This is a genomic window from Bacillus sp. AF23 (assembly GCF_020861455.1).
Classification (GTDB): Bacteria; Bacillota; Bacilli; order Bacillales; family Bacillaceae; genus Bacillus; species Bacillus halotolerans.
Genome location: NZ_JAJHVY010000021.1, coordinates 1 through 57,552 on the forward strand (window position 1 = coordinate 1; position 57,552 = coordinate 57,552).

Sequence of the window (57,552 nt, forward strand, 5' to 3'; positions counted from 1 at the left end):
AGGTCTTATATTCCGTAAATATCCTTAGAAAGGAGGTGATCCAGCCGCACCTTCCGATACGGCTACCTTGTTACGACTTCACCCCAATCATCTGTCCCACCTTCGGCGGCTGGCTCCATAAAGGTTACCTCACCGACTTCGGGTGTTACAAACTCTCGTGGTGTGACGGGCGGTGTGTACAAGGCCCGGGAACGTATTCACCGCGGCATGCTGATCCGCGATTACTAGCGATTCCAGCTTCACGCAGTCGAGTTGCAGACTGCGATCCGAACTGAGAACAGATTTGTGGGATTGGCTTAACCTCGCGGTTTCGCTGCCCTTTGTTCTGTCCATTGTAGCACGTGTGTAGCCCAGGTCATAAGGGGCATGATGATTTGACGTCATCCCCACCTTCCTCCGGTTTGTCACCGGCAGTCACCTTAGAGTGCCCAACTGAATGCTGGCAACTAAGATCAAGGGTTGCGCTCGTTGCGGGACTTAACCCAACATCTCACGACACGAGCTGACGACAACCATGCACCACCTGTCACTCTGCCCCCGAAGGGGACGTCCTATCTCTAGGATTGTCAGAGGATGTCAAGACCTGGTAAGGTTCTTCGCGTTGCTTCGAATTAAACCACATGCTCCACCGCTTGTGCGGGCCCCCGTCAATTCCTTTGAGTTTCAGTCTTGCGACCGTACTCCCCAGGCGGAGTGCTTAATGCGTTAGCTGCAGCACTAAGGGGCGGAAACCCCCTAACACTTAGCACTCATCGTTTACGGCGTGGACTACCAGGGTATCTAATCCTGTTCGCTCCCCACGCTTTCGCTCCTCAGCGTCAGTTACAGACCAGAGAGTCGCCTTCGCCACTGGTGTTCCTCCACATCTCTACGCATTTCACCGCTACACGTGGAATTCCACTCTCCTCTTCTGCACTCAAGTTCCCCAGTTTCCAATGACCCTCCCCGGTTGAGCCGGGGGCTTTCACATCAGACTTAAGGAACCGCCTGCGAGCCCTTTACGCCCAATAATTCCGGACAACGCTTGCCACCTACGTATTACCGCGGCTGCTGGCACGTAGTTAGCCGTGGCTTTCTGGTTAGGTACCGTCAAGGTACCGCCCTATTCGAACGGTACTTGTTCTTCCCTAACAACAGAGCTTTACGATCCGAAAACCTTCATCACTCACGCGGCGTTGCTCCGTCAGACTTTCGTCCATTGCGGAAGATTCCCTACTGCTGCCTCCCGTAGGAGTCTGGGCCGTGTCTCAGTCCCAGTGTGGCCGATCACCCTCTCAGGTCGGCTACGCATCGTTGCCTTGGTGAGCCATTACCTCACCAACTAGCTAATGCGCCGCGGGTCCATCTGTAAGTGGTAGCCGAAGCCACCTTTTATGTTTGAACCATGCGGTTCAAACAAGCATCCGGTATTAGCCCCGGTTTCCCGGAGTTATCCCAGTCTTACAGGCAGGTTACCCACGTGTTACTCACCCGTCCGCCGCTAACATCAGGGAGCAAGCTCCCATCTGTCCGCTCGACTTGCATGTATTAGGCACGCCGCCAGCGTTCGTCCTGAGCCAGGATCAAACTCTCCGATAAATGGATCGCAGATTGAGTTCACCACATCCTGTGGTAACATCTGCGTGATCTGCATCGTGCAGACCTCAGTTTGACTGACTACGCACATCGCTGTGCGATTTATAATAAAACTTGAATTAACAGGTACGTTTTGTCTTGTTTAGTTTTCAAAGATCATCCGTTACTTCTTTAAGAAGCGACTTTTTCAGTATAACATTTCGACTTTATTTTGTCAAATGTTTTTTATTTTATTTCTCCGCCGCTGTGAGCTTGTTTTTTCAGAAGCGCATCAGCGACGTTTAATAATATACCATGCTCAGGAATCAGAGTCAACATCTTTTTTAAAAGAATATCCTCGATGAAAGACAGCCTGTCCTTTGGTTTCAATTCGGCACACGCTGATAAGACCTTTTTCTGTCAGGTAATCAAGCATGACGCCAAGGTCTTGAGTGAAATGTTTTAAGTCAGGATGCTGAAGAAGCTCGCTAAATTGCCATATGTCCTTTTCTTTCATTACTTCGAAAAGATGTGCTGAACCAATCTCAGCTTTAGAATGAATCAGAAAATCATTTGCTAAGAATAATAATTCAAGTCTTTTTTCCAAGCTTTCGTGACTTTCAATCAGCTCGGAATATAATTTGTACACTTGAGGCTCCATCTGACGCACTTGACTCCACACAGTGGTTTCCGGATGGAATCCTCTGTCGATTACTTCAATACGTGCTAGGTGATGCAATGCATGGACTACTGCATTATAGGCATCTAAAAATTGATTGGCTTCAAAGAAAGCTTTTCCTTCAACGTATCTTCTAATTAACTTGCCGTATTCAAGGCCGATCTTCAGTTTACGTTCTGCAAACGGAAAAGTATTAAGCCTGTCGATAAGCTCAGCAATATACTCATTGCGGTCAAACATGACTCTTCCGTTTACAATCCAATCTATGATTCTTCTATTTGTGCCGAGCAAAATCCATTCTTGAACCTGAGCATCAGTTATCACATGCAAAGAGGCTGTTTTGTGATCAAATTCATAATGCTTTATAAAAACAGGCTTATCAGACTGCTTTACAATGACAAGCAAAGCGGCATCAAAGTTATCTGTTATGGAAGACGTTTTGTTTCTTCTCTCAATCATAATAACAGCCAATGTATTGGGATGACTTGCTCTTTCTTGGTAAATTGGACGGAGAAGATTTTCCATCACTATTCCTCCAATGCAATTGTTCAATTTTTTTATTCTCTATTTGATTCAATTCTATGGTTAAATCGAAATTCCTTTTTTCTAAACACATTGAACTATTATAAACAATTTCAAAGCAAGTCTCCATATTTAAATTCCATTTCAAACGAAAACATGAAGAAAATACCATCGGGTTTGTGCTATATTTAATTCAGAGGGGGATGGACATGGCGAAATACTCCAGCAAAATTAATAAAATCAGAACGTTTGCGTTAAGTTTGGTTTTCGTTGGGTTTATCATTATGTACATCGGGATCTTTTTTAAGGAATCCGTTTTGCTTTCGAGTTTGTTTATGATACTTGGGCTTTTATCTATCGGGCTCAGCACGGTTGTTTATTTTTGGATCGGCATGCTCTCGACCAAAGCGGTTCGGGTCATTTGTCCGGGCTGTAAAAAAGAGACCAAGGTTTTAGGCAGAGTAGATATGTGTATGCATTGCAGAGAGCCGCTGACTTTAGATCAAAGCTTAGAAGGAAAAGAATTTGATGAGTCTTATAATAAGAAGAAAATGTCGAAATAAATAAGCTGACCGTTTCGCGGTCAGCTTATTTTAATGGTTTTCTTTTTTTGAACACTCTTGGCAGACGCCGTAAATTTCTAAACGGTGGTGGCTTACTTTAAAGCCGGTCACATGTGCAGCAAGCTGCTCTACTTCATCAAGGCCGGGATAGTGGAAGTCCACAATTTTACCGCAGCTTTCACAAATGGCGTGATAGTGATCGGATGTAACAAAATCAAATCTGCTGGAAGCATCACCATATGTGAGCTCTTTTACCAGGCCGGATTCCCGGAACACACGCAAGTTGTTATATACCGTCGCTACGCTCATGTTAGGAAATTTTCCTTCCAGAGCTTTATATATATCGTCCGCTGTTGGATGAGCCATAGAGTTAACGAGATATTCCAGAATCGCATGACGTTGAGGAGTAATGCGAACTCCGGTTTCCTTCAACGTTTCTAAGGCTTCTTTTAGTTCATGTGCAGCCATCCGTCATGCACCTCTCTTCTAAAAAAGATTCTTACATTATAATGTTTATAATTAGTGTAACTCTTTTTACGATAATTTGTCAATTGATATTAGGGTAAAAGTTGCAGCATATGCTATGAGGCTGATTGACGATTTTACTTTCCCGACATATCTTTCAGCGTCTGGAGCGCTTCGGCTACATGGTCTTTCACTTTTACCTTTCTCCATTCTTTAATGAGCCGGCCTTCTTTGTCAATTAAAAAAGTGGAGCGTTCAATCCCCATATATTCTTTTCCGAAGTTTTTCTTCAGTTTCCATACATCAAACGCCTCCGCCAGCTTGTGTTCGTCATCGACAAGCAGCAAGAACGGCAGATTATGCTTCTCTTTAAATTTCCCGTGTTTTTCCTCGCTGTCCGGGCTGACGCCGATAATCACAGCATCCAGCTCAGCGAAGTTTTCATGGCTGTCACGAAAATCGCAGGCTTCAGTTGTGCATCCCGGTGTCATGTCTTTTGGATAAAAGTAAAGGACGATATATTTCCCTTCATAATCCGATAATTTTACTATCTCCCCATGATCGCCTTTCAACTCAATCTCAGGCGCTTTTTGTCCGATTTCAATAGTCATTTCTTTACCTCCGGATGTTTTTGTATTAAGCGTATCCAATTCTTGTCCAGATTACAACTATGACCCTGTATCTTGAGCCTGAATCCGTTGTTCTTGTCTGGAAGCATGCTACAATAGAGGGGACGCAAGGAGATATAGGAGGTTATTATTTTTGTATACAAAATCAGTTGAACTTCACCGTGAAGCATTAGAGCATATTGTCGGCGGTGTAAACAGCCCTTCAAGATCATATAAAGCAGTTGGCGGGGGTTCTCCTGTTGCAATGGAGAAAGCAAATGGCGCTTATTTTTGGGACGTCGACGGAAACAAATACATTGATTATTTGGCGGCTTACGGGCCAATCATCACCGGACATGCCCACCCGCATATTACAGAGGCGATTAAAAAAGCCGCGGAAAACGGTGTATTATATGGAACACCGACAAAACATGAGGTTACTTTTGCAAAGATGCTGAAGGAAGCCATCCCCGCTATGGATAAAGTAAGATTCGTCAATTCAGGGACAGAAGCTGTGATGACGACCATCCGTGTGGCTCGTGCTTACACAGGCCGCACCAAAATTATTAAATTTGCAGGCTGTTATCACGGCCATTCAGATCTTGTACTCGTAGCGGCCGGCTCCGGTCCGTCTACTCTGGGCACACCTGACTCAGCCGGTGTACCGAAAAGCATTGCAAACGAGGTCATTACAGTTCCATTTAATGATATTGACAGCTACAAAGCGGCCTTAGATAAATGGGGCAGTGAAATCGCAGCGGTTCTCGTTGAACCGATTGTCGGCAACTTCGGTATCGTTGAGCCAAAAGAAGGTTTCTTAGAACAAGTAAACGAACTGACACACAATGCGGGCGCCCTCGTTATTTATGATGAAGTCATTACTGCTTTCCGCTTTATGTATGGCGGTGCTCAGGATCTTTTACAAGTGAAACCGGATTTAACTGCACTCGGAAAAATTATTGGCGGCGGACTTCCAATTGGAGCCTATGGCGGCAAACAAGAAATTATGGAGCAAGTCGCACCGCTCGGCCCTGCATATCAGGCAGGAACAATGGCCGGAAACCCCGCTTCTATTTTATCCGGCATTGCTTGCCTGGAAGTGCTGAAAGAGGAAGGCGTGTATGAAAAGCTTGACCATCTTGGCGCTATGCTTGAGGAAGGCATTTTGGCACACGCAGAAACCCACGGCATCACAATAACAGTCAATCGGTTAAAGGGTGCGCTGACGGTTTACTTCTCTGATGAGAAAGTAGAAAATTACGATCAGGCAGAACGCAGTGACGGTGAAACATTCGCTACGTTTTTCAAGCTGATGCTTGAGCGCGGCATTAATCTCGCACCTTCCAAATATGAAGCGTGGTTTATTACAACAGCGCATACAGAGCAGGATATTAAAGATACGCTTGCTGCTGTTGAGGATGCTTTTAAACATCTTAAAAAGTAATATCGCACATCCCTGGACAGGAGCTTAAAGCTCCTGTTTTTTTGTACTTTTAAAAAGCGTGTAAGATTTTGGTCTTTTTCTTGAAAAATAGCTTGAATAATTGTATTGATCCCTGTATATTACTTAATTGTTTAGCAAATAAACTCACAGGGAATTTTAATGATTAGCCATTTGCTAGGTCAAACAATTTATTATAGAAAGGAATGCACGCACAAACCAATGAAACTTGGTGCCCGCATTTTCAAAACAGGGATCGCGATTACGCTGGCTCTTTATTTAGCTTCGTGGATCGGACTTCCCGCACCGATTTTTGCTGGGATTGCAGCGATATTTGCGATCCAGCCGTCAATTTACCGCTCTTTTCTTATTATTATTGATCAGGTTCAGGCAAATATTATCGGAGCTGTTATCGCCACAGTGTTCGGTCTTATTTTCGGACCCAGTCCGATTATGATCGGATTGACAGCAGTTATTGTTATTACCATAATGCTGAAGCTTAAAATTGAACATACGATTTCGATTGCTCTTGTTACAGTTATTGCGATTTTAGAATCTGCCGGTGACGACTTCTTAATGTTTGCGCTGATCAGAACAAGCACAGTCATTTTAGGGGTACTTTCTTCCTTTATCGTCAACCTGGTGTTCCTGCCGCCTAAGTACGAGACAAAGCTGATTCATAACACAGTCGAAAACACTGAAGAAATTATGAAATGGATCAGGCTGATTATGCGCCAGTCAACAGAGCATTCGATTTTGAAAGAGGATATTGAAAAATTGAAAGAAAAAATGATCAAGCTTGATCAGACATATCTTCTATATAAAGAAGAAAGAAGCTACTTTAAGAAAACGACTTACGTGAAATCAAGAAAACTTGTCCTGTTCAGACAGTCGATAATAACCGCAAACCGGGCGCTCGACACGCTGAAGAAGCTGCATCGCCTGGAAAACGAGATTTATCATATGCCTGAAGAGTTTCAGGAAACGCTGACTGAAGAGCTTGATTACCTGCTTTATTGGCACGAGCGGATTTTGATGAGGTTTGTCGGCAAAATTAAACCGCATGATGATACAGATGAAGAAGGCATCCAATACAAACAGCTGCTGACAAAGTCATTTCTTAGAAACCAGCGCAACTCTGATGATGAGCTTCTTGATTATAATATGCTTAATATTATGGCAAGCGCTGTGGAATATCGCGAGCAGCTTGAACATTTAGAAACACTTATTACAAGCTTTCAAACGTACCATCCAAAAGACTGCGAATTGGAAATAGAAGAGTAGCCCGGTTGACATCACCGGGTTTTTTTATACAAAAAAATCTTATATCCTTGATAAAAGGATATAAGATCAATGTTTAGTTCAAGTTTTGGATTGTGAATAAGTGCTTGTATTGACTGTCATAATCCATCAGTTCATCATGGGTTCCTGTTTCGATGATTGTTCCGTTTTCCATGACGACAATTTTATCCGCATGTGTGATGGTTGATAAGCGGTGGGCCACAACAAAAGTTGTTCTGTCTTTCGCCAGCTTGTCCATCGCTTCTTGAATGTAGTGCTCACTTTCAAGATCCAAAGCTGAAGTAGCTTCATCCAAGATCAGCAGCGGCGGATTTTTCAGAAATACACGCGCAATGGAAATCCGCTGTTTTTGTCCCCCTGAGAGCTTAACGCCTCTTTCTCCCACACGGGTCTCATACCCTTCCGGAAAATTCATAATAAAATCATGTGCATTGGCTGCTTTTGCGGCTTCCATAATGTCTTCAAGCGTGGCATCAGGTTTTCCGATCGCAATATTTTCTCTAATCGTTTCACTGAATAAAAAGGTATCCTGAAGCACCATGCCAACCTGATTGCGCAGGCTTCTTGCTTCATACCCCCGAATGTCTGTCCCGTCAATCAATAGGCTGCCGCTTGATACATCATAAAACCTTGGAATCAGGCTGACAAGCGTGGATTTCCCTCCGCCGCTCATTCCAACGAGGGCTACGGTTTCTCCTCTGGTTACTTTTAAAGATACATCGTGAAGGATGTTTTCTTTTCCCTCTTCATATTGAAACGACACATTACGAAATTCGACTTCTCCGCGGATATGGTCAGCTTTGATGGCATTTGGTTTGTCAGTCAGTTCATACGGCTCGTCAATAAATTCAAATACCCTGTCCATTGAAGCGATTGACTGCGTCAAGGTTGTAGAAGAATTAATCAGCCTTCTGACAGGGTTATACATTCTGTCGATATACCCGACAAACGCAACCATCGTTCCGACTGTCAGCGGTCCGTTGATGACAAAATAGCCGGCAAATGCAATCACGATGAGCGGTGCCAGATCTGTAATGGTGTTGACAACCGCAAAAGTTTTGGCATTCCAATTCGTATGACGGATTGCTTTATCTAAGAAATGGCTGTTTTTTTCGTTAAAGTTGGCCTGCTCATGGTCTTCTATCGCAAAGCTTCTGATCACCGGCATGCCTTGAATCCGTTCATGCAAATGCCCCTGTACTTGAGCAAGCGCCTGTGACCGCTCTCTTGTCAGCTTTCTTAAACGGCCGTAAAAATACTTCACTGATATACCGTATAACGGAAACAAAATGATGGAAATAAGCGTTAATTTAACGTCCAGTGACAGCATGATAGAGATCACGATCAAAATCGTCAGCATATCGAGCCATATATTCATCAGACCTGTGATCACAAAATCCTTTGTTTGTTCCACGTCATTGATGACTCGGGAAATGACTTCCCCTGTTCTAGTATTCGCATAGAAACGAAGGCTCAGCTTCTGTATATGATCAAACAGCTTGGCTCTTATATCATAGAGTACCTTGCTGGCTGTCCACTGGGCAAAATATTGCCGATAATATTCAACAGGCGGGCGCAAAATTAAAAATAAGGCGAACATGATCGCCATAATGGTGAACAATGACGTTGTTTTGTCACTGGCCGTGCCGCCTCCTTGAATAATGTCGTCAACTACGTACTTCAGGAGCAATGGGAGAGCAAGCGGAATGGAGAATTTTACGATCCCGATTAATACTGTAATGAAAATTTGCTTCTTATAAGGTTTGACGAATTGCATATAGCGTTTCATAACCCCCACGTTGATTCCCCCTCTCTTTATCATGATGTGTGTGAGCCCATGTGAAAAACCTGTTGTACCCCGCAACAGGTTTTTACTCAACCATTATTTTGTATAGCGCAAATACCGTTCATACCACATATCGACAAACTCGGGTGCAAACGGGCCCTGCCGCTGATGAATCCAATGGAGCAGCGTGTTTAAGTAGTCTCTTAAAATACTGTCAATTTCTTTTGGATAATTCATGGCTTTCCGATGATCATCATATTCGTCTTCATCGAGAATATTGTAAGTCATGTCAGGAAAAACCTTAACATCTAAGTCATAATCAATATATTTAATTGCTTCGCCATCATAGGCAAACGGAGAACTGATGTTGCAATAATAATGAACCCCGTCTTCCCTCAACATCCCGATGACATTAAACCATTGTCTTGCGTGAAAATAACAGATTGCGGGCTCTCTGGTTATCCATGTCCGGCCGTCTGATTCGGTTACCATCGTCCGGTCATTGGCTCCGATGACACACATTTCTGTACTTTTTAAGATTGTTGTCTCATTCCAAATTCTATGAATCAGCCCATTATGCTTATAGCTGTGAATTTGAATGGTTTCTCCTTCCTTGGGATAACCCATATTTCTCCCCTACTTTCTATAAAGCCCTACAGTTAGTATGTCCAAATTTGCTTACCGACAACGTCTTTTACCTATTATAACGTTACAAATTGAAAAATGAAAATAAAAGAGCCATTCCGGCTTGGGAATGGCACATTCCTGCTCTACACATAGGAAGACGGCTTTTCTGAGCTGCGATATGAACGAATCACCTGCTCTGTCTGTTTTTGAAATGTATCCTGTATATCAGCAAGATGTTTTCGTTTTACCGCAATTTCATCCTGAATACCGCGCAGCCCTGCATCCCTTTCCAAGTGCCGGAGTTCTGCTTCGATTTCTTTGCAGCGGTCGAGCTCTGATTGGAGATCGAGAAGCTTGTCCATCGTTTTCATCTGTTCTATTACCAGCTTTTCAAATTCCGTCATCGGTTCCTCCTTCAGCCTGGTCAAAGTCTAAACGTTTCTACCATTACTCATTTCGATTCTGATCTGGCAAACCCTTTGACTCATTCTGTTGAGCTTTCACAAGTTTTGTCGTTTTTCAAACAGAAAAAAGCACTTCCACCCGAAGATGAAGTGCTTTTTTCTGTTTCAGTGATTAGCTGTTTTGTTGTTTGTTTTGTTCAGCAGATTGGTTTTGCTGTCTTACCTGCTGTGTGTTCGTTTCGCTTGCGAATTCAGTGCCGAATTGACCTTGTTGGCCAGCAGCTGATTGTTGGTTTTGTTTTCTGACTTGCTGAGCGTTTGTTTCGCTAGCAAATTCAGTGCCGAATTGACCTTGACCAGCAGCTGATTGTTGGTTTTGTTTTCTGACTTGTTGAGCGTTTGTTTTGCTGAAGTTATTTGAGTTAGCCATTGTTATCACCTCCACGGTCATTAGAATGTGCAGGTGATCGAGTGGCTATTCCTTTTTTTAAAAAAATTTTTTTAAACGAGCAGAGAACGCCCGCCGTCAACGATAATGGTCTGTCCGCGGATCATGTCAGCTTTTGAGGACACTAAAAATTCAACCGTATCGACCATATCTTTAATCTCTACCATACGTCCCGCCGGGGTATTTTGACGTGCATCCTCCAAAAGGTCTTCTCTGTTCGGGAAGTGTTTGAGCGCATCTGTGTCAATCGCTCCGCCTGATACCGCATTTACGATAATCTGTTTTGGTGAAAGCTCTACTGCGAGATAACGGGTTAAAGCCTCTAACGCAGCTTTTGACACACCAACTGTCGTATAGTTTTCAAGGTAGCGGATTGAACCTAATGAGCTGATGCTGACGATATGACCGCCGCCGTTTTTCTCCATCAGCTTTGCCGCTTCCTGAGCGCAGAAAAGCAAAGCTTTTGCATTGATGTTCATCGTCCAGTCCCAATGTGTCTCCTCTAATTCCATAACCGGTCTCAGTACGCCTGATGCAGCATTATTAACAAAAACATCCAGTCTTCCAAAGGTTTCATCAATTTGCTGAAACATTTCTTTAATTTTTGCGGGCTGGCCTACGTTTGCTTTTACGGTAAGCACTTTCACGCCAAGTTTTTCGATTTCTTCCGCTGTTTCCAGAGCGGCTTTTTTGCTGCGTGCATAGTTAATGACAATATTATAGCCGTTTTCCGCAAGTCTGATCGCCGCTGCTTTTCCGACGCCGCGGCTGCTTCCTGTTACGAGTGCGCATTTATTTTGTTCCATTTTTTCCTCAGCTCCTTGTAGCGTATAGTTCTCTTCATTCCACAAACAATAATGGCAAGAACTTTAAAGGGGGTCTTCTGTTATGTATGTCGGACGAGATATGAGCGAATTGACCATGATTTCCAAAAAGGACTGGAAAAATAGTGAACTCGCCTTTTTTCATCATGCCTTTCAGCAAATTATGCCTTACTTGAACGAAGAAGGCCAATCAAAATACCGTGAATTAACGCAAGAGATTGAAGCGCGCGGCGGAATGAAGCGCAATGAAGCAGACTACAGCCACGGCACGCGCGTCAGTTATGATTAAGGACTCTTACCGAGCAGCCGAATTAAATGACTCCGGCTGCTTCCACTGCCATCTTCCAAATTTTTTGATGTGACACTGGAAACGCGAATTCTTCGAGCTCTTCCTTCGTTACTATTTTCAGGTCTGCAGTATCCGACACTTGTTTTACTTTACCGAAAAACACAGAAATATTCCATACCAGGTGGGTGAAAACATGCTCCACTACACCTTGGAGGTCACTGATTTCAGCTTTTATGCCAAAATCACTTTCTAAAAATGCAGTGAGCTGCTCGCGCTCTGTTTTGATTCCTTTTTGTGTTTCAAGATTCGGGAATTCCCACAGATTGGCAAGCAGTCCCTTAGACGGGCGTTTATGAATATAGACTTGTCCGTCATCATCTGTCAGCACAATTGCAGCCATTGTTTTGATCCCGGGTTTCTTCTTTTTGCTTTTCACCGGGAGTTCTCGTTCAGTGCCTTCTGCAAACGCTGAGCAATGCTGCTGGACAGGACAAAGCAGGCAAGAAGGTGATTTCGGCGTACAGATGATGGCTCCCAGCTCCATTAAACCCTGATTGAATTCAGAGGGTTTTTCTTTTGAAATAAACGCACGGACTGCTTCTTCAAAAATCGTTCTTGTTTTTGGCTTGGCAATATCATCCCAGATGGACAGAATTCTCGACATGACACGCATCACATTTCCGTCAACCGCGGGAATCGGTTTATTGTAGGCGATGCTTAGCACCGCTCCTTTTGTGTAAGGGCCTACGCCTTTTAAACCGCCGAACTCTTTTTCTTCTGACGGAACAACTCCCCCGTATTGCTGCTTCACTTCTTTAACCGCGCTTTGCAGGTTTCTGACCCGCGAATAATAACCGAGGCCTTCCCATGCTTTGAGCACTTTTTCTTCATCGGCATCAGCGAGCGCTTCTACTGTCGGGAATTGCTCCACAAACCGTAAAAAGTAAGGAATGACCGTCTCTACCCTCGTTTGCTGGAGCATCACTTCAGATACCCACACCTTATACGGATCCTGGTCCTCTCTCCACGGCAGAATGCGCTGTTCTCTTTCGAACCAGTTAATTAAATCATTTTGAAATTGCTGTATATCTTTTTGTTTTATCTTATCTTCAAGTACGTTCATATGTGTTTCTCCCCAGTCTCTCGCGCCCCGCTTTTCTTTAGACTGTTTTTTGTTGTACACTAAGGGCACAGTACGATAATATGTTACATTAAATAGAAGTAAAGAAAAAGCGGAAACATATGAGAACGATTAAACAGGTTAAAAGATTGGGTATATAAAAATAGGTAATGTCTTACAAAAGTGAATGTGCAGGATACACCTGCAAGGAGGTCACCTATGGATACGGGCACACATGTTGTCATGGGCATCGCCCTCGGCGGAATCGCGACACTGGATCCGGTTGTCGGAACAGATCCGGCAATGGCTCACGCAGTCATGATCGCTACGCTTGCGGGCTCACAGGCTCCTGATATTGATACTGTGTTAAAACTTAAAAACAATGCTGTTTATATAAGAAATCACAGAGGCTTTACCCATTCTATTCCCGCCGTTTTGTTTTGGTCTGTCATCATTCCGGCGATTTTGTATTTATTTTATCCGCAGGCTGATTTTCTGCATCTGTGGCTGTGGACATTGCTGGCAGTTGTGCTGCATGTATTTGTTGACATTTTCAACGCGTACGGAACACAAGCCATCCGGCCGTTTTCGAAAAAATGGGTGGCACTCGGGCTGATTAACACATTTGATCCGTTTATATTTATCAGCCATCTGGCTGCCATCGCGGTTTGGTATGTCGGCGGCAGCCCCGGTATTACATTTCTCACCTTATACGTAATACTGGCAGGCTATTATATCTTGCGCCTGATGATGCAGCTGCGAATCAAACGGCAGCTCCGTGAGATGATTCACGAAGAGATCGAAAGCATTATCATTTCACCGACGATGAAATTCAGGCAATGGCGGATTGCGGTTACGACTGCGCATGCTTTTTATGTAGGAAGGAGCATGGACGGGCATGTGGTGATACTTGATACGTTTAATCGGGTGCCGGTTCCTGAAACCGACGTTATGCAAGCGGCGAAGCAGGATGATAACATTGCGGCGTTTCTGTCGTTCTCCCCGGTTTACAGGTGGGAAGTGGATACGTATAAGGATCATTACGAGGTACGGTTTATTGACCTGCGTTATCGGAGTAAAGGGCACTATCCGTTTGTGGCAATCGTTCATATCAGCCATGATCTTGAGATACGCTCATCTTATACCGGCTGGATATTCAGCGAAGAAAAGCTTCAGAAAAAATTAAAGCTCGGCTCTATTTAGAGCCGGGCTTTTTTGCGTCTTGTATAAAAAACAGCTAAGAGCAGACTGATGAAAGACATCAGTGCGGATATTTTAAAATATGGCGGATAGTAGGTGAGTTCAATTTGATTGTCTCCCTTTTGCGCCTTAAAACCGATAAAAGTGTAATCGGCTTTTTCAATTTTCTGCTGTTTTCCGTTAATTTTCAGCTCCCAGCCTTTCTCATACGGAATCGGGAGCATGATGTACTGGGGTTTGGAATTGTGATATGTGAATGTCAGCTTGTTTTTATTCCATTCCAGGCTGTCTGTTCTCTCTGTTTTGTTTTGCGACACAGCGTTTTTTAATGTTTGATAATTTTCTTCATAAAGCGCTATGTGTGAAAGCTCGTACGTTCCTTTCGGAAGCCTGATCGAGATATGATCTGATTGAGGCACTCTGATGGTCAAATCATTTACACCCGTTTTATAGATCGATTGATTGGATTTTCTTGTTGTGACATAATCATTTACCTTTAGCGTAAATCCTTTGTCTTTTGCTTTGCTTTTTAAATAAAAACTGACATAGTAATCGCCCGGACCGGCTGACGCCTTTTTCGGAGTGATGATCAATTCTCCGCCGTTTTCTCCAGTTACAGTGAGGAGTCCGTTTTGATATTGAGCTTGTTTTGCAGTGATATCCGATTTGGAGATCAGATTCGCCAGATCAGGGGGCTGCTCTGTTTTTTCAGTTGGATCTGCTAATACAATTCCTTTCAGCATCGCTTGCTCTTTCGCAAGAGCGGGCAATTTTTCCAAATCTCTTTCTGAGTAAACTTTATCTGCTGATTTGGCGAAAGGAAGCATGTATTGATTTTCATAAACGGTGTAGTGCTCTGATTCCATATGTTTTGTAAAGCCGTATGGAACATTCGCTTCGTTTACTTTTTCCGTCATATAATATCTGCCGTAAAGCAGGCTGTACAAATTCGCTCTGTCCCCCAATGAAGCGTAGCGGCTGACGCTTTCTCTTCCCATATCGATGCGAAGATCATTCCAATAGAAGGAGAGCAAATGGCTGTTTAAAATGCTCGAGTAGGCGCTGAATCCATTAAATCCGTAAATAATCGGAGTATTATTGCGGACGCCATTCATCCAGTCGATTCTCATGAGCGGGTCGTTGTCTTCCTTTTGCACACGTCTGATGAGCTGAGATTGTTCGTCTCCTTTGTATTCTTCGCTTGTCATATAGGATTTTGAGACACTGTCCAGCCCGCCTCCTTCTGAGAGCGCATATTTCTGATAAGTGTTAGCGACAAGCAGCGAAGACAGAATCACCACACCGTATACAGCCAGCTTTGCCCGTTTTTTCACAAAAACTGCGGCAAACAAAGCAGCGATTGTCAGGAACAAAAGCAGTAGGATGCTTTCATTCGCTGGCTTCCATATATCAAGCTCATACCTTTGGACATGATACCAATAAAGAAGCAGAACAATCGCTGCGGCGGGAAGCAGTTCTTTCCGCCTCAGCTCCTGCAGCTGCGATAAACCTGCGGCGGCTGCTCCGGCGATTGTAAAGGCCAAAATATATTCAAACCGGTTTTGCGGGGCGGAAAAGCCGTTAAAGGCGCTTGCCGCGTACGGACTGAAATGAAAGAGGATAAACAGAAGGCTCAATCCGGCAAAAAGGCGAAACACCCGGTGTTTATAAAAAGAAATGACAAACAAAAACAGCAAAAAGATGGCTGGCACCACGATAATCCTGCTTGAAAATAAAATATTATCATCGAAATTCAGCCACTCTATTTTTTCATTATACGGAGGGCGCAGGTTATTTAAATACCCGTAAACCACCGGCACAAATACCGCCGCACTGATACCGAAAGAAAGGAGTCCCGAGACTAAAAACATTCTGCATTGAACCCATTTTTTCACTTCATGATCTTCCAGCTTGATCAGCCATCTGAACAAAATATAAATTCCAATGAAAATCAGATTTATGTATGCAAAGTAAAAATTGTTGATTAAGCTCAGTGAGCAAGCAATGATAAACCATGCCGGACGCCGTTCCCTGATGATTTTTTCCGCTCCGAGCACGAGAAGCGGGAGCCAAATCATTGTATCGGTGAAAAATTCCCAATACGCTTCGTGGCGAAAGTAAATAATCGATACTCCGTATAGTACAGCACCCGTAAACGCCGCTGCTCTGCGTTTGAGCAAATAGCTGAAAACAGAAGCTGCTGTAAAAATAATCAGACTCAGCTTAAAAATGCTGATAAAAGCGGCTGACTGTGCCCAAAAAAGCGTGTCCGCCTCACCGATGAGATGAACGGATTGCAGCAGCCATACTGCGGCGGCTGTCGCGAGAAAAAGGAAAGAAGCAGAAAAATAATAGCCAAGCTGACTGAATGTGCCGCCGCCGAGTCCGAATGAATAATGATAGAAAAAGTTTCCTTGCGTGTATTGTTCATATAATAATTTCTTAAATACGATCATTTGCGCCAGTCCGTCACCTGGACCTGTCATATATCTGCCTTCCGCCCATTCTTTCACAAAAAAAGCGTGCGCAAGAACGGCTATGAACAGACTGGCCGCATACATCATGACATGTTTTCTTTTTTTCATAAGGATTCTCCAGTCTTGCCGTTAACTGTAAGCATGCAAAAAAGCACTGCCAATGGCAATAGATTCATTTCAGTGCAGTTTGGTCAGGCGCCGCATGTTTTTCAATTCGTTCGTTTCAGGCAGATCTTTGCTCGGGATATTTGCTTCTTTGATCAAATAATGCGGACGTTTTTTTGTTTCATAATAGATTCTGCCGATGTATTCTCCTATAATGCCAAGGCTTAACAGCTGAACCCCGCCAAGGAATAAGACCGCAGATATAATTGTGAAATATCCGGGTACAGAAATACCGTTTGTAAGAATTTTGACGAACGTGGCTATGATATAAATAAGAGATAGCAGCAATACAAAAATGCCGGTGTAAAAGCATATTCTCAGCGGTTTATGGTTAAAGGAGACAACGCCGTCCATTCCGTAATTAAAAAGGCTGCTGAATGACCATTTGGATGTGCCGTTTTTTCTTTCGACATTTTCGTAAAAAACAATTTTCTGTTCGAAGCCGATCCAGCAAAACAGGCCTTTTGAAAAGCGGTTGCCTTCGCTCAATTTCAAAAGTGCATCCACAGCTTGGCGGCTTAACAGCCGAAAGTCTCCGACACCGTCACGCAAATCAACTTCCACCGCTTTATTAATGAACTTGTAGTAAAGGGACGAAAGAAGCGAACGCACGGGGTTATCCCCTTTTCTGTTCCTTTGGGCAATGACTTGATCATAGCCTTCCTCGTAGCCTTTAATAAAGTCCTTCAGCAAATAGGTCGGATGCTGCAAATCGGCGTCCATCACGACAACGGCCTCACCTTGAACATGTTCAAATCCGGCCAAGATCGCGGCTTCTTTTCCAAAATTCCGCGAAAATGATATGTATTTCACTCGGCTGCATTTGGATGCCAGGTCTTTGATCTGCTGAAGCGTGTCATCAATACTTCCGTCGTTAATGAAGAATATTTCATAATCATAATGAATGTTTTTGAATTCCTTTTTTAAAGATTCATGAATGAGTTTGACATTATAACCTTCATTGTAAGACGGGATAATAATCGAGATTAATCCTTGCTTCATTAAGGCACCTTCTTTTTATTATTCTTTTTAAGTATTGCCTTAGGGGAATTGTACACAAATCTTCAGTAAGGCTATTCCTTTTTTTAAAGTCGTTTAAACCTGTTTTTTGTTACATTTTTGGTATGACATTTGAGTATATGTAATGTTATTTTGTCAGGATTAAAATAGAGTATGAAAAAAAAGCATAGAAAAAGTCTGCCATTTCGACAGACGGTGCAAAGAAAATCTGACTTATTGGTTTTCAAGATATTCTAAAATAAGCTGATTCACGATGGCCGGCTTTTCGTGGCTGATCCAATGGGACGCTTCATCCACAAATATTAAATGGCCATTTGGACAGCGTCTTGCTGTTTCTTTTGCAAGCTTTCTGCTTAAAAAGCGGTCTTCCATTCCCCAGATCATCCGATAAGGGGCTGTATGGCATTCGCGGGAATTTTCTGCAAGGCTTCCTTTTCTGAGGGCCCTGTACCAGTTCAGCATTGATGTCAGGGCGCCAGGCTGCTTCCACGCTTCTTTGTACTTATTGATATCCTCAGAAGAAAAAAGCTCCGGCCGATCAGATAGCCCGATGGCTTTATCTAATTTCTCATAATCATTTTCTTTTAACGCGGCCTCCGGTTTGTCCGGCAGCTGGAAGAAGGCAATGTATGAGCTTTTCAGCCATTGCGGAGGGTAGACTGGCGTTACGGTTTTCATGACGTGCGGATGCGGTATGTTAATGGCGATAAGCTTTTCAAGATATTCCGGACGTGTTGATGCCAAGTGCCAGGCTACTGCTCCTCCCCAGTCATGACCGATCACGATTGCTTTTTGATCAGTGAATTGCGAAATAAGCCCAATGATATCATCTCTTAATGTATCAATCCGATATGCCTCAATTCCTTCCGGTTTGTCACTGAGATTGTAACCTCGCTGATCAGGAGCGATCACCCGGTACCCCGCGTCCGCAAGCGGTTTGATTTGGTTTTTCCAGCCATACCAAAACTCAGGGAATCCATGGAGCAGGACGATAAGCGGGCCGTCCTCCGGTCCTGCGGAAGCAACGTGGAGTATGATTCCATTTGTTTTGACAAACTGGCTGTTAACTCCTTCCACTTAAATCTCCTCCTTGACTTTGCGTCATATGTTTCAGCCTTTTCTCCGTCAGCATAAAAGTGATGATACAAGCAGCAACAAGCAAGATCAGCTGAAGGATGATAAAGCTTGATCTCAGGAGCACCCCGGCCCCCAAGACAATCAAACCTGACAGAATCATGAGCGCCGCACTGTAACGGTTGGCTTCCTTCCATAACTTTTGATCTGACATTGAGCGTCTCGTTCTGAATCCATATACACTGTTAATGGATTTTGGAGGGAACAATTTGATGAAAAGACCTGCAATTATCATGAGCCCTCCGCCGATTAAACATGCCATACGATCATCTCCTCTCTCATTGTTACGTTCAGAAAGAAGAAATGTTTCAATATCCAGACAAAAAGACAAGCAGGAGCCTGTCTATTTAGCGTATTTGTAAATCCTTTGTCGGAATATAGCCTTTTATCCCGCCGTAATCAACGAATGCCCAGCTGAAATCAAATCCTCCGTTTTCACTGAATCCCCAGCCGAGCAAAGTGACTTCTGTCCCCGAGGAAAGCTGCTTGGCTTTTCCATTTTCCGGTGTTGGAGAATAGAAGGCAGTCTGCTTTGCTGTTTTTGCTTGACTTGCGGTTTTCATTAAGAAGTGTGTTGAAATATATGCTTTTTTTCCTTTGAATTCGATTTGAGCCCAATCAGCATTAGCAAATCCCTTTACAGTGACTTTCTGTTCAGATGATACTGTGCCGAGAATCGCGCTTTTTTGTTTTGGCTCAGCCCGGACATTCAGTTTTCCTGCTTTAATCATATACGAATCTGATGATGGCATGGTGACATTTATGGTCTGAAGGGTTGCAGCTTTTGCTGCGGGAGCAGTGCTAAATGCTGTGAAATTCAGTCCTGCGGCGGCAGTTAAAGCGAGCAATACTTGTTTCTTTTTCATACATAGCTCCTCCTCGCATTTTGACAAGATATAAGAGATATTCCCTGATTGCCTGGAGGATAAAACACTTTTTGTTTATTTTTTCTAACAGTTAAGGAAATGTTAAGGTTTGTAAGGTGTACATTACATTCTAATCTATGTATGATACATTATGTAAGGTATACGTTACATAATGAGAGAGGATCAAATAAGATGAAGCACGGGGTTCGTAATTGTGTAAAAGAATACAGAAAAGCTAAAGGGTGGACACAGGATCAGCTGGCAGAAAACATTCAAGTGACAAGACAGACGGTCATTGCAATTGAAAAACAAAGATATGAACCCTCGATAGGCACTGCAATTAAATTATCTTCAGTATTAGAGTGCTCATTAGATCAATTATTCTGGATAGAAGGAGACAAATAATATGAACATGACGTATCGTACCGGATTATTTTTGCAAACTTTGCTTCCCATTTTATTGTATGTCCTTTATTGGCATTCACCTTCAACTTTAACACTTCTGTTAGCAGTCATCGGAACTGCACGAGTTCTTTATTCTGCCGCACATATTCATAGAAATAAACTCTGGGGAAACGTACACTTTCAGAATGACCAACGCACCCGCTCAAATGCTCATTTCGCGGGCTATATATCACATTGGGTGATGATTGTTATTTTGCTTATAGGTGTTGTTCTTATTCATCAATCCATGCTTCCTCTTTCCTATCTGCAGCTGATTGCATATACTGCTTTTCTTGGTTTTATGCTTAGAATGGTGATGAGTGATGTACTAAATACAAATGTGTAAAAAAACAGCCTGCCGTACTTTGCCGGCAGGCTGTTTTAATGTAAAAGCCCTCTGCTTTGGTTTAAGTAATCATTCACGTCTTCACGGCCGCTTTGGAAAAGGTGGAGCTGGCCGCCATAGTTCTCAATCCACTGTGTGACGATTTTTTCGGTCATTTTTTCGCCTTGGTAGGCGTGTCCGGCTTTTGCATAGGTTGCTTCAAAGTCGCTCCATAACAATTCCACCCATGTTTTCGCCTGAATGTAGCTGATCATATCGTTTTTTTCCAGAAGCAGATTTGTCAGTTTCTCAATATACGTATTCATTTGGTGGTCTCCTTTCCTTCAGGAAAAAAATTACGCTTTAAAACTTCATGTTCTCCATATACTAACCTTACGTCTTCATCCGGCAAGACGCAACTTTTTGATCTCGAACCTAGGGGGATATGACATGGTCCGCAATAAAGAAAAAGGATTTCCTTACGAAAACGAAAACAAGTTTCAAGGTGAACCGAGAGCGAAGGACGACTATGCTTCAAAACGTCCTGACGGGTCAATCAACCAGCATCCTCAGGAAAAAATGAGAGCCTCCGGCAAACGATAAAAGAAGAACAGCTGCACATGTGCAGCTGTTTTTTACCCTTTATTGACTTGATACTCATAGACGCTTTTCTTTTCAGACAGATGCGCGAATGTTGAGAGCACCAGTCCGCAAGCGGTCATCAGCGCTCCTCCCGCAAACAGCCAGGAATAAGAGCCGGTTCCGCTTAAAATGATGCCGCCGATCCAAGCGCCGAGCGCATTAGCCAGGTTAAATGCAGACACGCTCACAGCTGCGGCGATTGTTGTGCCGTTCTCAGATGAAGAAAGCACCTTTGTTTGCAAAAGAGGCGGTGTGCCGAATGCGCAAGCTCCAAATAAGAAAGTCGCGACAATGGCTGCGGCCGGATAAACGGCGATGTACGGAAATACCGCAAGTACGCCGATCAAACCGATCATGACGCCAATCATGGTCCGGGTCAGCAGAGGAAGCGGCACTTTTCCCGCAAAGAAGTTTCCCGCAACCCCTCCCAAACCATAGGCGAAGAGGGCGCCTGTAATGCCGACTGTGCTGAAACCCGCTGAATTTCTTAAAATCGGCTCGATAAACGTATACGCGATAAATACGCCTGAATAGCCTAAAATTGTAATCGCAAAGGAGTACAGCACCTGTTTATGTTTAAATACTCCCCACTCATTCATGAGCATCGGGATGACTTTTGGTTTTCTGTTCGGCACAGTAGCCATCAGGCCTAAAAATCCGATCACTCCAAGCACCGTAATGATGGAAAACACGACTCTCCAGTTTAGGACATCACCCAAGTAGGAACCGAATGGAACACCCAGCATCAAAGCCACTGTTAAACCGCCGTTCATAGACGCAGCGGCTGCGGCGCGTTTTTCCGGCGGCACCATTTCACTAGCGAATACCATCGCAATCGCAAAGAAAGCGCCGTGAATGGAAGCAGATAAAATTCTTGAGACCGCCAATACCGCAAAATTCGGTGCCAGTGCGCTCATCAGGTTGGAAAGGATGAAAATCCCCATCAATCCAAGAAGCACCGGCTTTCTCGGGAGCTTGACAGAAACAATCGTGACGAGCGGGCCTGTTACACAGACGCTTGCCGCATAAGCGGTGACAAGGAGTCCCGCAGAGGAAACATGTATATGAAAGTCATCGGCAATCGACGTCAAAATACCCATCACCGCATATTCTGTGTATCCAATTGAAAACGTGCAGATCATTAGAACAAAAATAATTAATTTTACTGATGGATTTTTCATACTCAACGTCATCGCCTCCTTTAATGTGAAAAAACAACGAGTTCCATCTTAAAAGAAATCCAGGGTGAATTCAATCATTTTTTCTCTAAAAATCGCCTTGAGTGTGCTCAAATAAAAAAGAGGCTGATATTCAGCCTCTCGGTTATCCCTGCTTCTTTTGCTGTAATACTGAGATTGGAAGCGCTTCTTCTTGATCGGGAGCTGATGTTCTGTATCCCCAAGCGAAAACGCCATTTAAATAGGTAATGTGGAACTCGTCCTCAGAGCCGTCCACAACATACGTTTCTCCCGGCGAGAAGTCCTCCGGGTTCAGCAAGTAGGCCTTTGCCATGGCAATTTTCCGTTCGAGCACTGCCAGTTCATTTATGATTCCAAGCTGTTCCGCTTTCCTTGCTTTTTCAGAAAGTCCTGCGATTTCTGTATTGAGTTCGTGCGTTGTCATTTGACTGTATCGTTTCTCCATTTTTCAGCTACTCCTCTTCCTGCAGAAATTGCTCGATTAAATCGAGTGAGAATCCTTTTCTGAATAAAAATTGTTTGACCTTCATGGCACTTTCATAGGAGCCGTCATAACGGTATTTTCTAAGCGCTTTTTCCGCATGAAGACGCAGCGCTTCTTTTTCAGTATCTTCGTCATTTTCGTATTCAATCTGCTCCAGCGCCGCAGAGATGACATCAAATGAGAAGCCTTTGCGCTGCAGCTGCATCTGTGCTCGCTGTTTGATTTCTTTTGAAGAGAGTTTCTTGTCTTTCTTCAGAAGCTTTTCGATATGCTTAACTGCTTTTTCCGTCTGTTCTTCAAAGGAGAAAGAACTCAGTGTATCTTTGATGGTGTCGTCATCGATCCCCTTCGCTTTCAGCTCTCTGAACAAAACGTCAGGCCCTTTTCCGTTTGTTTTTTTGTGAGTGCTCACGTAGGCCGCCGCAAACTCTTGGTCATTTAAATAGTTGTAATCGTTCAGCTTATGAATCACTTCCGTAATGACGGGCGCCGCGGTTTCTTTTTTCTTTAAATGGTCTTCTACCTCTTTCGTTGACCGCATTCGATAGGATAAAAAATCAATCGCACGGTTGAAGCCTTTTTTCACTTCATCTCCGTATTGAATCTCAATGATCTCGAGGTCATCAAGCTCTTTTCCCTTTGTAAGCTCAAATTTCACGAGCACATCTGCGTCAACACTGAAAGCATATTTTTCATCCAGAAAAATATTAAAGCGTTCCGTATTCTTCTTTTGCGCTGAAATCTTTGTAATAAATGGCATTTTAATCTCCCTTCTCCGGTCTCAAACGCGTTTTCTATGATCAAAATGAGGTAAAGTATAGGTATCAGAACGATGAGGAGAGATGTTTATGAATATTGCAATGACGGGCGGAACGGGTTTTCTCGGTACGCATCTGACTGGCGTCCTCACCCGCCAAGGACATCATGTTTATATTTTATCAAGAAACGCGCCAAAAACTGAACAAAAAAATATCTCTTATGTCCAATGGCTGACTGAAGAAGCTGCGCCTGAACAAGAACTTCCTCATATTGATGTTTGGGTAAATCTTGCGGGAAAATCAATTTTTGGCCGCTGGAACGAAAAAACGAAGCAGCAAATTCTCTCCAGCCGGATCGATGCAACCCGGGAAGTACGGCGGCTTATTCATAAACAGGCGGAAAAACCGAAGGCGCTTATTCAAGCCAGTGCAGTGGGCATTTACGGCACTAGCCTTGAAAAAACCTTTACAGAAGACTCCCCCACGTCGGACGAGGATTTTCTCAGCCACACTGCACATATGTGGGAACGGGAAGGGCAAAATATAGAGGCGATGGGCATTCGAACGGTTTACGCGAGATTTGGCGTGATGCTCGGAGAAAAAGGCGCTCTCCCGCTGATGGTTCTGCCATATAAACTGCTGGCCGGAGGAACGATCGGGACGGGCAATCAGTGGCTGTCCTGGATTCACGTGGATGACGCCGCCCAGCTGATTGTATATGCAATCGAAAACGACAGCATCTCAGGTCCTGTTAATGTGACAGCGCCTAATCCGGTTGAAATGAAGCAGTTCGGAAAAACGATTGCACGGGTGAAACACCGTCCCCACTGGCTCCCCGTTCCAGCATTCTTTTTATCAAAAGCATTGGGAGAAATGAGCCTGCTTATTGTGAAAGGACAGCGCGCTCTGCCTAAAAAAGCAATTACGTCCGGATTCCGTTTTACATATTCAGATCTTGAATTCGCCCTGTCGCAGCTGCTGACGGACCGAAAGGCTGTATAAAAACGGAAGGAAGCGTCAACCTTAAGAATAACATGGTTGAAGGAGGTCCTTTTATGGAAAAGAAGAGGGAGAAGCACCAGCAAGGAGCCAACCTGAAGAAAATGCAGGAAGTTCTTTATTCGAGTGAATTTAAAAAGGCGGAAAAAGCTGCTAAGCGGAAGTAGGGATACATAACGCCGGAAAGCAGATACTATGTTTGTTTGATATCACTTTTTAGGGGGAATTTGATATGGGCAGAAATCATATTCACAAAAACCGTGATAAAAACAAACAAAAACTTCCTCAGGTTCCCGATGCGTTAAAACGAGAAACTGACGGCGTTTACGAGGAATATTCAAGTGAACTTGCTGATGCGGATGACCGCGAAGCGCAGGAGCGCGCGAAAGCGGCCGACAGCAGAGCGAAAAGCAAACGTTAATGAAAAACCCCTTGTCTCTGCTTGAGACAGGGGGTTTTTTACAGCTCGGTGAACCGTTCCTTTATCGGTGTGCGTTTTTTCACTTCCGGCATTTCATCAGGATAGCCTGTTTGTATGATCGCGGCGAAGCGCTCGTTATCCTGTAAACCGAAGGCTTGATGCACATCTTTGTCATAGAGGATCTTTCCGCTTTTCCAAACCATGCCGATTCCTTTTTCCCAGGCAAGAAGCTGGAGGTTTTGAATCAATGAGCTGGTTGCCGCAAAATCATCATCTCTTGCTCTTTCGTTCTCATCTTCCTGAAATACAACGAGCAGAAATCCCGGCACACGGCTGAGTGTCTTTTTGAAGTTTTGGAGTTTTTCTTCCGTCATATCCGGCTTTGATTTTTTAGAAAATGAAGCAAAGGTTTTAATCAAGCTTGCTTTTCCTGTTTCACTGGAAACGTAAATAAATCTCCAAGGCTCCGTCACTCTGTGATTTGGCGCATATTTTGCCGTTTCTAGCATGTCAAGGATGACAGCCGGAGGGACGGGATCTTGTTTAAATTTACGGATTGATCTTCTGCTGCGTATGATATCCCGCAGTGCTGAATCTTGATTTATCTTTTCGGCTTGAGGCATACCGCTTCACCCTTTCTATCCAATTGAAAATGATTATCAATCATAATCATAACGGAAAGTGCAGCTTTTTGTAAACCGTCAGCCATATTAGATTTTAAGAATCCGAGTTTCTGAGTAAACGGCAGTCCCTGTCATGTTCACTTTGATGTGATCGTTATCTCCATTTATTTCAATTTCCACTCTTCCGTCTTTCCCCATCTCCTGTCCTTGTTCAATGATGAATGTGCGCTGCCCGGACCGGCCGTATTGCTGCATGTAAGCTCCCATTACACCGGATGCTGTGCCAGTCACGGGATCTTCTATTGTTCCTGAATACGGCGACGAAAAGTGGCGCCCGTGCAGGTCGCTGTCAGAGTGAATCGTTTCAAAGGTAAACGGATGCACTGAGGCTTTTGGCAGATCAACTAGAACATCCGGAAATTGTTTGTTATTCGGCACCATTTTTTTAGAGGCTTCTAATGATTTGAGCGGAACGATTGCAGTCCATATGCCTGTACTGCCAAAAACAATTGGAAGGTTCTCATGAAAGTCCTCCGCCGTAATCCCCAATGCGTCCGCGAGCTTTTCCCGGTCGCCCGTAAATGGTTTGAATGTCGGAGCAGCCTGTTCAAGTGTGATATGGATGCGACCCTCTTTTTCAGAAATGTTTGCTGGCAGGATACCGGCTTTTGTCTGGATGCTGTACGTTTTACCAATCTCCAGCCTTCCTTTTTCACACAATGCGTATAGGGAAGCGACCGTCGCATGTCCGCATAAATTCATTTCGTGTCCAGGAGTGAAGTAACGGAGTTCAAGATCAGCCGCCACGCTGTTCCGAATAAAGGAGGTTTCTGAATATCCTGCGATTTCAGCTATTCTCTGCATTTCTTCTTCTGTGTAATGGTCCCCGTGCAATACCACACCCGCGGGGTTTCCTTTGCCGGGATTTTCCGTAAATGCTTCATATTTTAATACCTCTGCTTTCATTCGCCTGCCATCCTTTCTGCATCAATGTCTCTGTCAGTATAACAAAATATTAATGGGAATTTTCAGTCATTATTAAAAAACCCATTTTCTTTGCAGAGAAAATGGGTCCTTACATTCAGGAATTTCTTGTTTTATAGAGCAAATAAATAAAGTAGGGGGCGCCGATCGCCGCTGTAAAAACGCCTGCCGGCACTTCGACCGGGGCAAATAAGGTTCTGCCGATGATGTCTGCTCCTAATACGAGCAGAGCCCCGATCAGTGCAGATGCCGGGAGCAGCGCACCGTAAGACGAGCCGACGAGACGCCTTGCGATGTGCGGCGCCATCAGACCGACAAAACCAATCGTTCCGGCAACAGAAACCGCACAGCCCGTAAGAGCCGTACTCAGCAGAAGCAGGAAGAACCGGTTTCTTTGCACGGAGCTTCCCGCGCCTGCCGCAATATCTTCACCGAGCATCTGTATATTCATATTTTTAAGACAGATAAAACAAATGAATAAGAGAATGACAGACAGCAACACGGCTATTTTTACATGCTGCCAGTTAGATCCGTAGACCGAACCTGTTATGTATACATTGGCTTGGGACGCCCTGTAGATCGGTCCTTTGATCATGAGCAATGTGGTCATCGCTTGTGCAGACATTGAAAATCCGATTCCGATCAGCACCAGCCGAAACGTGGAGGCGCCATTTTTGTATGCGAGTAAATAAACGATAAGTCCAACAACTGATGCCCCGATAAATGCGGCAGCCGGAAGCCATGACAGACTGATCGTCAGTGAATCGCTTCGGTCTGAGAAGAACATCATGACAAGCACCACAGCCACAGCCGCTCCGCCCGTGATTCCGATAATATCCGGGGATGCGAGAGGGTTTCTGACCAGCCCCTGCAAAATTGCGCCTGCCGCAGCCAAGCAAACGCCGGCGCATACAGCTGTCAATATTCTTGGCATGCGGAACGACATCACCATCATTTCATCGAGCTTTGAACCTGCACCGAAAAATGTTTTGACCACATCCCAAGGAGGAATGAACCGCTGTCCGAGACCGGCGCTTATGATGAACACAGCCGCTGTTAAACCGAGTAAAACAAAAAAGACAATCCATGCTTTCTTTTCAGCCGCTGTAATGCCAAAACGAAGTTTCATAGATTCGCCCCCCTTCTTGCGATGTAAACAAACACAGGCATGCCGATAATCGCCGTCATAACCCCGACAGGAACTTCCTGAGGCATAATGATATATCGTGCCCCGATGTCCGCGGCAACAAGTAAAATCGCACCCAACACAGCGGAAAACGGCAGAACCCAGCGATAATCATTGCCGATGATAAAGCGGGCAAAGTGCGGGATGATGATGCCGATAAAGGAAATCGGTCCGGCAATGGCGACAGCCGAACCGGCAAGCAGGACAATGCATAGTGCCATAGCGAATTTCAGCAGTCCCGTTTTTTGACCAAGTCCTTTGGCAACATCTTCTCCCATGACAAGAAGATTAATTTTTCGGCCGAGGAAACAGCTGATCAAAAGCGCCGCCGCGGCATATGGAAGCATCGTCATCAGCAAATCGAGACTCCTGCCCTGCACAGAGCCCGTCAGCCAAAATAGCACCTGAGCCAGCTCGAGTTCATTGACGGAAAGCATGCCTTGTGTCAGCGAAGAAAACATTGCCGCCATGGCTGCTCCAGCCAGCGTTAATTTGATCGGCGTGAGCCCTTCTCTTCCTAGCGAACCTGCGGCATAGACAATCGCGGCGGTAAAGGAAGCACCGAGAAACGAGCTCCATACAAGCGCTTGAGGTGATTGAATATGCAGAAAAAATGATCCGGCAACAATAAAAAAGCCGGCCCCTGCGTTGATTCCGAAAATCCCTGGTGATGCTAGCGGGTTTTTTGTCAGCGCCTGCATCAGAGCGCCGGCAGCCGCAAGGGAAGCGCCGACGACCGCGGCAACCAAGGCGCGCGGGAGCCTGACGTCTTTAATGATGACTTGCTCATTTGATCCGTTAAAAGATGTAAACGCTTGATAGACCTGTCCCCATGACGTACCGGTATAGCCGTATATGACACTTGCGCAGACAGCCGCCAGCAAAACGAAAAGCAGACATAATAACAAAATCCATTTCGAATAAGCCTTTTTGAAGATCATCATCCAATTCTCCTAGTGATTTACTATGTACCATTCTTCATCATGACTGCAGTAAATTGATTGTTTTTGAGAATCATCCTCAATTAATGATTGACACTCTCACCACTGCTTATTATGATCTAAATGATAATGAATTTCAATATTGGGAGGAAAAAGATGAAAAAGCACATCAGCATGCTATTTGTATTACTTATGGCCGTTATGGTGCTTTCTGCCTGTAATAGTTCAGAAAGTTCAAGTAACAGCGAGGGGTCAAGCAGCAAAACAAGAACGGTTAAACATGCAATGGGGACATCAGACAACATTCCAGCCCATCCAAAACGGATTGTCGTCTTAACAAATGAAGGAACAGAGGCGCTTTTAGCGCTTGGCATTAAACCCGTCGGGGCCGTGAAGTCATGGAAGGGCGACCCGTGGTATGACTACCTGAAAGACGATATGGAAGGTGTTAAAAACGTCGGGCTAGAAACTGAACCGAATGTGGAAGCCATCGCGGAATTAAAGCCTGATTTGATTATTGGAAATAAAGTGCGCCAAGAAAAGATTTATGATCAGTTAAATGCGATTGCGCCCACGGTTTTTGCTGAATCTTTAGCCGGGAACTGGAAGGATAACCTGACTCTTTATGCCGACGCGGTAAATAAGGCGGACAAAGGCAAAGAAGTCATTGCCGATTTTGATAAGCGCGTTGCCGATATGAAAGATAAGCTTGGCGATCAGACAAACAATACCGTGTCTGTTGTACGCTTTTTGTCCGGCGAGTCAAGAATTTATTATAAGGATTCATTCTCTGGCATTATTTTAGACCAGCTGGGTTTTAAACGTCCTGAAAAGCAAGTGGAGCTATTCAAGAAACAAAAGGACCAATTCACGTTCTCAACAGACAGCAAAGAATCCATTCCCGATATGGATGGCGATGTGCTTTTTTATTTCACTTATAAAGCCGATAATGCAAAAGATAATGAGAAATGGGCCAATCAGTGGACGAGCAGTTCACTATGGAAAAACCTCAAGGCTGTAAAATCAGGGAACGCCCATGAGGTCGATGACGTCGTGTGGACAACCGCAGGCGGAATCAAAGCCGCAAACTATCTGCTTGACGATATTGAAACGTATTTCTTAAAGTCTAAATAAAAAAAAGAACTCCGTCTGTTTAGACGGAGTCTTTTTTGCTTTTGCCGATCAGACGCGTGACGAGGAACATCGTGACAGAAAGAGATCTGTTTTTCCGATACGCCAAGTATTTTCCGCGCCATTCGGGTTTGTATTTTTCTTTAAATGCCCGGAGCCCGCTGAAACTGTACATGTACCGAACATTATTAAAAATGACAGCCGCGAAGCGTTCTGACCAGAAGGATGTAAAGGCTGTGCCGACATTGGACAAGGGCGCCATACCCATGTTAAATGACGTGCACCCCTCCTCCTTCGCCCATAAAAACATGCGGATGAACAATGCATCCATAATACCGTTCGGGGCGTCGCTGCGATAGCGCATCAGATCGACCGAGATTTCGCCTTCCTGATACATTGGCATGATATTGGCGAAAGCGACAATGTCCCCTTCGGCATTTTTCATATAGGCGATCGGTGCTCTCTGTAAATATGACGGATCAAAGAACCCGAGCGAAAAGCCCTTCTCCTTTTTCGAGCCGAGCCATTCATCGGAGATTTGTTTGAGCTCTTCTAAAAACGCTTCTGAAAATGGAGGATGATCTACATGGAAAGTATATTCCTCCCGTTCAAACCGGTTATTGATCGCCCGCAGGCCGGCTTTTTTCTTCCCTGATATGGTAAACGTGTTTAAGTCCACATAGGCTTCCTCGCCAAGTTTAAAAAAGTTATAGCCAAAATCGTGGTACAGCGCCATGTCCTCTCGTTCGATTTGATAGAACAGAACACTGAACCCCTTTTGATGTGCTTCGTTAAGAAATTCTTCGAGCACAAGCGGGAACGACTCCTTTTGGCCGGACGGATCGCCGAGCACGACCAGCCGTCTTGCGATTTTCCCAAACAGAAGCAATGCATTGCCGTCGCTAGAGAAATAAAAGCGCTTATCTCCCAGAAAGCCGAGATGGCTGAGCGCGTTGCCGCCTTTTTCATTCAAAAACTCAGCAAGACGTTCTGGATTAGCTTTTTCCCCAATTGGTTTGGTTTTCTTATGATACACCACTGTAAAAATAAAGAAGAACAGCGGAACGGCGATGACTGCCATGATGGTCGCATGTGTAATATGGGAAGTGCTGTGGACGAAATATTCGTGGCGCAGCACTTTTTTCATCCGATCCCAGATGAAGCTTGCGATAATGTTATAGTTAAACAGCGCCACAGTAAACAAGGCCGCAGCGAAAATCATTTGCCCGAGCGTATAGGAAGCCTGTTCTCTGACAAATTGTTTTTTCAGCAGCACAAGCAAGACGATGATAATCGGCAATATGAATATTGCACTGATATTGAGCCCTTTTAAAAAGCTGAAAACAAATCCGCCGACAAGTGCTGTAATCGCCATTGTATAGGACCGTTTTGTCCGTTTATAAAGCTCGATCGGCAATATCAGCAAAATGAGCGCTGAGCTTAAGGACAGCCCGTTGAACAGCAAAAGGACCGGACGGGGAATGTGCGGAATGACTGTCAGCCGATCAATCGGCAGTGACACCGACGCAAGGACAATGAGACCGGCTACGAACACAATGAGTGAAAGCGATCCCTGTAAAATCCTCACTAACATGGCCCGCTGTACGACAAGCAGCACGTTTGTCGTTTCGATAGCCGGTGCAATTCGCGGGTTCGTTTCAAGCCGTTTCATCGTACTTTCGGTCAGATCGCCGGCAGCAAAGAACAGTCCCAAAACGAACGGGATAAATGAATAGACGAGCCGGTACAGCACAATCGACGTCACAATGGCTTCCTGATGGTAGCCAAGCTGCTCCATTCCGAGCAAAAACAAAAGGTCAAACGAGCCGAAGCCGCCCGGAACAAGACTGATCATGCCTCCGATTGCCGCAATCACAAATACCCCGAACACATACCTGATGTCAGCATGAATTCCCATGGCGAACAGAGACAGATAGATTACGATTCCAGCCATAAGCCATTCTGCAACGGAAGCGCCCATATAAGCGAAAATCGGATTTTTCACTTTGTCTGCGCCCTCTTCATCCCCTGCTTTGCGGCCTTTTCGTTTAGCCGCCGCCAAAGAGATCGGCACAATCAGCGCGAAGCCGATAACAACCGCCCACAGCCATGGTTTTTCATTGATGACTTCATCCACGGGCAGCAATCTTGCGACAACGAAAATGCTGAAAACTGAAAGGCCGAGCAGCATAGAGGATGTAAGCCAGGCAATTCCTTTCACCAGCGCTTTATGGTCTTTTGTATGCTCCTTATAAAACATCATTCTTAACCCGACTCCGGCTAACCCTCCGAAGCCAAGGACATTATTAAATGAATTGGCAATCCAGGATACTCTGAACACCTTTCCATTTGTGATCGAAAGGCGCAGCGAATATTTAAGAACGTAATCATATAGTGACATGGCCGCAACAGCAAGCAGGCCGATGAGCACAAGAATGAATAAGTCGGTCCGCTCCAGCCCGTTGATTACCATAAGCGTTCGTTTGAATGACAGGTTTGTCAATTCTTTTTTCGACTGATAAAACACAAATAGTAAAACAGCAACAGGAAAAACGATTTTTAAAATTGATAAAGCATTCTTTTTAATCAGCAATGGTCTCTCCAATCATATACAGTTCGATATTTCTTTCCCCAATAATCTCCAACTCATTATACACTACCGCTATTTTTCGGACAAAGTCTCATCTGCGGTTTATGCTGACTTTCTTTCAGCGGTTAAAATCGAGTAATATGGTAAGAGGAGCGAATGACGAGGAAGTGATCAAATGGAATATAACTTACATGATACAACAGTATTAAACGAAAATATTCTTTCATCTGAGGAACGTGAAATTTGGGTGCTTTATATGAAAGTCTTAACATCTGCCGGGCTCGGTGATGTATCTGAGTGGATGAAGCTGGATATGAGCATGCCGCAAATGAAAGTGCTCATGCTTTTAAACAATCACGGAACGCTGAAGGTCAGTGACATTGCAGAGAAAATGGGGGCTTCCCTGTCAAATACAACCGGGCTGCTTGACCGCCTTGAGAAATCCGGCTTTGTTAAACGCTCACACTCTGAAGAGGACCGCCGTTCAGTGGTTGTTCATTTAACGGAGGATGCGAAAAATATTTTTCGCGGGCTTTATCAAAAGGGCCATATGAAATTGAAGCGTTCCTTGGAAATGCTGTCTCCCGATGAAAAGCAAGCTGTTTCCAAAGGGCTTTCTATTCTTTCCGGAGCGCTGGAGCAGGCTAAAAAAGAATAATGTCAGCGAAGTCTGTTTCACGCAAACTGCGGAGGCAGACTTTTTTCATTTGACATTTGGTTCATTTTAAATGAATAATATATTCCGAGTGAAGTAAAAGGAGCTGATGAATATGCATAAGGCATTGGCAGATCAAAAAAGCCAAAAGTGGGCGATCAGCCTGTTTACCATCGGTGTGTTTATGGCTGCGCTGGATAACGGGATCATCTCCGCTGCGCTGACCACGATAAACGAATCATTTGCCGTTTCTCCGTCTTGGGGTTCATGGGGCATTACGCTTTATACGCTCGGTCTCAGCGTCAGTGTGCCGATCGTCGGAAAGCTTTCCGACCGCTACGGCAGAAAAAAGCTGTTTCTTATTGAAGTTGGCCTTTTCGGGCTTGGTTCTTTGCTTGTCGCTTTAAGCCAAAGCTTTCCGCTATTTCTTATCTCACGGCTGATTCAGGCGCTTGGAGGCGGCGGGATTTTCATCATCGGAAGTTCTCACGTTCTTGCTACACTTCCAAAGGAAAAGCAAGGGAAGGCCCTTGGTTTACTAGGGGCGATGAACGGGATGGCTGCTGTGCTCGGACCCAATATCGGAAGCTTTCTGCTTGATTGGACCGGGTCATGGCATTGGCTGTTTTTGATTAACCTGCCGATTGCAGTGCTGCTGATTGTTTTGGGTGCATTTTTCATTGTAGAAACCAAAGCGCCGGAGGCCAAACGTCTCGACACGGCCGGAATTTTTCTTCTGTCCTTGTCAATTTTGGCTGTCATGTACGGCATGACAAACCTTGACGGGGCAAATCTCTTAAAAAGCCTGGGAGATCCTGAGGTTTATGGATGTATTGTTTTCGGTATTTTTTGTTTTGCGGCGCTCGTATGGTTTGAGAAGCGGATGGAAATGCGCGGGGGCGATCCCATTCTGGCGTATTCTTTACTTCGGAATCACATGTTTCAGCGAACGCTTATCATCGGTTTATTATCCGGGGGCCTCTTGGCGGCGGTTATTTTTATTCCGTCATATGTTGAGCAATATTTAGGCGTTCCTGCCGCAAAAGCGGGCTATTGGATGACACCTCTTGCCTTAGCTTCCGGAATCGGCGCTTGGCTTGGCGGAGCGCTCACCGACAAAAAAGGACCGGTGAAAACTGTTGTGCTTTCAGGAATTATTTCATGTGCGGGATTTGCTTTATTTCCGCTTTGGGTGACGGAAAAATGGGAGTTTGTCATTGCAAGCGTGGCGGCCGGCATCGGTTTTGGCTTTCTGCTAGGCGCTCCGCTGAATGTTCTTGTATCAGAAGCAGCTAAAGCGAATAAGGGCACGGCGCTCGGCACGCTTTCATTAGTAAGGCAAATCGGACTGACATTGGCGCCTACTCTTTATGCAGGTTTTATCACAGCAGGGTTTGACCAAATCGGCGATGAAATCAGCAGTCGCTTATCGGACAGCGGACAGTCAGGGAAGGCTATGCAAATGATTCCCGAGATCGACAGTTCAGATGTTTCTTCTTTACAAGAACAGATCGAACGAATTCCTGTGCCTGAAGTCAAAACTGCGATAAGCGATGCCATTCATGCCAGTGTTGCCAGCGGCTATGATCATTTATATGCGGCGGCGGCTGTGATTTCTCTGCTGGTGGTTGCAGCAATCAGTCTCCCGGCTTTCCGCCGGCAAAAGCGTTAAGACCACCCCATCCGTTTGGAAAGCTCCGTAATATGAGCGATATGGTGATGTGAGTGCCAGACATACAGCCCGAGCGCGTTCTCTAGGGTAATGACCTCTTTTGTATCGGGATGGTAAAATCCGCGCTGAAATTGCTGATCTGTCAGAGTGCGAAGAAGAGCTGTCCATCTTCCGTGAAGCTCCTGCAAAAGCGCGAGTGAACCGCTCGGCTCCGCTGTTTTGGAGTCTTCAAGCTCCGACCATGCTTTTTCATCATACGGACGGATGGCCGGCGTCTCTTCTGTCAAGCTTAATTTAAAACGGATATAGCTATTCATATGACTGTCAGCCAGATGATGAACAACTTGCCGGACGGTCCATCCGCCGTCTCGGTACGGTGTGTCAAGCTGGCTGTCCGTCATGCCTTCTACAGCTTGCTTCAGCTTAACCGGCACTTCCTCCAGCACTTGAATCCATTCTTCTTTCTGCTCGTTTGATATGAATTTCCTAGGTTTGTACTCTCCTATCGGATAGCTTAGATTGGCTGTTGACATGGTTTGCTCTCCTTTCAATAAACAGGCATCTGCTGATCCTGCTCATTGGCATATATGAAAATTCACTTTTATTTTAAAGGAAATGGTGTAATAGTTGTTCTTTCATGTATAAATTTGCGTAAAAAAGGGCAGGAACGTTTCTCCTGCCGTGATTTTTCAGCCTGCGTGGTCTCGCACTTCCATTTTTACTTTTCGCCTCTTCGGCTGATAGATTTTCCCTACAAACAAATATCCATATTTAAACTTGTTCAGTGCCCAGGATGTCAGGATCGGGCCCGCTGTGCAGACGGCAAACAGCAAGAAAACGGCCGGCACGGCGGGAATGTCTGGCATATTTAACAGCAAAACATAGCCAATGATCATAAAATAAGCGTGCAGCAGATAAATCGAAAAGGAATAGTTACTGATAAACATAATGATTTTCGGCACCTGCTTTATGTTAGAAAACAGGTGAAAGCACAGGAAAATCATACTTGTTGAATAAAGCATGATGTCAGGCCGCTTTGAGCTGATCATGCCGACCTCTCCGAAATAAGAAACAGCCACAACCAACGCGGCGGACCCGACCGCAGCGCCGTATACCACCCAGCGGTATTGATTCAGCAGCGCTAAAAACCGCTTGTACTCTTTTCCGCAGTAATAAGCGAGACAAAAGTAGAAAAGCCAGCCTGCAAACGGAATCCAGAAGAACGGAAATGAACCGCCTTGTTCAGAAGCGGGTGCCGGACTGACTGCTGAGAAATAGCCCAAATAAGCGGCTGTCACCACAAACGAAACAAACAGCACCCATTTTGGCGATGCTTTTTTCAAATACTCATGAAAGAGCATGTGCAGGATATAAAATTGAAAGATGACAAGAATGAAATATCCGATAAAGTTTCCTAAAAATACGTTTTCCAGGTATTTCTGCACAAACGCCAGAAAAGTCAGCTTTCCCCCCATTGCACTGGCCATCAGCAAGGCATCAATGGCTGCGATAAACAAAAAGGGAATAAAAATCACTTTTCCTCTCTTCTTCAAAAACCCCTCCGGCACCCCGTCAGGATAAGAACGCGCCAGCAAAAACTCAGAGATGAAAATGAAAGCAGGCGTGCTGAACATCAGGAGTGTGCGCAAAGAATCAACCGTGTGAGAAATATCAGCAAGTGCTTCCGCCTGAAGCATCAGAACCATTGAAATGATATGGAGCAGAACGACACTTAAGCACGAAATGCAGCGGATCACAAAAATTTCTTTGATTTGCATATCAGCGCTCCTTTATTTCAAATTTTTAGAAATTTATGGTTGTACCATAACACACCTGCTTCAATTGAAAAAAGTGCCTGATTTCTTATCTTTCAGTGTGCATGAACGACTAAGACCCATAAAAACCCCTAACTTTTTGGCATACCGCCCTCAGCCATTTGTCCCGTGCAGCCGGTCTGCTATGCTTGACGCGCGGGTACAGTGTCCTGTTCACTTTTTTGATTCCGCAAAATTGCAAAATGCCTTTTTGATAGTAATCTAATCCGCGATTTGCCTCGGCATCCACGAGTGAAATTACCAAAAAAGCCGGCGTTGCGGAAGGGACCATTTGTCATGAAGGTGGCGGCTCCCGCATTTGCGAAAAGCTTCAAACAAAGGAGGATTAGAGCAGGATTATCCGTTATATGAAGTATTCATTCCGGAAGTGCTGAATAACTGTATTAGAACTTACAAAAAGGTCAGTTTTCGTTCCGACTTTCTGCTCTTTTCAACCTGCCAGAAAACAAAAAACCTGCTGTAACTGAACAGCAGGTTTTAACATAGCGCATATCTTGAAGCATTAGTTCGTATTTAGTCCCCCGCCATTCAGCCCTTCTTTGATATAGACGTTCACTTGGCTATTAGAGAGCAAGCCAATATGACCGATGCCATAAAGCTGGATGTTTCTGGCTCCCTGTAATCGAGACAAGCTATTGATTACAATTCCATCATTCAGACTGTAGATCGATGTATAGAGGATCTTTTGATTAGGATCTGTACCCGGCAGCGCAACAGATGACACTAAACCATTAGCCCCTCCGAGCGTTACGACATTTTGAATCTTATTGCCCCCGCCTAAATATTTAATATAGTACAGCGTATTGGCGCCTCCCATACTATGAGCCACGATATCTACTTTCTTAGCTCCTGTTTCTTTTAAAACGCGATCAATATATGCTGCAAGCTGCGGGCCGTTATTTAGGTTATTCCCTGTTTTATCATAAAAATCAATTGCATACAGTTTATTGCTTTGCCAGCCCTGAGAGATTAAGTAATTCTTAATAGCAAAAAAATTGTATGATGCACCGCTAATCCCATGAACAAGAACAACAGGGTTATATGCTGTTTCCGCCTTTGCACTTGAAGGCGGAGCTGCTAGAATAGACAAAATCATTGATAGACAAATAGATGATGCAATAAGTAATCTTTTCATTTTCCGTTTCTCCTCAATCATGTATTTACCAGAATGATTATACAGTTAAATTTAAACTTGGTAAATATAAACTTATCAGAATCTTCAATTTCATTATCATTTTGATGAAAGCATAAATTTTTCTATTGGCAGTTGTCTTCCATACACTCGAAAGAAACTTGAAAGGACTATAAGCGTAAGGAGACATGCGGTTGTGTTCCCAGTCTCCCTTTCCTATAATATAGGGAACAAATGAAAGCTAGACATGAGAATAGATGGCATTCACTATTTTGTATAAGAATTCACATTTGTTTTTGCTGGTATAAGAGAAAAGAACGATCCGATTTTGCGGCGGCAGGGCATTTAAAAGTTTCTTTTTTGCAAAAACAGCCATAGACACGGAGGACAGCATGAGAGTATTAAAATACGCCATATTAGGACTTTTACGAAAAGGCGAATTGAGCGGATATGATATTACAAGTTATTTCAAAGCGGAGCTCGGCCAGTTTTGGAGCGCCAAGCACAGCCAGATTTATCCGGAGCTCAAAAAGCTGACAGATGAAGGCTTTATCACATTCCGGACAACGATTCAGGGCACAAAACTTGAGAAAAAAATGTATACCTTGACTGACAGCGGAAAACAGGAGCTTCACGTGTGGCTGACCCGCCACCACCCTATTCCGGAAACAGTGAAGGATGAATTTATGCTGAAGGCTTATTTCATTTCTTCTCTGTCACGCCAGGAGGCAGCCGCCTTGTTTACAGACCAGCTGCTGAAGCGCAAGGAGAAGCTCGCTGATCTGCAAGGAAGTTATGAAAAGCTAATGGCCTCAGCGGAGCCGATGCCGATGTCGTTTTCTTCACCGGATTTCGGCCACTATCTGGTACTGACAAAAGCGCTGGAACGGGAGAAGAATTACGTATCCTGGCTCGAGCATATTTTAGCCATGATACAAGAGGATACCCAGGAGCGGCCTTAAGGCTGCTCCGCTACTCTTATGCAGGAGGACGTCAAATGGATGTGACATTGAATGAATTAATGGGCAAACAGATCCGAGTGGTGCCGATGGACAGGAGCCATATTCAAGGTTTATATGAAGCGGCAAATGATGAAAGAATTTGGACCCATTTGCCGAAAACGATTGAAACCGCATATGATATGGAGGACTTTGTTGAGGAAGCATTGCATCATAAAAAATCCGGAGCAGAATTTCCTTTTGTGATGTTTCATCGTGAAACCGGCAAAATCGTCGGCACGACTCGTTTTCTGTATATGTCGCCTGACAGCAGAAGCCTGGAGATCGGCTGGACGTGGTTTCATCCTTCGGTATGGGGCACAGCCGTCAATACTGAGTGCAAATATTTACTTTTACAGTATTGCTTTGAACAGATGAACACCATTCGGGTGCAGTTTAAAACAGATGAACGGAATATCAGATCCCAAAAGGCGATAGAACGATTGGGAGCAGTGAAAGAAGGAATATTACGAAACCAAATGATCAGAAAAGACGGAACATTTCGTCATTCCGTCTTTTACAGTATTATCGAAAGTGACTGGCCGTCCGTCAAACAACACTTGGAACAAAGACTGAACCTGACAGAACACACGATATAATGATAAAAGCATCTGCCCGGAGGCGGATGCTTTTACGTTCGGAGCGCTTTCAGCCCCGCTGTGAAGGTCACGGCGGCAAAAGCAAGCAAGATGCCGCAAATGCCGAGTATATCCGTAATGGTTGCCCCGTTAGCGATAATGTCTGTCAGTCCGCTCATCGCCCACTTTTGCGGGAGAAAGTCAGCAATGGACTGCATCAGCTTCGGCTCAATTTCTATCGGCCAATACATTCCGCTCACCATACACGTCGCAATAACGAACAAGTTGCCGAAAGCAAGCTGCTGCTCTGGTGTTCTGACATTGGCAGCAATCATCAGCCCGATGCCCACGACTGCAAACAGAAAAAAGGATACTAACACGATCAGTGCAGCCGGATTGCCCCAGCTGATTCCGAACAGCCAATGGGATGCGAGAAGCAGCATTCCAAATTGGATCCAGCCTATCACAAAGAACGACAGCACATACCCCGCTCCGATTTCCGCGCGGCTGACAGGCGCGGTGAGCAGTCTCGGCCAGACGCCATTTTTCCGCGCTTCTAATATCGTGCCCGCTGCCCCCATCATTGTCAGCATCACAAACAGAATGGAAAAGCCTGCAGCTCGTGAAGCTGTGTCACTTACGCCCTTGCCTTCTTTTTTATCATTAAGAGATTCCCGTTTTACAGCTGGGGCGCTATCTCCATGATCTTTGGCGATTACCGTTTTATAAGCCGATTTCCAGCTCTCCCCCGCCGCCTCGGCCGCTGTTTTTGCCGCGGTTACCTGAATGTTGAGCTTTGCCAGCTTGCTTTCGGCATACTGTTTAGCGACTGGCGCCTCTGTCAGCTCTGGACCGTGGCTGAAGACCAGCTCCGGCTTCTCTCCTTTTTCCAGCTTCTCTTGGAAAGTGCGGGAAAGGGTGATGACTCCGGCAATTTTCTTTTGTTTCAGTTTTTCTGAGGCTTTGCTTTTAGACATCGTTTGAAATGTATACATGTCATCATGTTGCTTGAGCTCCCGGATATAATGCTGTGAAAGAAGCGTGTCATCCTGATCGACGATCGCAAGCCGCACCTTATCATCATTTCCGCCGAGCATACCGCCGAATACAAAGGTCAGCAGCAGCGGGGCAGCGAACATCATTAAATAGTTCTGCGGCTTCTTAAAAATGAGAGAAAGCTCAACGCCGCAAATGGCTATGATTTTTTTCACCGTGTTTTACCTCCTTATCTTGTGTGAAGCCTTCTGATGCCAACAGCCAGTGAACAAAGACCGATTGCCGCAAAAAGAAGGACCGGCGTCTGAAGTTCAGCCCAGCCTCCCCCCTCCATTAAGGAAAGAAAGCCCTCGAGCGCCCATCGATTGGGCACCGCCTTTGAAACAGATTGCAGAAAATCCGGAAATTGATAAAACGGAAGCATTGAACCGCCGAGAACGGCAAGCACCTGAATGCCAAAACCTCCTAAAACATCTGCTGACTTCATATCGCTGATGCACGAAGCAAGAAGCATTGAAATGCCGGATACTGCTGCTGCGTAGGAAAGCCCCAGCGCGCACACAAACAAGAGATTGTCTCCCCAGTCCACATCAAATACATTGATGGTCACAATAAGAAAAATGAAAAATTGTATAATGGCAAACAAATAGGTTCCGAGCCACTTCCCGAAGAGAATGGCGTATTTTTGTGCAGGCGTCATCAGCAGTCTGGCAAGGGTTTCTGTTTCCTTTTCCAGCAAAAATGATTTCGCGCCGACCGTCATATGAAACAGCATAAACATGCAAAGCATTGCCGCCGAATAGTATTGAAAACTGGTAACTTCTTTTGTGCCGACTGATTTCTCCGTAACAGCAAGCCTGGCACCCGCTTCTTTTTCAAGCGTCTTAGCAAGATTTTCTGCAATGAGGGCAGGATTGAGCTTTCCTTGTTTTACAGCTTCCGTCTTGGTGACATATTCCATCGAGGCAGATGCCGCTTCTCGTACCGCCTTGTATTGATCTATAAAAGACACTACAGCCGTTTCTATGATAGAGCTTTTTAATTCCTGATCAGTGCCAGCATAAACAGCGGCCGGTTTCTTGCCGGATCCCCAATGTGCCGGGACGGCAATTCCGACATCAATTTTCTTTTCCGCCAGCAGCTTTTTCATTTCCTTTTTACTGCTCGCTTCTGTGACCTTGATTATCTTCATTTTTTCAAGTACATCTGTTTTAAACATCTTCGACGCGCCTGACTGATCAGACTGGACATAGCCGACTTTGATTTCATCAATCTCGCTGCCTCCGCCAAGGATTGATCCAAGAGCGGCCCCTAATATGGCTGTTAAGATCAGCGGCATTAGGATAAGCATCATAAACCCTTTTTTGTCCGTGATTCTGATTTTGACATCTTTCCATGCGATCCATATTGCTTTTTTCATCGCCGCCCCTCCTAATCCCGCAATGTGCGGCCTGTCAGGTTCAGAAACAGCCGTTCCAGATTCGGTTCCTGAACCTGAAGAGACAGGAGATTCGTTTGATGGGCAGCGGCTTCCGTGAGCAGGCTGGTGACTACTTTCTCATGGTGCGCCGCAGCAACCTCAATTTTGAGCTCTGATTCACTCACTGTTACATCATTCACATAGGCAAGCGAGCGGACATCAGAAAGAAATCCTTCATCTGCCTCGCTGACAGTCATCTGGATGATCGTGTCTCCTCCAAGACGGCTGCACAAGTCGTTTTTTGTGCCGATCGCAATCATTTCTCCCTGATCAATAATGCCGATTCGGTCACATAAATACTCGACCTCTTCCATGTAATGACTCGTATAGATCACGGTCATGCCTGTTTCGTTGAGCTGTTTGACCGTTTCTAAAATGTGATTTCTCGATTGAGGGTCGATGCCGACGGTCGGTTCATCCATGATAAGCAGCTCAGGCTTATGCATAAGGGCGGCGCCGATGTTAATTCTCCGTTTCATTCCGCCGGAGAATGTTTCGATTTTATCTTTAGCCCGCTCAGTAAGCCCTACATATTCAAGGACTTCTGCTGATCTTTTTTTGGCCTCTCCATGCGTGAGTCCATACATTTTCCCCCAGAATACGAGATTTTCTTGAGCCGCCAGTGTCGGGTACAGGGCGATTTCCTGCGGGACGATGCCGATTTTTTGTTTGGCTTTGTTCGTGTCTTTACCGATAGCATACCCGCCGACTGTAATCTCCCCTCCGTCAAGCGGCACAAGTCCGGAAATCAAAGAAATGGTTGTGGACTTCCCCGCTCCGTTCGGTCCGAGCAGTCCGAACGACTCACCCTTTTTCAAGGAAAAAGAGATTCCTTTGACAATTGTTTTTTTTTCGTATGCCTTTTTGATATTTTCTGCTTGAAGCACGCTGTTTCACTCCTTTTTTTATCCCATTGCCATTGTAGAAGAGATTGAGGGGTGAAACATGTGGCGCCGGATAGAACATCGGGCATAAAAAAAAGGCCTGTGACAGGCCTTTTCAGGGCAACGCATATGCCAAACGTCATCTATCAAAAGACAGATACGCCATGTCTGACGGAATAAATGGCGGCTTGGGTTCTGTCTCTGACCGACAGTTTGCTGATAATGTTTGACACGTGATTTTTCACTGTTCCTTCTGTAATGTACAGCTTTTCGGCAATTTCTTTATTGTTCAGTCCGTACCCGAGCTCAGTCAGCACTTCCATTTCACGCTCGGTCAGGTCGAGCAGTTCCTTCGGTTTTTCTTTCTCTTCCGTTCCTTTCAGCTGTTTTTCCCGTTTCCATTCATTCAGCATTTGGGCTGTGAGTTCCGGCGGGAGCACCATTCCTCCTGATTGAACAGTCATCACCGCTTTCACAATCGTATCGGCAGACATGTCCTTTAACAGGTACCCGCTTGCCCCTTCTTCAAGCGCTTCGGCAATCAGCTCTGAATCTTTAAAGGTCGTCAGCATCAGCACCTTTACGCCCGGCAGCGAGCTGGTGATCAATTTTGTTCCCTCCACCCCGGTGGACACCGGCATGCGGATGTCCATCAATACGATATCCGGTTCCAGCTCTTTCGCCTTTTCAAAGGCTTCCTGTCCGTTTCGCGCCGTGGCGATGACATCGAGCTCTTCCCGGAGCTGAAGCAGAGACGCCAGCCCTTCTCTGACGATATCCTGATCGTCGGTAATGATGATTTTAATCATGATAAACTCTCCTTTTGCTGTGCGGGCCCAAAGCTCCATTTTTTATTGGCCAAAGAAAATTCCGCCATCACGGTAAATCCTTGATCCCGCTCGCTTTCAAAACGGATCATCCCGCCATGTTCGGCCGCCCGCTTTTTCATATTCAAGAGACCAAATCCCAGCGCAGCCTCAGGATTTCCTTTTCCGTCATCTTTAATCAAAAGACTGACTGTTTCCGGTGAACACGTGAGCTGAATCGAGCAGGCAGTGGCGCCGCCGTGACGTTTTGCATTGGTCAGCGCCTCCTGCACCGTTCTGATCACAGTCGGATGCAGAGACAGCGGGACCAGCGCAGGATCGCCGCTGACCGTCAGTTCAGATGTGACGCCCGCATTTTTGTAAAAGTCTTCTGTCAGTTGTTTCAGCGATTCAATGAATGAGGGATCGTTCTCCGTTTGCAGGGTTCGGACTGATAAGCGGATATCGCCGAGTGCTTCACGGGCGAGCGTTTCACAGACGCCGACTGTCTCATCTGCTTTTCGGCTGTCTCTTTTTTGCCATTCACGCAGAAGCTGCAGCTGGACAAGAAGCGCCGTCATTTTGTGCCCTACTGTATCGTGGATATCCCGTGCCATTCTGTTCCGCTCGTGAATGGCAGTGAGTTCTTCGACCTGCTTCGCATATAAATGCAGCTCCTGGTGTGCTGCTGACAGCGCCCGATGCGAATCTGTCAGTTCCTGAAACTGCTGTTTTGCCGTTTCTTGTGCTTCAAGAAGTTTGCGGATTAATTTGCCGACGACTCCGCAGAACACCACAAATGTCATGCTGGTGATGTGATCCATGACATATTCATTGCCGGCTAGCAGATATGTACGTATGAGGACAATTGAAAACAAAATTGAGCAAAGACATAACAGAAACCATGCCATTTTTCTATTGAACCCGCGCAGAAAAAATGCGACAGCTACCGGGCATAGCATAATAATGAACAAACCATTGCCGGGAAACATGAATCCGAACGAAAAGCCGACCGTAAGATCAATCAGACAAAACCAGACGTCATACTTCTCTGTTTTCAGCAAAAAATGATTGGCTGCATACATGGCAGCTCCTAACGCGATAAATAGATATTCAAACCAGTTATCATCCTTTACAAGGGACAGATACATCGAACAGCTCACCATCAAGGTGAATATTCTTGTAAATAAAAGAGCTTTCACGCTCATCACTCCTATAAGCAATTCCTTTCTTATCATACCTGCCTCCTGTTATTTTTTACAGGTGTTTTTGGAAAATAAAAACCGCATATGAACTTTATGTCATATGCGGCGCTTCCACTTATTTATTCTAATAATGGATGTAAAAATGAGGCATCATTTTGCTCTATTTAAAGCGATTGTGCCCGATACAAGATGGTTTCAAACGCCCCTAACAGGTTGGTTCTCTTACCATAACAAGGCGGACAGAAATAAAAATCCCCCTGCCGTTTTTTACGGCAAAGGGATGATGACAGTTAAATCACAAATTTGATATGTGCTCCGGAGACAGGGTCTTTCACAAGAAAATGGTTTTCCGTTTCTTCAAGCGAATATCCAGCGTTTTTGACTCGATCCGCTACACATTTGAGTTCCTCCTGATGAGGCAGGACAACGGTGTAATAGTCGAGCCCGCTCGCATTTGCCGGCTTAGGCGGCGCATGTTTCCCAGCCCAGATGTTTAAGCCGATATGGTGGTGATAGCCTCCGGCTGAAATGAAGAGAGCAGACATGCCCGCATAGTCTCCGACAATGTCAAAGCCCAGCACATCTGTGTAAAACGCTTTTGCTTCTTTCAGATCACTGACATGCAGATGAATGTGCCCGATGACCGTACCGTTTGGAAGTGTTGTTTTCCGCTCTTCTCCGGCCTCTTCCAAAAGGCCCTCGATGTCGACAGCTGTTGTTGTCATGACGTAATTTCCTTCACGATCCCGCTGCCAAGTGCTGCGGGGGCGGTCAGCGTACATTTCAATTCCGTTTCCGTCCGGATCAGAGAGATAGAGCGCCTCGCTGACAGCGTGGTCTCCCTGTCCGAGGGCAATCCCGTTTTCAATCAAGCGGGCGAGCGCGATACCAAGTTCCTTTCTGTTGGGAAGCAAAATCGCAAAGTGATACAGACCCGTTACCGTGCGTTCAGGCAAGACGACAGCGCTCGGATTTTCTTCCAGAATAAGCAGGGGGCGTTTTCCGTCAGCCGTTAATTCAGCTTGGCGGTCCGTCTTATTCAAGACTTGAAAGCCGATCACGTTGCAGTAAAACTGAAGGGAACGCTCCAGACTGCGGATTGTGAGTTTGACATAGCCAATGGTTGTATCCTCATGAATGCTGGTCATGCTGTATGCCTCTTTTCTTATGCTGATACGTTTCCGTTCTTTTTTGCTTTAAACACGAATGGGTCCAGTGCCAGGAATCTGCTTCCAGTAAGCGCCAGGTGAATGGATGTCAAAAGCAGAAGGTAATCAAATTCTGCATTGCCCATGAATGGCGCTTTGAGCTTCACTGTGATGATGGCGCCGATCAGCGTAAGAGCGAACAGTACACCGACAATACGTGTAGCCAATCCGAAAAAGACGAGCACTCCGCCAACGAGTTCAATCGCTGCGATGACATACGCCATAAAGCTTGGAAGTCCTATGCTGCCGAAAAATTGGATCGTGCCCTCCATTGCCTGAAACTTTGATAAACCGTGAACAAAAAAGATAATACCTGTGATGACTCTTAAAAGTAATGTGCCAATTTCAAATGATTTATTCATTTTTATCCTCCTTGATAAATGTTATCACTTACTTAATGTAAGCTAGTATATATACATAACTTGTTTACGTCAAGTAATTTCGTTACATTTTACGAAATTGAAATAAAAGTACTATAAATCTGTAACAAAAAAGACCTTTGTACAGGCCAAAGGTCTTTTTCTTTATTTCTGAAATTGGCTTTCGTATAAGTCACTGTAAAATCCTTTTTGGCGTATCAGCTCATCATGGCTGCCTTTTTCAATCATTTCGCCGTCTTTTAATACGACAATCTGATCCGCTCTTTGAATGGTATTCAGCCTGTGGGCAATGATGACGCTCGTTCTCCCCTCCATTAAACGGGCAAGTGCTTCTTGGATTTTCACTTCTGTAACGGTATCAATGTTGCTTGTCGCTTCATCCAAGATGAGCAGAACCGGATCGGCCAGTACGGCTCTTGCTATGGAGATCAATTGTTTCTGTCCTTGACTGATGCCCGAGCCGTTTTGCGTCAGCACTGTATCATATCCTTTTGGCATCCGCTCAATAAAGCTGTGGGCATTCGCTGTTTTTGCAGCGGCCTCGATTTCCTGATCGGAGGCATCGAGCCTGCCGTAGCGGATATTTTCTCTGATCGTGCCTTGGAACAAGAACGAATCCTGAAGCACAAACCCCATGTTTTTTCTCAGGCTGGCCCTTGTCAGCTTTTTAATATCAATCCCGTCAATTAAAATGCTCCCCTCATTGGGCTCATAAAAACGGGCAAGCAGATTGGTAACAGTGGTTTTTCCCGCTCCCGTCGGGCCGACAAAGGCGATTGACTGTCCGGCCGGCACTGTGAATTGGAGGTGTTTCAGTGTCTGATTGTTTTCCTTGTAGCCGAAGGAAACATTTCGGAATTCAATGCTGCCTGTTTGTATCGGCTGATGCAGGGCATTCTTTTCATCCTCACGCTCCTCTTTTTCATCCAGTACGTCAAACACCCGTTCAGCGCCGGCAATAGCGGACAGCATCGTATTAAACTGATTGGCCAGATCATTTAATGGACGGGTGAACTGTCTTGAGTACTCGGCAAAGACAACGATGGTGCCGATGGATATCCAGCCTTTCAGCGCAAACAGTCCGCCGATTGCAGCAATGATCGTAAAGCTTAAATTGTTTAAAGAGTTCATCACTTTCGGGATAAAGCCGGAAATCGTCTGTGCCCAGAAGCCTGAAGTCTTGAGTGCTGCGTTTTTTTCCAGAAACTCAGCTGTAATCTGGTCTTCCCGTGAATACGCTTTGATGACCTTTGCGCCTGAAATGCTTTCTTCAATATATCCGTTCAGCTCGCCAAGATTTTTTTGTTGTTCTTTAAACAGTTTTCCCGTACGGTTTGTAATCCATTTCAGACTCACCGCCATTACCGGAATGATCGTCAGCGTGATCACAGTCAGCAGCGGACTCATATACAGCATGACGGCAATCGTTCCGACGAAGGTGATGACACTCGACAGAATTTGAATCACAGACGTATTTAAAGTGGAGCTGACATTTTCGATGTCATTGGTCACCCGGCTCATCAGTTCGCCATGCCGCTTTTTATCAAAAAACGGGATCGGCAGCTCATGCAGATGGGTGAACAGCTCGCTTCGCATTCTAAAGACAGTGCCTTGCGAAATCGTGATCATCCAATAGTTTTGAAACCATAGTGATAAAGATTGAATGAGATATATGCCAAGCAGAATGAGCTGAACGGGAATAAGCCCGCGGACCGTCTGGCCGACGATGAAATGGTCGATAGCCTTTCCGATCACAAAGGGGCCGAGGAGCCCGAATATCGCGCTGATTACGACCATCAGCATAACGAGTATGAGCAGCCCTTTTCGTTCTGCCAGGTAAGACCAGATTCGTCTCAGGGTGCCTTTTGTATCCTTTGCTTTCGCTCTTTTTTTGGCGCGTTCTTTTTTATCGATTGGGATTTTGGGATATTGGAAAGGCTTGCGGATGTCTTTCAGCACGACTCGCTCCCCCCCCTTCCGAATTGCGACTCGTAAATGCGCTTGTATAAATGTGAGTCAGAAAGCAGCTGGCTGTGTGTGCCTTTTTCTATCAGCTCTCCATCCTCGAGCAGCAAGATTTCATCAGCTTTCATGGCCGTTGTTATTTTTTGTGTAATGATTAAGGTTGTGCACTCATATGTGCTGATGGCCTCAAGCAGCTTCGCCTCCGTTTGCAGGTCAAGCGCGCTTGTGCTGTCATCCAAAAGAAGGATGGACGGTTTTCTGATCAGTGCCCTTGCAATAGAAATCCGCTGCTTTTGGCCGCCGGACAAATTGACGCCTCTTTGTCCCAGGACGGTATCATATCCCTTCGGAAGCTTCATGATCGTTTCATGGATTTGTGCGTGTTTGGCCGCTTCCATTATTTCATCAAGTGAAGCATTTTCTTTGCCCCAAGCAATATTTTCTTTGATAGTGCCTGAGAACAAGAGCACTTCCTGGGGCACAAATCCAATTTGCTTGCGAAGGCCCTCCGCCGGAAAGTCATCAATAGGCTTTTCATCTATGTAAATGCTGCCCGAATCCGGCTGATAAAGCCGCGGAATGAGCTGAAAAAGCGTCGATTTCCCTGATCCCGTCGCCCCGAGAATCGCGATCGTTTCTTTCGGCTTTGCGGAAAATGTGACATGCCGCAGCGCTTCTCTGTCCATATCCGGATATCGGAAGGACACATCCTGAAAGTCAATTCGGCCTGACAAGCGAGCTGAGAGTAATCCTTCCTCCTGCCCGTCACCTTCTGTTTCAAGCACTTCGCCGATTCTGTCGCCTGAGGCTTTTGCCCGGGTGAAAATCATAATCAAAAACGGGAACATAGAAAGCGCACCCGTAATTCGTGTCGCATAGTTAATAACCGCAACGACATCGCCGACCTGAGAACCTCCGCTTGTGATGCTGTGAGCTCCCGCCCATAAAATAAAAAGAATGCAGAGGTTCATCAGCAGCATCAGCACAGGCATCGTAAATTCTACAAGCTGAAATGCCGAGACCGTTTTTTGCATCAGCATCGTGTTTGCTTTGATAAATCTCTTGACCTCATGGCTTCCGCGCTGCAGCGCTTTAATCAGCTTGATCGCGGTTAAATTCTCCTGCATGATCGTATTCACCTGATCCAGCCGTTTCTGCACAGACCGGAACAGCGCCCCGCCCTTTTTCAGTACCCAAAGCAAAAACAAAATCAGGATCGGAATCGTCACAAGAAGAAAAAAGCCGAGCTTCACATTAACAGCGAGTGACAGCGCAATGCCGCCCACAATCATTAGCGGCGCACGCAGCATAAACCTCAGGCTCATAAAAATCAGGTTTTGCACCTGTGTTACATCGTTTGTCAGCCTTGTCATATAGGATGAGGACGAAAACTGTCCAAATGTTGAATAAGAGAAGGACTGGATTTTTTGAAAAAGCCCTTTTCTCGTATCGTAGGAAAAGCTTTGGCTCACATGGGCAGCATAAAAGGAATTCAGCATACCCGCCGCAAATGATAAAATGGTCAGACCGATCATGACCGCACCCCATATCCAAACGTGCCGCATGTCTTGCTTCAAAATCCCATCGTCGATGATTTTTGCGATCAATAGAGGCTGTACCAGTTCAACCGCGAGTTCCGTCAGCATGAGAATCAGCGCAATTCCCACCAGAAGTGAGTATGGTTTCAAATATGATAAAGCCTTTGACATGTAAAAGCCTCCAAATCCCTTATACTCGATTGTCTCTTTCTTTACTTTACTATGATGGTCTTTTTGACGGCAAACGAAAACCCTCCCAAAAAGGAGGGTCTGCTTTATTGATCTAGTAATTTTTCCACACGCTCCCGCATCTGCGGCACACTCAATCCGATAATCACCTGAAACGCTTTTCCATTTCTGACGACACCGTGTGCGCCAAGCGCGCGGAAGACGCTGTCGGGTTCGACCTTTTTTTCATCCTTGACGCTGACTCTGAGGCGGGTGGCGCAGTTTGTGACCTCGGTGATGTTGTCTTTTCCGCCTAACGCTTCGATGTACAATGCAGCGGTTTCATCTGCCGTTTCTGCCGCGGAGGCTGTTTCGTCCTTTTTGTTTTTTCTTTCTCTGTATTCTTGTTTCGAATACAGCTTTGTTTCCTGCTGATCGTCAATTTCCCGTCCCGGTGTGGCAATATTGAATTTGAGGATCAGAAATCGGAAGACGAAAAAATAAATTGCTGTAAATGAGAGTCCAATCAGAATTTGATACACATACGTCATACCGTGGCTGCCAAAGAGCGGAATCCAGTTCAGGGTAACCGCCTCAATTAACCCGCCCCCCATGTTTCCGACAACACCGGCCATATACATGACCGTCGACATTGTCGCGGCGAGTACGGCGTGAACCGCAAATAGGAAAGGAGAGATGAATAAGAAAGTAAACTCAATCGGCTCTGTGATGCCGGCGACGATTGCCGTGAGTGTGACAGGAATCAGCAGGCCGGCGACAAGTTTTTTCTTTTCCTTTTTGGCTGTGACATAAAACGCGAGCGCAATCCCCGGAATGCCGAAGATTTTTGAATTGCCGTGAAGCGCGAATCCGCCTTGCGGGAACAGCTCCTTCAGCGGTTTGGCGCTTTGTGAATATTCACCAAGGTGCTGCGCCCAGTACGTGACGATCCCGCCTTCCGCCACAGCCGGGCCGTAGATGAACGGCGTGTAAATAAAATGATGAAGACCGGTCGGAATCAAAATCCGTTCCAAAAATGTGTAAATCCACACGCCCACCGCCCCGGAAGCGACAAGAAAGCTTTGAAGCGACCCGATTCCCGTTTGGACCATCGGCCAGATAAAAGACACGGCCAGAGCGACCGGAATCATAATGAAGAAGGAAATCATGACGATATACGTGGAGCCTTGAAAGATGCCGAGAAAATCAGGCAGTTTTTTATCAAAATAGCGGTTATGCAAAAATACGACAATGGAAGAAATAAAGATTGCCCCGATAATGTTGGTATCAAGCGTTTTAATGCCGGCAATCATCGTTAATCCGCTCGTTCCGCCGACCTCTTGATTCATATCGACGCCAAAGGCGCCTCCCCAGACTGTCAGGATCGAGCTGACAAAATAATTAAATGTTAAATAAACCGTAAGCGCTTCCAAACAAGCGCGCGCCTGAGCTTTTTTCGCCAAAGCGACTGGAATGCCGATGGCGAATAAAAGCGGCATTTGATTAAACACCGTCCAGCCGCCTTGCTCAATGATATACCAGCACTGATACCAAAACCCGTCAGGATCAGCGAGCGGCCCCATCAGGGTTTCGTTTTTGAAAAGCGTGCTGACACCCACGATAATGCCGGCGAACGCAAATAATAATACAGGCACAAACATCGCGCTTCCAAAGCGCTGGACTTTTTGCATCATACCAAAACCCCCTGCTACTCAATGTCGTTTTTTTCAGCTTCTTTGTAATCAACATATGCGCGGAACAATGCTTCGCCAACGAGAAAAAACGGCGCAAAAGCGACAATTTCTTTTTTATCACTCAATGTCACGGGCTTGCTTGTCGCATAAAGATTATGCGGTGTGAGCTGGGCGAGGACATTGTTTTTCAAATTCGTAATGGATATAAAGGGAACTCCCTTTGCGGAAAGCATCCTTGCCTGCGGAATCAGCTCAGGCGTTTCTCCGGACAGCGAAATGATGATAAACAGATCATTCACCTTAAAATCATCCTGCATCTGGTCAAATTCATTACTGCCCTCAATCAAAATCAGATACTTATTGAGAGGGATAAACATTCTTTGCAAATCATGGGCGCATATCTTTTGCGCCGTTCCGGACCCGTACACGAAAATGCGGTCCGCTTCATCAATCAGCTGGCACATGTCCGTCATGTCCTTTGTCCTTATAAATTTCAAATTTGCTTCAATATCATCCAACAGCTTTTGAAAACTCATACTCTCGCCTTCTTCCGGCTGATCTTCCCACTTCAAAAAAACGCGAAATTCACTGTAGCCGCTGAAACCGAGCTTTTGGGCAAGACGCAAAATCGAGGAACGCGATACGCTGCATGCTTTCGCAAGGGCATCGATTCCAAGACGATAGCACGTGTTCTTGTGATTCAATATATATTTCAAAATATGAAAATCATTGTCATTTAATTTACTGTAATGCTGATTAATCAGTTCTTCGAGCTGCATATCAGATCCCCCCATTTTCTTTCTATTATATACAATATAGATTTCGAAAATGGGGGATTTTTCAGTTATGAGATACGGCTCGGGCTTTGATCAAGCTCAGGCCAGAAATCTTTGTTGGCCTCCAATAAATCTTCGAGAATAAGCCTTGCCACACGGGCGTTCGGCACTGTTTTTGAGAGAATGAGCGCCTGCCATAGCTTTTGGAAGGATTTTTCCGTCCATGCCTCAACTGTCAATTTCTCAACTGATACCTGCTGTTCCATCAGTCCTTTTTGGAACTGCGGAATGTTTCCGACTGTGATCGGTTCAGGCCCGTTTGAGCCGACGATACACGGCACCTCTACCATCGCTGTCGGGTCAAAGTTTGCGATTGCCCCGTTATTTTCAACAATTAAAAGCATTCTTTCACCTGTATTGTAGGCAATAGCGCGGGCAAGATCGACGATATATGTCGCGTGATCGTCTATTTTGATTTCGCTGTTTTTAGAGGACTGCTCGCGTGCAATCATGTCGCATTGGCTGAAAATAAAGGCTTCGCGTCCTTCCATGACTTCGTTTGCCCGCGTATGGTTCGGATTTGATTTTTTCACCATGTCATCCGGGAACAGATAATATTGTAAATACGTATTCGGTAATGTGTCCGGATCGGCGGCCTGCACGTCACGCGCTTTTGCGAACGTGTCATTCCAGCTCGCCTCCACCGCCTCGGACTCTGCGTTCGGAATATACCCGTACTGAGACACATGTTCCTTCAGCTTCGGCATTAAATCATTGCCCTCTTGATCCTGAATGGATGTCCACCAGCCGAAATGATTTAATCCATAATACCGGACCTTCATTTCTTTTCTTGAGGACAGGCCGAGAATTTGCGCCATACGGTCTTCGATACCGACCGGCATATCACAGATGTTGAGGATTTTTGAGTTCGGTCTGAGGCGTCTCGTTGCTTCCGCCACAATCGCCGCCGGGTTGGAGTAATTCAGCATCCACGCATCTGGCGAGTATGTTTCCATGTAATCTAATATTTCAAGCACGCCCCCAATTGAACGCATACCGTATGCGATACCGCCCGGTCCGCACGTCTCCTGGCCCACAACTCCGTACTTCAGCGGAATTTGCTCATCAAGCGCACGCATTGCGTATTTCCCTACCCTGATGTGTGCCATGACAAAATCAACGTCTGTAAAAGCTTCTTCCGGGTCAGTCGTCGCTGTAAATTCAATTTCGGGTGCTTTTTCTCTGATAAAAATGTCACAGGCCCCCGCGATCCGCTCCTGTCTTTCCTTATCATTGTCATACAGCTTCAGCTTTCTGATCGGAAACTCATCCAAATGGTCTAAGAGCATCAGAACAATCCCGGGAGTAAATGTGCTCCCTCCGCCCGCTATTACGATTGAGAATGATTTTTTCTTCATATGACGACCTCCTTGATAACGTTTACATTTTATTTATATCATGTGACAGCTTGTCTCGTAATGCTTTTGGCGCACTTAGGTCATTTGATCAGTTTTAGTTTTTTTTCCCATCGAGCGGGAAATTTCTCACTTATCTATCAGTTCAACAATTTGATTTTTTTACCTTTTTTGTAATCTCAAAGTCTCATCATCTGTGAAATTTGAGTGAATATACGCCCTTCCAATTCTTATGAAAAGGTTCTTTTGTACGATTCGGATACATGCCGAATTATTTATAATCATTTATATAAAACATCCATTTGTGCGTTAATTTAGGAAAGGCAGGGGACAAAAGTTGGACTCACATAAAGTCATCGAGCTTGCAAATCAGTACAGTGCAGCCGCAGAAGAGGTCAGAAGCTCAAAAATGCTCCTTGACTCCCGGTTATCTGCATTGGGCGATGCTTGGCAGGGAAAAGCAAGAGACACATTCGACCAGGATTTCGAGGAAACAAAAGCCGCCTACGATCAGTTCGAACAGGAGCTGCTAGAAACAAGCCAGGAACTTAAGGCAGCTGCCGTAAAAATAGAAGAACGAAAAGCTGAGATTGCCAGAATGGAAGAATTAGAAAGAAAAGCAAGAGAGGAAAGACATAAACTCGAGAGGTGAATAGCGTGTCAGGAAATATTGCAGTTGATCCGGATAAGCTTGAACAGCTGGCAAATGATGTGGTCACAGAATTAACTGATATGGAAAACAAATATAAGGATTTGCATATGGAGCTGGGACAGCTGATTTTACAATGCGATCCCCGTTACAGCAGCTGTTTTTCGGGGGTTGGGGATGCTTGGAGCTCAGGAAAAGCACTCGTCAGCAAGCTGAGTGACAATGAGATATTCATCAGAAAAACGAGCGACAAATTTGTTGAGCAAGACAATATTTTACGAAAGCTTTATAACGCTTACGACAAATACGGAACGATGACAAGCTTAACCGCCCTGATGCTGACCCAGGGAAAATACTACGGATTAGGGCTTACAAAGTTTGTGAAACAGCCAAGCGGCTTACATACTGCACGGCATTCAAAGCTTCTATTGGACATTTCCAGAGCAGTAGACAGCTCCCGTTATCAAAAAGCAGCCAGAGTGCTTTTGAACCCAAAATATCTGTTTAAAAAAACAAACCGGCCATTTTCTGATTTGGTACATAAAAAGTTTACAAAATACTTTCCGCAGGACACGGTGGATTTTTCAAACAGCGTAAGGAGCTATACAAGAGGATTTGTTAATGAAGCCGGCGTACGCTCAACACTGAAGGATGTCGGAAAAACAGGTTTGAAATTCGCAAAAGGAAATGCCATTACAGCGACACTGATAACCGGAGCGACAGAAACGTTTGGAGCAGGCTTAAAGATCGCCGAAAATTACGCGAAATACGAAGACAAACCCGAAGTGCTCAAACGGGATAATGCAAAAGTTGTTGGCAATGCAGTGAATAACACGATTTTTGTCGCTGGCGGCGCAACGGCAGGCGCTGTAATAGGAGGGGCGATCGGAAGTTTTGCAGGCCCTGTTGGTACTGTCCTCCTTGGCGCAGCTGGCTCTTATGTTGGCGGAGTGGCAGGAGAACAAATTGCCAAATTTACGGCAGGTTTCGCCGAAAAGACAGCCTTAAAGCTGAAAGAACCGATTCATGCTGTTGTTAATACTGCCAAAAAAGGGCTGGAAGCGGCCGGCAAAGTTGTAGAATCAGTGAATGACGGCATAGATGCGGCTAATAAAACAATTCATAAAGGAATGGCCAAAGCAAAGAAAACGGCGGACTCGCTCATACACGGCGCAACTCATTTCCTTAAAGGCAAACTTTCATTCGGATAGGAGAATAAATCATGAATCAGTTTACGATCAGCTTAGAAGAGCTCATATTTTGTTTTTACAGCGAAGGCTTTTTTGAACAGGGCATGTCACTCAAGCAAGCCTATTTTCCTGAAATAGAGGATGAGCAGCTCGGATTTTTATTTGAAGCGGCCTGCCGTTCGCTTTTGGCGAAGGATGCTGCTGAATATCGGAATCATCAATACAGGTTAAAGGACGAGTACTGCCCGTTTATCCACGTATTAAATGACGCGGACTATACAGTGAAGCTTTCCAAGTTTGACGAGCAAGGCAGCGAACGGAATGTTTCCTGCCATGTTTCAAAATTCGGCACCTACTCCCATGAGCTTCTTTTTGATGAGCAAGTACATAGCATAAAAAAAATGGAATCAAGTGACGGATTACTTACAAAAACAGCTGAGTTTTTAAATATAATAGGTACCGAGGATAAAAGCGAATCTATCCTGACTTTGACATCAAAAGAATTTGAAGCACTTCTGGAAGGTGCTTCCGAGACTCCCTCATACCTGAAGGAATTCCTTGGACAGCACGACTACCAGGAGGACATTACCCGGTTTATAAATGATTTGTCATTACGCAAAGGAAAGATGGATACGCTGATGCGCCTGTCTTACGATAAAGATAACGCACCGGAAGTGGATGACATGGCTTTTATCCTGCCCGGCACCCGCCATACTTGGCTTGTAACGGGTATCACCCAGAATGAATTTACTGTCATGGCTGCTCATAAGGATGTTGTAAATCAAATCATTTCAAAACCGAACGAGAATCTGAATTGATAAAAGGAGAAGAGCATTGGAAAATCAAGTAGTCGAAGTCAAAAGCAGAATGTTCCTGAGAATATGGGCTTTTGTCGGATCTGCCGGTATGGGGCTTGCTTGTTTATGGCTGTTTTATATGGGGATTACCTTTCAAACGAAATATTATCTCCTAGCCATTCCAGCAGGTTTTCTATTCACCTTGTTTTGTTTATATTTATTTATCATCTTTTTTCCTGCCTTTACCCCTAGGGGAAATATCATCTTCCGTATTAAAACCGGAAAAGATGGTGAGATATTCACTGACAAAGCAGCTGTGAAATTTGCCGATATCAAGAAAATTGAAATGAATCGCAATAAATACCGCTTAAAAGGGATTTTTCAGGAAGATGTCATAATTCAAACAACTGACCACAAAACGATTCGCATCCCTACTTGGAATATCATTCCGAACCCTTTGTTTTTTGAAGCGGTTGAACGTTATATTGTCCCACATATGAATGATGAAGCGAAAACGAATTGGATCGGTCAGTTTACAGAGATTCAGCGCAATGTGTATTTAAAAGAATTTGAGAATCATCCGAAGCTTTAGGAGCAGCACATTGGAATCACATGATATCGAAGTCAAAAGCAGAATGTTTTTCAGAATATGGCTGTTTCTCGCAACTGGAGGCGCCGTGATTGCAGGCGTATGGCTGCTGTCAGAAGCCATTACGTTCGAATCCAAATACGCTCTGCTTTATTTAGGTGGCGGATTGATGGCAATTGTCTATGGCTTGATCACATTTTCTATGGTTTTACCAGCGTTCACAAGCCGAGGAAATGTTATTTTTCGTATCAAACAAGGACCTGATGGGAAGATTTTCACAAAAAAACGCAGCGTGCCTTTTACTGAAATCAAGCGCATTTATATGGGGCGCCATCAATACAGTTTGAAAGGGATTTTCTTTGAGGATATTATCATTGAGAAGAATGACGGCAAGATCGTCCGTATTCCGACTTGGAACATCATAGCTAATCCATTATTTTTCGAAGCGGTCGAACGTTATATGCTGCCCCATATGACGGAAGAGGCGAAAAACAATTGGATCAGCCAGTTTACGGAGATTCAGCGCAGTGTGTATGTAAAGGAATTTGAAGGAAATCCAAAGCTTTAACGCCTCTCTCTCCTTTATAATGAAATGTAATTGAAGTTTGAGGGGTGCGCGTGATGCTGATGACCATTCTTTTATTTCTCGCGGCGGGACTTGCTGAAATTGGCGGAGGCTATTTGATTTGGCTGTGGCTGAGAGAAGCGAAGCCCGTCGGAT

The 57,552-nt window shown here is 45.0% G+C and carries 60 protein-coding genes and 1 rRNA gene (1 of these 61 only partly in view); 22 read left to right on the forward strand and 39 right to left on the reverse strand.

Annotated elements, in window-relative coordinates:
• Positions 1–28: 28 nt before the first annotated feature.
• Positions 29–1,578, reverse strand: a 16S ribosomal RNA gene (locus tag LNN34_RS11840).
• Positions 1,579–1,873: 295 nt separating this feature from the next.
• Complete coding sequence (locus tag LNN34_RS11845) at positions 1,874–2,758, reverse strand: nucleotidyltransferase-like protein (RefSeq protein WP_024120667.1); 885 nt, start codon at positions 2,756–2,758, stop codon at positions 1,874–1,876.
• Between the two features lie 206 nt (positions 2,759–2,964).
• Here LNN34_RS11845 and LNN34_RS11850 point away from each other — a divergent pair, with 206 nt between their 5' ends.
• Positions 2,965–3,318 carry a YgzB family protein gene (locus tag LNN34_RS11850; RefSeq protein WP_127695640.1) on the forward strand — a complete coding sequence of 118 codons (354 nt, stop codon included), beginning with the start codon at positions 2,965–2,967 and terminating at the stop codon, positions 3,316–3,318.
• 30 nt (positions 3,319–3,348) lie between these two features.
• Here LNN34_RS11850 and perR read toward each other — a convergent pair whose 3' ends face one another.
• Entirely contained in the window at positions 3,349–3,786 is a 438-nt protein-coding gene (perR, locus tag LNN34_RS11855) for a peroxide-responsive transcriptional repressor PerR (RefSeq protein WP_010333472.1), read from the reverse strand.
• A gap of 134 nt (positions 3,787–3,920) precedes the next feature.
• Positions 3,921–4,394 carry a thioredoxin-dependent thiol peroxidase gene (gene bcp, locus LNN34_RS11860; protein WP_095714792.1) on the reverse strand — a complete coding sequence of 158 codons (474 nt, stop codon included), beginning with the start codon at positions 4,392–4,394 and terminating at the stop codon, positions 3,921–3,923.
• Positions 4,395–4,545: 151 nt separating this feature from the next.
• On the opposite strand from bcp, the gene LNN34_RS11865 reads away from it, so the two are divergent.
• Positions 4,546–5,835 (forward strand): glutamate-1-semialdehyde 2,1-aminomutase, encoded by a 1,290-nt coding sequence (locus LNN34_RS11865; protein ID WP_044163752.1) that lies wholly within the window; start codon positions 4,546–4,548, stop codon positions 5,833–5,835.
• A gap of 219 nt (positions 5,836–6,054) precedes the next feature.
• Complete coding sequence (locus LNN34_RS11870) at positions 6,055–7,116, forward strand: aromatic acid exporter family protein (RefSeq protein WP_044163751.1); 1,062 nt, start codon at positions 6,055–6,057, stop codon at positions 7,114–7,116.
• A gap of 73 nt (positions 7,117–7,189) precedes the next feature.
• On the opposite strand, the gene LNN34_RS11875 is transcribed toward LNN34_RS11870, so the two are convergent.
• From LNN34_RS11875 to fabL, 5 genes are all read right to left on the reverse strand, one after another.
• A complete protein-coding gene (locus LNN34_RS11875; RefSeq protein WP_229043494.1) occupies positions 7,190–8,932 on the reverse strand; it encodes an ABC transporter ATP-binding protein in 1,743 nt (580 codons plus the stop codon).
• 84 nt (positions 8,933–9,016) lie between these two features.
• Positions 9,017–9,547 carry a DUF402 domain-containing protein gene (locus LNN34_RS11880; RefSeq protein WP_003223272.1) on the reverse strand — a complete coding sequence of 177 codons (531 nt, stop codon included), beginning with the start codon at positions 9,545–9,547 and terminating at the stop codon, positions 9,017–9,019.
• Between the two features lie 143 nt (positions 9,548–9,690).
• Positions 9,691–9,951, reverse strand: a complete 261-nt coding sequence (locus LNN34_RS11885; protein WP_215510718.1) for a YgaB family protein — start codon at positions 9,949–9,951, stop codon at positions 9,691–9,693.
• Between the two features lie 172 nt (positions 9,952–10,123).
• Positions 10,124–10,381: a gamma type acid-soluble spore protein SspE gene (gene sspE, locus LNN34_RS11890; RefSeq protein WP_024120660.1), complete on the reverse strand. Its 258-nt coding sequence runs from the start codon at positions 10,379–10,381 to the stop codon at positions 10,124–10,126.
• Between the two features lie 71 nt (positions 10,382–10,452).
• On the reverse strand, positions 10,453–11,205 hold the full coding sequence (gene fabL / locus LNN34_RS11895) for an enoyl-[acyl-carrier-protein] reductase FabL (protein WP_044163745.1): 753 nt from the start codon (positions 11,203–11,205) through the stop codon (positions 10,453–10,455).
• An 82-nt stretch (positions 11,206–11,287) separates the two neighbouring features.
• On the opposite strand from fabL, the gene LNN34_RS11900 reads away from it, so the two are divergent.
• The gene (locus LNN34_RS11900; RefSeq protein WP_024120659.1) at positions 11,288–11,512 is read left to right on the forward strand and encodes a hypothetical protein; all 225 of its coding nucleotides are present in this window, start codon (positions 11,288–11,290) and stop codon (positions 11,510–11,512) included.
• 22 nt (positions 11,513–11,534) lie between these two features.
• Here LNN34_RS11900 and mutY read toward each other — a convergent pair whose 3' ends face one another.
• Entirely contained in the window at positions 11,535–12,635 is a 1,101-nt protein-coding gene (gene mutY, locus LNN34_RS11905; protein WP_059291598.1) for an A/G-specific adenine glycosylase, read from the reverse strand.
• Between the two features lie 216 nt (positions 12,636–12,851).
• On the opposite strand from mutY, the gene LNN34_RS11910 reads away from it, so the two are divergent.
• Positions 12,852–13,835 (forward strand): metal-dependent hydrolase, encoded by a 984-nt coding sequence (locus tag LNN34_RS11910; RefSeq protein ID WP_024120657.1) that lies wholly within the window; start codon positions 12,852–12,854, stop codon positions 13,833–13,835.
• On the opposite strand, the gene LNN34_RS11915 is transcribed toward LNN34_RS11910, so the two are convergent.
• From LNN34_RS11915 to LNN34_RS11935, 5 genes are all read right to left on the reverse strand, one after another.
• Complete coding sequence (locus LNN34_RS11915; protein WP_229043496.1) at positions 13,832–16,417, reverse strand: YfhO family protein; 2,586 nt, start codon at positions 16,415–16,417, stop codon at positions 13,832–13,834. The two genes, LNN34_RS11910 and LNN34_RS11915, sit on opposite strands and share 4 nt — an antisense overlap.
• A 69-nt stretch (positions 16,418–16,486) precedes the next feature.
• Entirely contained in the window at positions 16,487–17,476 is a 990-nt protein-coding gene (locus tag LNN34_RS11920) for a glycosyltransferase family 2 protein (RefSeq protein WP_010333459.1), read from the reverse strand.
• Between the two features lie 231 nt (positions 17,477–17,707).
• On the reverse strand, positions 17,708–18,571 hold the full coding sequence (locus LNN34_RS11925) for an alpha/beta fold hydrolase (RefSeq protein WP_229043498.1): 864 nt from the start codon (positions 18,569–18,571) through the stop codon (positions 17,708–17,710).
• A complete protein-coding gene (locus tag LNN34_RS11930) occupies positions 18,558–18,890 on the reverse strand; it encodes an SdpI family protein (protein ID WP_044163737.1) in 333 nt (110 codons plus the stop codon). The genes LNN34_RS11925 and LNN34_RS11930 overlap by 14 nt, the downstream gene beginning before the upstream one ends.
• Before the next feature lie 85 nt (positions 18,891–18,975).
• A complete protein-coding gene (locus tag LNN34_RS11935; protein ID WP_229043500.1) occupies positions 18,976–19,494 on the reverse strand; it encodes an SH3 domain-containing protein in 519 nt (172 codons plus the stop codon).
• Between the two features lie 192 nt (positions 19,495–19,686).
• Here LNN34_RS11935 and LNN34_RS11940 point away from each other — a divergent pair, with 192 nt between their 5' ends.
• Both LNN34_RS11940 and LNN34_RS11945 read left to right on the forward strand, forming a co-directional pair.
• Positions 19,687–19,899, forward strand: a complete 213-nt coding sequence (locus LNN34_RS11940; protein ID WP_010333455.1) for a helix-turn-helix transcriptional regulator — start codon at positions 19,687–19,689, stop codon at positions 19,897–19,899.
• A gap of 1 nt (position 19,900) precedes the next feature.
• Positions 19,901–20,284, forward strand: a complete 384-nt coding sequence (locus LNN34_RS11945; protein WP_044163733.1) for a hypothetical protein — start codon at positions 19,901–19,903, stop codon at positions 20,282–20,284.
• 35 nt (positions 20,285–20,319) lie between these two features.
• Here the strand turns inward: LNN34_RS11945 and LNN34_RS11950 are convergent, their stop codons facing one another.
• Entirely contained in the window at positions 20,320–20,589 is a 270-nt protein-coding gene (locus LNN34_RS11950) for a YfhJ family protein (RefSeq protein WP_024120650.1), read from the reverse strand.
• Between the two features lie 124 nt (positions 20,590–20,713).
• Between LNN34_RS11950 and LNN34_RS11955 the strand changes: the two genes are divergently transcribed.
• Complete coding sequence (locus LNN34_RS11955) at positions 20,714–20,866, forward strand: small, acid-soluble spore protein K (protein WP_010333452.1); 153 nt, start codon at positions 20,714–20,716, stop codon at positions 20,864–20,866.
• Positions 20,867–20,898: 32 nt separating this feature from the next.
• Here the strand turns inward: LNN34_RS11955 and LNN34_RS11960 are convergent, their stop codons facing one another.
• The 3 genes from LNN34_RS11960 to recX form a co-directional block, all read right to left on the reverse strand.
• Positions 20,899–22,092, reverse strand: a complete 1,194-nt coding sequence (locus tag LNN34_RS11960; protein WP_083244566.1) for an MFS transporter — start codon at positions 22,090–22,092, stop codon at positions 20,899–20,901.
• A 136-nt stretch (positions 22,093–22,228) separates the two neighbouring features.
• Complete coding sequence (locus tag LNN34_RS11965) at positions 22,229–22,549, reverse strand: YfhH family protein (protein WP_059336060.1); 321 nt, start codon at positions 22,547–22,549, stop codon at positions 22,229–22,231.
• Positions 22,550–22,556: 7 nt separating this feature from the next.
• The gene (gene recX, locus LNN34_RS11970) at positions 22,557–23,348 is read right to left on the reverse strand and encodes a recombination regulator RecX (RefSeq protein ID WP_229043502.1); all 792 of its coding nucleotides are present in this window, start codon (positions 23,346–23,348) and stop codon (positions 22,557–22,559) included.
• Positions 23,349–23,436: 88 nt separating this feature from the next.
• Here recX and LNN34_RS11975 point away from each other — a divergent pair, with 88 nt between their 5' ends.
• The 3 genes from LNN34_RS11975 to LNN34_RS11985 all read left to right on the forward strand — a co-directional run bounded on the left by LNN34_RS11975 (position 23,437) and on the right by LNN34_RS11985 (position 24,766).
• Positions 23,437–24,348: a TIGR01777 family oxidoreductase gene (locus LNN34_RS11975; RefSeq protein ID WP_059291606.1), complete on the forward strand. Its 912-nt coding sequence runs from the start codon at positions 23,437–23,439 to the stop codon at positions 24,346–24,348.
• Positions 24,349–24,401: 53 nt separating this feature from the next.
• Positions 24,402–24,512 carry a YfhE family protein gene (locus LNN34_RS11980; RefSeq protein WP_010333447.1) on the forward strand — a complete coding sequence of 37 codons (111 nt, stop codon included), beginning with the start codon at positions 24,402–24,404 and terminating at the stop codon, positions 24,510–24,512.
• A gap of 65 nt (positions 24,513–24,577) precedes the next feature.
• Positions 24,578–24,766, forward strand: a complete 189-nt coding sequence (locus tag LNN34_RS11985; RefSeq protein WP_229043503.1) for a YfhD family protein — start codon at positions 24,578–24,580, stop codon at positions 24,764–24,766.
• Between the two features lie 38 nt (positions 24,767–24,804).
• Here LNN34_RS11985 and LNN34_RS11990 read toward each other — a convergent pair whose 3' ends face one another.
• The 4 genes from LNN34_RS11990 to LNN34_RS12005 form a co-directional block, all read right to left on the reverse strand.
• Entirely contained in the window at positions 24,805–25,389 is a 585-nt protein-coding gene (locus tag LNN34_RS11990) for a nitroreductase (protein ID WP_229043505.1), read from the reverse strand.
• Between the two features lie 87 nt (positions 25,390–25,476).
• Positions 25,477–26,355: a PhzF family phenazine biosynthesis isomerase gene (locus LNN34_RS11995; RefSeq protein ID WP_106295825.1), complete on the reverse strand. Its 879-nt coding sequence runs from the start codon at positions 26,353–26,355 to the stop codon at positions 25,477–25,479.
• Positions 26,356–26,470: 115 nt separating this feature from the next.
• Positions 26,471–27,502: a FecCD family ABC transporter permease gene (locus LNN34_RS12000; RefSeq protein WP_229043507.1), complete on the reverse strand. Its 1,032-nt coding sequence runs from the start codon at positions 27,500–27,502 to the stop codon at positions 26,471–26,473.
• Entirely contained in the window at positions 27,499–28,500 is a 1,002-nt protein-coding gene (locus LNN34_RS12005; RefSeq protein WP_059336056.1) for a FecCD family ABC transporter permease, read from the reverse strand. The genes LNN34_RS12000 and LNN34_RS12005 overlap by 4 nt, the downstream gene beginning before the upstream one ends.
• A gap of 156 nt (positions 28,501–28,656) precedes the next feature.
• Between LNN34_RS12005 and LNN34_RS12010 the strand changes: the two genes are divergently transcribed.
• A complete protein-coding gene (locus LNN34_RS12010; RefSeq protein ID WP_229043509.1) occupies positions 28,657–29,634 on the forward strand; it encodes an ABC transporter substrate-binding protein in 978 nt (325 codons plus the stop codon).
• A 19-nt stretch (positions 29,635–29,653) separates the two neighbouring features.
• On the opposite strand, the gene mprF is transcribed toward LNN34_RS12010, so the two are convergent.
• Positions 29,654–32,224, reverse strand: a complete 2,571-nt coding sequence (gene mprF / locus LNN34_RS12015) for a bifunctional lysylphosphatidylglycerol flippase/synthetase MprF (protein WP_229043511.1) — start codon at positions 32,222–32,224, stop codon at positions 29,654–29,656.
• 172 nt (positions 32,225–32,396) lie between these two features.
• Here mprF and LNN34_RS12020 point away from each other — a divergent pair, with 172 nt between their 5' ends.
• Both LNN34_RS12020 and LNN34_RS12025 read left to right on the forward strand, forming a co-directional pair.
• The gene (locus LNN34_RS12020; protein ID WP_044163712.1) at positions 32,397–32,879 is read left to right on the forward strand and encodes a MarR family transcriptional regulator; all 483 of its coding nucleotides are present in this window, start codon (positions 32,397–32,399) and stop codon (positions 32,877–32,879) included.
• A gap of 112 nt (positions 32,880–32,991) precedes the next feature.
• Positions 32,992–34,548 (forward strand): MFS transporter, encoded by a 1,557-nt coding sequence (locus LNN34_RS12025; protein ID WP_229043513.1) that lies wholly within the window; start codon positions 32,992–32,994, stop codon positions 34,546–34,548.
• On the opposite strand, the gene bstA is transcribed toward LNN34_RS12025, so the two are convergent.
• The 3 genes from bstA to LNN34_RS12040 all read right to left on the reverse strand — a co-directional run bounded on the left by bstA (position 34,545) and on the right by LNN34_RS12040 (position 37,518).
• A complete protein-coding gene (gene bstA, locus LNN34_RS12030) occupies positions 34,545–35,081 on the reverse strand; it encodes a bacillithiol transferase BstA (protein ID WP_044163708.1) in 537 nt (178 codons plus the stop codon). The genes LNN34_RS12025 and bstA overlap by 4 nt on opposite strands.
• Positions 35,082–35,237: 156 nt before the next feature.
• Positions 35,238–36,326 carry an acyltransferase family protein gene (locus tag LNN34_RS12035; RefSeq protein WP_101863584.1) on the reverse strand — a complete coding sequence of 363 codons (1,089 nt, stop codon included), beginning with the start codon at positions 36,324–36,326 and terminating at the stop codon, positions 35,238–35,240.
• A gap of 559 nt (positions 36,327–36,885) precedes the next feature.
• Positions 36,886–37,518, reverse strand: coding sequence for an esterase/lipase family protein (locus LNN34_RS12040; RefSeq protein WP_229043515.1), 633 nt, complete (start codon positions 37,516–37,518; stop codon positions 36,886–36,888).
• Positions 37,519–37,907: 389 nt separating this feature from the next.
• Here LNN34_RS12040 and LNN34_RS12045 point away from each other — a divergent pair, with 389 nt between their 5' ends.
• Together LNN34_RS12045 and LNN34_RS12050 are read left to right on the forward strand one after the other, a co-directional pair.
• The gene (locus LNN34_RS12045) at positions 37,908–38,477 is read left to right on the forward strand and encodes a PadR family transcriptional regulator (protein WP_229043517.1); all 570 of its coding nucleotides are present in this window, start codon (positions 37,908–37,910) and stop codon (positions 38,475–38,477) included.
• Positions 38,478–38,512: 35 nt separating this feature from the next.
• Positions 38,513–39,112, forward strand: a complete 600-nt coding sequence (locus LNN34_RS12050) for a GNAT family N-acetyltransferase (RefSeq protein WP_229043518.1) — start codon at positions 38,513–38,515, stop codon at positions 39,110–39,112.
• A 32-nt stretch (positions 39,113–39,144) separates the two neighbouring features.
• Here LNN34_RS12050 and LNN34_RS12055 read toward each other — a convergent pair whose 3' ends face one another.
• The 12 genes from LNN34_RS12055 to glvA form a co-directional block, all read right to left on the reverse strand.
• Positions 39,145–40,302 carry an ABC transporter permease gene (locus LNN34_RS12055; RefSeq protein WP_229043520.1) on the reverse strand — a complete coding sequence of 386 codons (1,158 nt, stop codon included), beginning with the start codon at positions 40,300–40,302 and terminating at the stop codon, positions 39,145–39,147.
• Between the two features lie 14 nt (positions 40,303–40,316).
• The gene (locus LNN34_RS12060; RefSeq protein ID WP_229043521.1) at positions 40,317–41,507 is read right to left on the reverse strand and encodes an ABC transporter permease; all 1,191 of its coding nucleotides are present in this window, start codon (positions 41,505–41,507) and stop codon (positions 40,317–40,319) included.
• Between the two features lie 11 nt (positions 41,508–41,518).
• Positions 41,519–42,454 (reverse strand): ABC transporter ATP-binding protein, encoded by a 936-nt coding sequence (locus LNN34_RS12065; protein WP_229043522.1) that lies wholly within the window; start codon positions 42,452–42,454, stop codon positions 41,519–41,521.
• 143 nt (positions 42,455–42,597) lie between these two features.
• On the reverse strand, positions 42,598–43,260 hold the full coding sequence (lnrK, locus tag LNN34_RS12070) for a two-component system response regulator LnrK (protein ID WP_059353371.1): 663 nt from the start codon (positions 43,258–43,260) through the stop codon (positions 42,598–42,600).
• A complete protein-coding gene (locus LNN34_RS12075; RefSeq protein ID WP_229043523.1) occupies positions 43,257–44,459 on the reverse strand; it encodes a sensor histidine kinase in 1,203 nt (400 codons plus the stop codon). The genes lnrK and LNN34_RS12075 overlap by 4 nt, the downstream gene beginning before the upstream one ends.
• 293 nt (positions 44,460–44,752) lie before the next feature.
• Positions 44,753–45,610, reverse strand: a complete 858-nt coding sequence (locus tag LNN34_RS12080; RefSeq protein ID WP_229043524.1) for a VOC family protein — start codon at positions 45,608–45,610, stop codon at positions 44,753–44,755.
• Positions 45,611–45,627: 17 nt separating this feature from the next.
• Complete coding sequence (gene catD / locus LNN34_RS12085) at positions 45,628–46,032, reverse strand: DoxX family oxidoreductase CatD (protein WP_044163684.1); 405 nt, start codon at positions 46,030–46,032, stop codon at positions 45,628–45,630.
• Between the two features lie 162 nt (positions 46,033–46,194).
• Positions 46,195–48,009 (reverse strand): ABC transporter ATP-binding protein, encoded by a 1,815-nt coding sequence (locus LNN34_RS12090; RefSeq protein WP_229043525.1) that lies wholly within the window; start codon positions 48,007–48,009, stop codon positions 46,195–46,197.
• Positions 48,003–49,724, reverse strand: a complete 1,722-nt coding sequence (locus LNN34_RS12095; protein ID WP_229043526.1) for an ABC transporter ATP-binding protein — start codon at positions 49,722–49,724, stop codon at positions 48,003–48,005. The genes LNN34_RS12090 and LNN34_RS12095 overlap by 7 nt, the downstream gene beginning before the upstream one ends.
• Positions 49,725–49,828: 104 nt before the next feature.
• Positions 49,829–51,415, reverse strand: a complete 1,587-nt coding sequence (gene malP / locus LNN34_RS12100; RefSeq protein WP_059291626.1) for a PTS maltose transporter subunit IIBC — start codon at positions 51,413–51,415, stop codon at positions 49,829–49,831.
• 14 nt (positions 51,416–51,429) lie between these two features.
• Positions 51,430–52,194 (reverse strand): MurR/RpiR family transcriptional regulator, encoded by a 765-nt coding sequence (locus tag LNN34_RS12105; RefSeq protein ID WP_044163676.1) that lies wholly within the window; start codon positions 52,192–52,194, stop codon positions 51,430–51,432.
• Positions 52,195–52,259: 65 nt separating this feature from the next.
• Complete coding sequence (gene glvA, locus LNN34_RS12110) at positions 52,260–53,609, reverse strand: 6-phospho-alpha-glucosidase (protein ID WP_229043527.1); 1,350 nt, start codon at positions 53,607–53,609, stop codon at positions 52,260–52,262.
• A gap of 334 nt (positions 53,610–53,943) precedes the next feature.
• Here glvA and LNN34_RS12115 point away from each other — a divergent pair, with 334 nt between their 5' ends.
• The 6 genes in view from LNN34_RS12115 to LNN34_RS12140 are tightly spaced (at most 50 nt apart) and all read left to right on the forward strand, a layout consistent with a single transcriptional unit that may run on beyond the window.
• A complete protein-coding gene (locus tag LNN34_RS12115; RefSeq protein ID WP_024120614.1) occupies positions 53,944–54,258 on the forward strand; it encodes a WXG100 family type VII secretion target in 315 nt (104 codons plus the stop codon).
• A gap of 5 nt (positions 54,259–54,263) precedes the next feature.
• The gene (locus LNN34_RS12120) at positions 54,264–55,466 is read left to right on the forward strand and encodes a hypothetical protein (protein ID WP_229043528.1); all 1,203 of its coding nucleotides are present in this window, start codon (positions 54,264–54,266) and stop codon (positions 55,464–55,466) included.
• Between the two features lie 11 nt (positions 55,467–55,477).
• On the forward strand, positions 55,478–56,263 hold the full coding sequence (locus tag LNN34_RS12125) for a hypothetical protein (protein WP_229043529.1): 786 nt from the start codon (positions 55,478–55,480) through the stop codon (positions 56,261–56,263).
• Between the two features lie 16 nt (positions 56,264–56,279).
• Positions 56,280–56,834 (forward strand): YfjD family protein, encoded by a 555-nt coding sequence (locus tag LNN34_RS12130; protein WP_082687921.1) that lies wholly within the window; start codon positions 56,280–56,282, stop codon positions 56,832–56,834.
• A gap of 10 nt (positions 56,835–56,844) precedes the next feature.
• The gene (locus tag LNN34_RS12135) at positions 56,845–57,399 is read left to right on the forward strand and encodes a YfjD family protein (protein ID WP_267476688.1); all 555 of its coding nucleotides are present in this window, start codon (positions 56,845–56,847) and stop codon (positions 57,397–57,399) included.
• Positions 57,400–57,449: 50 nt separating this feature from the next.
• On the forward strand, positions 57,450–57,552 hold the start of the coding sequence (locus LNN34_RS12140; protein ID WP_081638253.1) for a YnfA family protein. The gene runs 227 nt beyond the window's last position; only the first 103 of its 330 coding nucleotides appear in the window; its start codon is at positions 57,450–57,452; the stop codon falls past the right edge of the window.

Coding starts and splice junctions, on each gene's coding strand:
- LNN34_RS11985 (WP_229043503.1), top strand. CDS start 24,578: ATGGGCAGAAATCATATTCACAAAAACCGTGATAAAAACAAACAAAAA.
- LNN34_RS11935 (WP_229043500.1), bottom strand. CDS start 19,494: ATGAAAAAGAAACAAGTATTGCTCGCTTTAACTGCCGCCGCAGGACTG.
- LNN34_RS11880 (WP_003223272.1), bottom strand. CDS start 9,547: ATGGGTTATCCCAAGGAAGGAGAAACCATTCAAATTCACAGCTATAAG.
- LNN34_RS12025 (WP_229043513.1), top strand. CDS start 32,992: ATGCATAAGGCATTGGCAGATCAAAAAAGCCAAAAGTGGGCGATCAGC.
- LNN34_RS12005 (WP_059336056.1), bottom strand. CDS start 28,500: ATGATCTTCAAAAAGGCTTATTCGAAATGGATTTTGTTATTATGTCTG.
- LNN34_RS11885 (WP_215510718.1), bottom strand. CDS start 9,951: ATGACGGAATTTGAAAAGCTGGTAATAGAACAGATGAAAACGATGGAC.
- bcp (WP_095714792.1), bottom strand. CDS start 4,394: ATGACTATTGAAATCGGACAAAAAGCGCCTGAGATTGAGTTGAAAGGC.
- bstA (WP_044163708.1), bottom strand. CDS start 35,081: ATGTCAACAGCCAATCTAAGCTATCCGATAGGAGAGTACAAACCTAGG.
- LNN34_RS12060 (WP_229043521.1), bottom strand. CDS start 41,507: ATGAAAAAAGCAATATGGATCGCATGGAAAGATGTCAAAATCAGAATC.
- LNN34_RS11845 (WP_024120667.1), bottom strand. CDS start 2,758: ATGGAAAATCTTCTCCGTCCAATTTACCAAGAAAGAGCAAGTCATCCC.
- LNN34_RS12035 (WP_101863584.1), bottom strand. CDS start 36,326: ATGCAAATCAAAGAAATTTTTGTGATCCGCTGCATTTCGTGCTTAAGT.
- LNN34_RS11900 (WP_024120659.1), top strand. CDS start 11,288: ATGTATGTCGGACGAGATATGAGCGAATTGACCATGATTTCCAAAAAG.
- LNN34_RS12040 (WP_229043515.1), bottom strand. CDS start 37,518: ATGAAAAGATTACTTATTGCATCATCTATTTGTCTATCAATGATTTTG.
- LNN34_RS11870 (WP_044163751.1), top strand. CDS start 6,055: ATGAAACTTGGTGCCCGCATTTTCAAAACAGGGATCGCGATTACGCTG.
- catD (WP_044163684.1), bottom strand. CDS start 46,032: ATGAATAAATCATTTGAAATTGGCACATTACTTTTAAGAGTCATCACA.
- LNN34_RS11910 (WP_024120657.1), top strand. CDS start 12,852: ATGGATACGGGCACACATGTTGTCATGGGCATCGCCCTCGGCGGAATC.
- LNN34_RS11915 (WP_229043496.1), bottom strand. CDS start 16,417: ATGAAAAAAAGAAAACATGTCATGATGTATGCGGCCAGTCTGTTCATA.
- lnrK (WP_059353371.1), bottom strand. CDS start 43,260: ATGATTAAAATCATCATTACCGACGATCAGGATATCGTCAGAGAAGGG.
- LNN34_RS11920 (WP_010333459.1), bottom strand. CDS start 17,476: ATGAAGCAAGGATTAATCTCGATTATTATCCCGTCTTACAATGAAGGT.
- LNN34_RS12045 (WP_229043517.1), top strand. CDS start 37,908: ATGAGAGTATTAAAATACGCCATATTAGGACTTTTACGAAAAGGCGAA.
- LNN34_RS12105 (WP_044163676.1), bottom strand. CDS start 52,194: ATGCAGCTCGAAGAACTGATTAATCAGCATTACAGTAAATTAAATGAC.
- LNN34_RS11940 (WP_010333455.1), top strand. CDS start 19,687: ATGAAGCACGGGGTTCGTAATTGTGTAAAAGAATACAGAAAAGCTAAA.
- LNN34_RS11990 (WP_229043505.1), bottom strand. CDS start 25,389: ATGCCTCAAGCCGAAAAGATAAATCAAGATTCAGCACTGCGGGATATC.
- sspE (WP_024120660.1), bottom strand. CDS start 10,381: ATGGCTAACTCAAATAACTTCAGCAAAACAAACGCTCAACAAGTCAGA.
- LNN34_RS12020 (WP_044163712.1), top strand. CDS start 32,397: ATGGAATATAACTTACATGATACAACAGTATTAAACGAAAATATTCTT.
- LNN34_RS12095 (WP_229043526.1), bottom strand. CDS start 49,724: ATGTCAAAGGCTTTATCATATTTGAAACCATACTCACTTCTGGTGGGA.
- LNN34_RS11930 (WP_044163737.1), bottom strand. CDS start 18,890: ATGGCATGTTTAATCGGCGGAGGGCTCATGATAATTGCAGGTCTTTTC.
- mutY (WP_059291598.1), bottom strand. CDS start 12,635: ATGAACGTACTTGAAGATAAGATAAAACAAAAAGATATACAGCAATTT.
- LNN34_RS11945 (WP_044163733.1), top strand. CDS start 19,901: ATGAACATGACGTATCGTACCGGATTATTTTTGCAAACTTTGCTTCCC.
- LNN34_RS11995 (WP_106295825.1), bottom strand. CDS start 26,355: ATGAAAGCAGAGGTATTAAAATATGAAGCATTTACGGAAAATCCCGGC.
- glvA (WP_229043527.1), bottom strand. CDS start 53,609: ATGAAGAAAAAATCATTCTCAATCGTAATAGCGGGCGGAGGGAGCACA.
- LNN34_RS12050 (WP_229043518.1), top strand. CDS start 38,513: ATGGATGTGACATTGAATGAATTAATGGGCAAACAGATCCGAGTGGTG.
- LNN34_RS11950 (WP_024120650.1), bottom strand. CDS start 20,589: ATGAATACGTATATTGAGAAACTGACAAATCTGCTTCTGGAAAAAAAC.
- LNN34_RS12080 (WP_229043524.1), bottom strand. CDS start 45,610: ATGACCAGCATTCATGAGGATACAACCATTGGCTATGTCAAACTCACA.
- fabL (WP_044163745.1), bottom strand. CDS start 11,205: ATGGAACAAAATAAATGCGCACTCGTAACAGGAAGCAGCCGCGGCGTC.
- malP (WP_059291626.1), bottom strand. CDS start 51,415: ATGATGCAAAAAGTCCAGCGCTTTGGAAGCGCGATGTTTGTGCCTGTA.
- recX (WP_229043502.1), bottom strand. CDS start 23,348: ATGCCATTTATTACAAAGATTTCAGCGCAAAAGAAGAATACGGAACGC.
- LNN34_RS11850 (WP_127695640.1), top strand. CDS start 2,965: ATGGCGAAATACTCCAGCAAAATTAATAAAATCAGAACGTTTGCGTTA.
- LNN34_RS12010 (WP_229043509.1), top strand. CDS start 28,657: ATGAAAAAGCACATCAGCATGCTATTTGTATTACTTATGGCCGTTATG.
- LNN34_RS11965 (WP_059336060.1), bottom strand. CDS start 22,549: ATGGAGAAACGATACAGTCAAATGACAACGCACGAACTCAATACAGAA.
- LNN34_RS12000 (WP_229043507.1), bottom strand. CDS start 27,502: ATGAAACTTCGTTTTGGCATTACAGCGGCTGAAAAGAAAGCATGGATT.
- LNN34_RS11975 (WP_059291606.1), top strand. CDS start 23,437: ATGAATATTGCAATGACGGGCGGAACGGGTTTTCTCGGTACGCATCTG.
- perR (WP_010333472.1), bottom strand. CDS start 3,786: ATGGCTGCACATGAACTAAAAGAAGCCTTAGAAACGTTGAAGGAAACC.
- LNN34_RS11980 (WP_010333447.1), top strand. CDS start 24,402: ATGGAAAAGAAGAGGGAGAAGCACCAGCAAGGAGCCAACCTGAAGAAA.
- LNN34_RS11955 (WP_010333452.1), top strand. CDS start 20,714: ATGGTCCGCAATAAAGAAAAAGGATTTCCTTACGAAAACGAAAACAAG.
- LNN34_RS12125 (WP_229043529.1), top strand. CDS start 55,478: ATGAATCAGTTTACGATCAGCTTAGAAGAGCTCATATTTTGTTTTTAC.